Consider the following 57,671-nt stretch of genomic DNA (forward strand, 5'->3'; position numbering starts at 1 on the left):
TCCGAATGGACGGCGCAAGGCTCCAGGGCCTCATCGCTGGCAAGCCAGCTCCTACAAGGGGGGCGCATGGCGATATTATTGGAGCGAGCCGAAAATGGTGGGAGCCGGCTTGCCGGCGATGGCGTCCGAATGGACGGCGCAAGGCTCCAGGGCCTCATCGCTGGCAAGCCAGCTCCTACAAGGTTTGTGTCAGATCTCGCCTTCCACGTCTTCCAGGCTGAAGGTTTCGGTGGTGTCGTTGTAGGAGAAGATCTCGGCGTAACGGCCCCAACTGATCACGCTTTCCAGGGTCTGCTCGACGAAGTCTTCGCTGAGGGAGTCTTCCAGCTCCTGCTCGAAACGCACCCGCGGCGCCCAGTGCCCATTACGCTCCTGCAACACCTGGCGAATCCGCGCCGCCAGGGGCACGGTGCGCAACAGGTGCTCGGCAAACATCACCTTGCGCTCCTGGGTACCGTCCTCGGCGAAACGCTTGCCCGAGTCGGTGAGCTTGATATCGGCCCCGCGCAGTTCGGCAAAACCCAGGTGCTCGAGCATCTCGGCCACCGGAAACAGGTCATCGACCTCCAGCAGCAAACGCTCGGCCACGTTCGGCAAACCGGCATGTCCATGATACGGCTCGGCCGCCAGGGCTTCGATCAGACCGGCCATCAGGTTGGTCGGCACTTCCGGCAGGCGGCTGCCCAGTTGCAACTCGGCCTTGCCAGTGCGCTCATCGGCACTGCGACGGTTGGTCATCAGCGCGTAGATATCGTCGACCATCTTGCGGAAGATCGGGTCCAGGCGGTTGCGCGGGTGGGCGAACGGCACCTTGATCTGCGCCACCACACGCCCGGGGTTGGACGACAACACCAGGATGCGGTCGCACATCAGCACCGCTTCCTCGATGTTGTGGGTCACGATCAGGATCGACTTGATCGGCAGTTGCCCGCCGCTCCACAGCTCCAGCAAGTCGGTGCGCAGGTTTTCCGCGGTGAGTACGTCGAGGGCTGAAAACGGCTCGTCCATCAGCAGCAGGGTCGGGTTGACCACCAGGCCGCGGGCAAAACCCACGCGCTGGCGCATGCCGCCGGAGAGTTCGCGCGGGTAGGCGTTTTCAAAACCGTCGAGGCCGATCAGGTCAATCGCCGCCAACGCCCGCTTACGCGCTTCCTTGGGCTCGACCTGCAAGGCCTGCAGGCCGGCCTCGACGTTTTCCAGCACGGTCAGCCAGGGAAACAGGGCGAAGGTCTGGAACACCATCGCCACGCCCTTGGCCGGCCCGTCCAGGCTTTCGCCGTTGTAGAGCACTTCGCCGGAGGTCGGCTGGATCAGGCCGGCAATGATCCGCAGCAAGGTCGACTTGCCGGAGCCCGAGCGCCCCAGCAGCCCGACCACTTCGCCTTCGTGCAGGTGCAGGTCGACTTCGCTGAGGACCTGACGCTCATCCTTGCCATTGCCAAAGCCCTTGCTCACGTTGGTGAGCGAGTAGATTTCACGGGCGCTGCTGGTGTATTCGATATGACTATTCATAAGAGCGGCTCGGAATTAATTCAGACGAAGTTTGTTTTCGGCGATGGCGTACATCGGCCGCCAGAGCAAACGGTTGAAGGCCACCACGAAAACCGACATGACCACTACGCCCAGGGTGATTTTCGGAAAGTCGCCGGCCGCCGTGGTCTGGGCGATATAAGCCCCCAGGCCATGGGCCGCCACCTTGTCCTGGCCCCAGGAAACAAACTCGGAAACGATACTGGCGTTCCATGCACCACCGGAGGCGGTGATCGCACCGGTCACGTAGTACGGGAAAATCCCCGGCAACATGACCTTGCGCCACCACTGCCAGCCACGGATATGGAAGTTGGCGGCGGCTTCGCGGAAGTCGTTGGGGAAGGCACTGGCCCCGGCAATCACGTTGAACAGGATGTACCACTGGGTACCGAGCACGATCAGCGGGCTCAGCCAGATATCCGGGTTCAGGTTGTAGTGCAGGATCACGATGACGAACACCGGGAACAGCAGGTTCGCCGGAAACGCCGCGAGGAACTGTGCCAACGGCTGGATCTTCTCGGCCAGGTGCGGACGCAGGCCGATCATCACCCCCAACGGCACCCAGATCACCGAAGCCACGGCGATCAGCAAGGTCACCCGGACCAGCGTGATCGCGCCCAGGCCGATCACCTCGCCGACATCGGCGAGGGTCACTTCGCTGCTGACATAGATAAAGATGTGATACAGCGCATAGGCCGCGAGCAAACCGATAAACAAGCCCCAGACCCAGTCGATCACCCGCGAAGTCGATGGGCTCGGGGCACTCACCCGAGACTTGACCCGGGGCAGGCTCAGACGCAGATGACCGATACGCGTAACCGCGCGCGACAGCGGCCGGATCAGGCGCTGGATCACCCGGGTCCGCTGGATCAGGTTCAGCACCCAGGATTCCGGCGCCCCGCCCTGGGCCGCGGTGTCTTCCATGCGGAACTTGTCCGCCCAGGCCACCAGCGGGCGGAACAGGAATTGATCGTAGACCAGGATCACCACCACCATCGCCAGGATCACATAACCCACGGCGGTGAGGTCCCGCTGTTCGATAGCAGTGGCCAGATAGGAACCGATACCCGGCAGGGTGATGGTCTTGTCGCCGACGGTAATCGCCTCCGACGCCACCACGAAGAACCAGCCGCCGGACATGCTCATCATCATGTTCCAGATCAGCCCGGGCATGGCGAACGGCACGTCGAGCTTCCAGAACTTCTGCCAGCCGGACAATTGCAGGCTCTCGGAGACTTCCGTCAGGTCCCGCGGCAGCATGCGCAGCGACTGGTAGAAGCTGAACGTCATGTTCCAGGCCTGGCTGGTGAAGATCGCGAAGATCGCCGCGCACTCGGCGCCCAGCACCCGGCCGGGAAACAGCAGGAGAAAGAAGGTCACAGTGAACGAGATATAGCCCAGCACCGGCACCGACTGGAGGATATCCAGTACCGGCACCAGCAGCTTCTCGGCACGCTTGCTCTTGGCCGCCAGGGTCCCGTAGAGAAAGGTGAAGATCAACGCCGCGACCATCGCCGCGAGCATCCGCAGGGTGGTGCGTATCGCATATTCCGGCAGGTTGGCCGGATCGAGGGAGATCACCTGGGTCTGCAGGGTCGAAATCGGTGCCCAGGTTTCCCGTGCGCCGATCGAGAAAAACAGCAGGAAGCCCACCACCAGCGGCAGCGCGATCAAGTCCCAACGATTGGGCAGCAAGCGCCGGGTACTTGCCGGGATGTAATGGCGTAATACTTTATTCATCGTCAATGATTCCAGCAGCGTTCTGAAATACAGGCCCACGAACTTCAGGGTACAAACGCACGAAGCGGCACGGCGCCGGCAGTCTAAGCACAGCACATTCTGAAGAAGTGGTTGGAAAATCGTCGGGGCAAGGCCACGTACTGAACGCTACAGACTGGATACCGGGGCGACGGCCGCGCACCAGCGGTATCCCTTTGTAAATCCCGCTACGTGGCCCACCGAGAATGGGCAGGGTCCAAGTTCGAATCTCCTGGGGGTGGCGGTTGGAACGTGAGGAAGTGGTTCAGCGCGAGATTATACATTTCAAATTGTTACAGTAATGTAAATTCCCTATAAATTGAGCAGATAGCCTCAGGCATGCGCCCAACGCCGATGCAGGCCTCGCGCCAGGGCATCGAGCATAAAACCCAGCACGCCGATCAACAGCACCATGGCCATCAGTTCCGAATAGGCCAGGCGGCGGGCAGTCTGCTGCGGATCGAGGCCAGCGAGGAAACCCTTGTCGCCCTCGATCAGGGTGCTCTTCAGGCGCTTGGCCAGTTCCTCGGTGTAGCTGGGGAACGGATACGGCTGGAAGTCGATACGCAGGACGCACAGTTCCTCCACCAGCTCGGCACGTGGCTGAGGCAAGTCGATACGCCACTCGTCGAGGGTCCGCGCCGGGTTGTGACCCAGTAGCAGAATCCGCTCGGACGGCAGCAGGGCTTCATCGATGTCATGGGTGATCAACACACCGCCGCCGTGTTGTGCTCGGCGATCACCTTAAGCAGCAGTTGTTGCATGTCGGCGCGGGTCACTTCGTCCAGCGCGCCGAAGGGCTCGTCGAGGAACAATACCCGCGGCTGCCGGGCCTCCAGCACAGGCCCGCTCATGCCGCCGTTTCCCGGGCCTGGCGTTGCAGCTCGGCGCGCAATTGCACCAGGCTCGGAGTCATGATCGGCACGAAGGCCGACTCACGCCAACGGCGGGCGAAACCACTGCCGTGTTCACTCAGGTAGGCCTTTCCGCCGCTGGCCTGTATCACCGTTTTTTACGGTGACAAGATGCAGACTAGCCACCGGTTCTGCCAGGAGCAACAGGGTAGAAGTTTCTAGGAAATTTCACTCAAGGGAAAGCGATCCGTCTTGCAAACCAACCACAAGACAACCCAACCCTCACCGCAACCCATAGGAATAAATCCCGCCGTCATTGCTGTTGTACCAATTGCCCTTGGCCCAGATCACCCGGTCCTGCGCGCCTTGAAAGCCGAGAATGCCCAGGTAACCGTCAACCGCCAGCCGTTGCCAGGAGCGCCCCCAGTCCTTGGAGTAGAACACTCCGTCAGCGGAGATGCGCGCGTCCGACCACCAGTAGAGCCAACGTGGCGGCCGGTGTTCGCTTGTGGTGTTGATCAGCAGGCTGTTCTGCCCCATCCAGAAATTCCCTTCGCGTAACTGGCTGTTCGACGCCAACGGCGAAAACACACTGGGTAACTCACCCGTGGGCTGCCACGCCAGCTTGACGGTATCCAGTTCGGCGACCACGTCTTCGCCGTGCTCGCCCTGGTCGATCAGGCCCATCACGCGCCCGGCGCCGTTCTCCACCAAGGCATCGATAAACAGACCTTCCTCGCGCTGCACCGCCCCGACCTGCCACTGCCCCGCCTTGCGCTGCAACGGTGCCCGGGTGGTGATGTTGATCGCCAGGCTGGCGCTTTCAGCGTCGGGATCGCGCCCCCAGAAGCGTTGCGAAACCCAGATAAACGCCCGTTGTGCATCCAGCTGGGTGACATAGGTCTGGATTTCTCCATAGGTACCGGAGTCACGCCATTGGACAATGTCAGGCCGCTTGCCCTGGGCATACTCGGTCGACACCAACAGCGACTCGGCGGCGACTATCGGGGTGCTGCTCACGCCGCGATCAGCGGAATAAAACACGCCGGTGGAGATGGCCCCCGGCTGGTCTTCACCGCTCTCGTTGTCGGTTCCGCTCGGGGTTCCCCAGGCCCAGACTTCATCCTGTCCATGAAAGTAGGGCTTCAGGTTCCAGGCCAGTTGGTTGGCCTTGGGAAACAGACCTTTGGCCAACCAGCTCCAGTGCTTGCCCTGGTCGTCGCTGCGAAAGACCACGGTCTGGCTGATGTCATCGCTGCTCGCGGTAGCGGCTTCAGGTCGGTTAAGCCCCGTCAGCAGGAAAACACTGGCCCCATCCGGGCTGGCCACCAGACAGGCGGCGTCGCCAACATGGGCCACCATTTGAAACTGGCCTTGAGCGTCCAAACGCGAAATAAAGGAGGTTTCCTTGTCCCGGGGGGAGAGAAAGCCGGAGAAGGCGCCCGCGTCTTCCGGCGCCTGATCCTTATCCTCGACCGGCTTGCCATGAAGCACGGCATCCAGGTCCACCACGTCGGCGGTGGGTTGCAGTTGTTTCGCGTCCCCCTCCAGACGCCCCACCAGCCAAGTGCCCCGCGGGGTCACCACCACGCCGGTGCAGTACTGGGTCATCGCGCGCTGCCGGGTGTCCTGCACGGCACCGATCTGCTGCTTGTCCGGGCTGCTCCCGCCCCACTCCAGCTTGGCGCTGGCAATCATCCACATGTACCAAAGCCCGGCGCCGACAAACAACACGACAAACAGCTTGGTGAACAACTTTGATCGAGGCATGAGGGGATCCGAATCCATGGAAAAGGCTGAGAAGCTTTTCGCATTTCTTTCGCCGGGAGTAAATTTTTATTGCTCGTGAACAGCAGACTCCCGTCGAAAAATTGTCAGCGCTGTGACGCCGGTTCCATTCATTCCCCCTTACAAACAGCCCACGCCCTTCAGCGTCGCTTCCATTGCCTGGTCCAGCGGTGTATGCGGCTCCGTCCCCAATACGCTCAACAGATGGGCATTGTTCATGCGCACCGGCTTACGCCACAGGTAGCGCATCTCCAGCATCTCGCGAAAGGTGGTCACAAACGGTGAGACCAATACCACCAGCCACCAGGGAAAACGCCGCAGTTTCGCCTGGCCGCCCGTGCGTTCGACCACGCGGTTGATCGCGGCCGCCATCTGAGTGCCGTCGGCGTCCCAATGTCCAGCCATATGAAAGGTCGCGAAAGGCGCCAAGGTCTCCCGCTGCGCCAACAATTCGACCATGGTCCGCGCCACATCCGGCAGATAGGCCCACTGATGACCGACACCCGGATCACCCGGCAGATTGATCACTTTCACCGCCCGCCCCGGTTTGATCATCCCCATGGAAAGCCAGCTGCTGCCGGCCCGCGGCCCGAAAAAATCGCCCGACCGCAGCACAATCGTCCGAACACCGTCCTGCGCCGCGTCCTGCAAGTGCCGCTCAAGCTCGACGCGAATACGCCCCTTGCGCGTCACCGGACGCTGCGCCGCCTGTTCGTCCAACGCGGCAAAGGCATCCGGGCCGTAGTTGTAGACCGTACCCGGCAACACAACGGTAGCGCCGGCAATACGCGCCGCCGCAATCGTATTGTCGATCATCGGCAGCACCTGCTCGGCCCAATGCCGATAACCCGGTGGGTTGACCGCATGCACGATCACGCTACAACCCTGCGCCGCCCGCACCACGTCGGCACGGTTGAGGGCATCACCACGTAACCACTGGATGCCGTCGCGCTGTTCAGCCGCCGTCGCCAAGCCACGCTTGAGCGCCTGCACCTGCCAGCCGCCATCGCGCAGTTGCCGCGCCACTTCGCCACCGATGCCGCCGCCGGCGCCCAATACCAAAACCTTGTTGCTCAGTGCTGCCATGTCGATTCTCCAGGAAGGTAACGATGGGCAGAGTCTGGCCCTGCCCTTCCAGGAAATAAATTGCATAGCACAAGCTATCCGCCATACATTTATGCATGGACAAAACCATGAGTTGGGAACTGTACCGAACCTTGCTTGCCGTACTGACGGAGGGCTCGCTCTCGGGCGCCGCACGGGCGCTGGGAATTGCCCAGCCCACCGTGGGCCGGCATATCGCCGCGCTGGAAGCGTCGTTCAAGCAACCGCTGTTCACCCGTTCGCAAACCGGTTTGCTGCCCACCGAAACCGCCCTGGCGTTGCGCGGCTATGCCGAAGCCATGCAGCACACCGCCGCCGCGCTGGAACGCGCCGCCACCGGCCAGGGCCAGGCGGTGAACGGCACGGTGCGGATATCCGCCAGTGAAGTCATCGCTGTCGAGGTCCTGCCGCCCACGTTGGCGTTACTGCGCCAGGAGCATCCGCAACTCAAAATCGAGCTGCTGGCCACCGACAAGGTGCATGACCTGCTGCAACGGGAGGCCGACATTGCGGTGCGCATGACCGTACCGAAACAGGATCAACTGATCGCCCGACGTGTCGGCCAAGTGGAACTGGGGCTTTACGCACACACGGATTACTTGCAACGACACGGCACGCCCAGCGCAATGGCCGACTTGTCGCGCCATGCGCTGATCGGCTTCGATGCCACCACCCCCTTCATCCGCGCCGCCAGCAAACAGCTGCCCAACTGGAACCGTGATGCCTTCACGCTGCGCACCGACAGCACCCTGGCGCAACTGGCGATGATCCGCGCCGGCTGTGGCATCGGCATCTGCCAGCGGGCGCTGGCGATCCGCACGCCAGCACTGTTGCGGCTGCTGCCGGAGCCGTTCACGTTCCAGCTGGAAACCTGGGTGACCATGCACGAGGACCTGCGCACCAGCCCCCGTTGCAGGGCGACCTTCGATGCGCTGGTGGAGTGTTTGCTGGCTCACACTCGCCTTGCCCCCACACCCTAGTCCCGCGAATCTGTTTGGCGTCATGGCACAAAGAATGGATAGACTCCGCCGGCACCATGGGCAAAAGCACCCTGGTCTGCCAAAGGAGTAGGTAACGTCATGGAACTATCAAAACAACACAAGGTGCGGCTCAGGCGGATATCTGTCGGACTGCTGACGGCATGGCTGGCGGCCGGTATCAACTACAGCTTCGCCGAGGAGAAGGGAGTCAAGGGAATGCAGAGTATCCAGTTTCAAAAAGTCATTGACCTCAGCCACGTCATTACCCCGTCCATACCATTGTGGCCGCACGATCCTCCCGTCGCCTTCAATGTAGTGGCCTCACAGGAAAAAGACGGTTACTACTTGCGCAGTTTCAGCATGGGGGAACACAGCGCAACCCATATGAATGCCCCCAACAGCTTTCATCCCGACGGCATCGGGATTGATGCCTACAAGCCGGAGTCGCTGGTACGGCCGGCCGTGGTGATCGATGTCCGGGCGCAAGCAAAGGCCAATCCCGACTATGTGATCAGTCCTCAAGACATCAAGAACTGGGAACACGATCATGGTCGCATCGCCCAGGGTTCCGTGGTGCTCTTCCATACCGGGTGGCAAGCCCTGTGGAACGACTCCAAGCGCTTTTTCAATGAAGATGACAAAGGCGGCCTTCACTTCCCCGGAGTCGGCGCCGCCACGGCAAAACTGCTGGTCGAGGAGCGCCAGGTCGCGGGGGTAGGTATCGACACCCACGGGGCCGATCCAGGCCAGGACACGGTATTTGCCACCAACAGCCTGGTTTTGGCGAAAAGTGGAATCATCCTCGAGTGCCTGACCAATCTGGACCAGTTGCCCGCCAAAGGTACAACGCTGGTCATTGGTATCCTGAGGCTCAAAGACGGATCCGGCTCCCCCGCGTCCGTGCTGGCGTTTGTGCCCTGATCTGGTTTTGACGAGAGATTATTCGGCTACCGGGGCACGGGTATGGAACTGCTTCCGGTAGTCCGCCGAACGGCGTAGCACTTCGCAAAAGCCCAGGAAGCTCGCCGGCTTGGTCAAAATATCATTGGCCCCAGCGCCCCTGAAACGCTCTATTTCGTTCGAAAAGGCACTCGCGGTAAAAGCCACGATGTAACACCTGTCGCCCAGTGGCAGCCCACGTATGCTGCGAATGGCCTCCAGGCCGTCCATACCCGGCATGTTGATATCCATCAGGATGACATCTGGAGTCGATGTCATGCACAGCTCGAGCGCCTCGAGACCGTCTGACGCCAGATCGGGCGTATAACCCAACGTCTGCAGCATGGCCATGGCCACCTTCTGATTCAACGGATGGTTCTCAACCAGCAGGATATCCAGCGGGTAATGTCGGGCAAACGACGAATCGAAAACCACCACTGGACGATCGACTGCAAAGGCTATTTCCGAGTCAGAGAAAGGTTCGTTCGCCAGCGAAAAGGAAAACGTCGAGCCGACACCCAACTGACTACTGAAGGACAAGACCCCACCCTGGGCTTCGATCAGGTTCTTGCAGATGGACAGACCGAGCCCGCTCCCGGTAAAGCGCTGATTGGTCGATCCTTCAAACTGAGTAAAGGGCTTGAACAGACTGCCTTGCCGCTCCAGCGGAATGCCGATACCGGTATCACGGACCGAAAAGCAGAGTCGGGATTGAGCGCTATCGTCGCCAAAGGTTACGGTCAGCGACACCTCCCCTGTTTCAGTGAACTTGATCGCATTGCCCAGCAAGTTGATCAATACCTGACGCAGGCGATCAGCGTCGGTTTTAACCAGTAAGGGCACATTCGGCTGCACCGTGACGTCAAGCGTAATGGGTTTGTCCTGAATATTTTGCCGAACCATTTCAACGCTGGAAGCAATCAACGTACGCAACTCGAACACACGAGGCCTCAGGTCCAGTTTTCCTGACTCGATCTTGGCGAGATCAAGAATATCGTCAATCAGCGACAACAGGGTCTTGCCACTGCTATGAATAGTGGTCAGCAGGTCACTTTGCTCTGGATTCAAGGACGTCGCGGCCAGCAGATCGGTCGCGCCGATGACGCCGTACATGGGTGTCCGAATTTCATGGCTCATCGTGGCCAAAAATTGGCTTTTCATGCGATCCGCCTCTTCAGCGGCGCTTTTTGCCTGTTTCAACACCTGCTCGTTGACTTGCAGTTGCCGAAGATGAGTTCGCAGGCGTATGGCATCGATGACAATCAAAAGGCTGAAGGCGAGAAAGACCAGAATGGCAAGCACGATATGCTGCAGGGAATCTTGATTGAGTTGCCGGTAATAGTCCGCCAGCGTAATTTCTGCACCGGCCACATAAACGGTGCCATCCTGTGACGTCAAGGGAACAAAGACCGCACGGAAATCACCCCAGTGGTCCGTGTAGTCGATCCAGCTCGGCGTGCTCCGCTCGAAGCTATCAAGCAAGGCCTGGCTGGCATCCGGATAGGGGTCGAAAAAGCGTACGAAGGTGTTCTCCTGGACTTCCTTGGCCGAGGCACTGGAACTCACAAGGATGGCGTCCCCACCCCGCTTCACCACGGTATAAACGAACGCCGTCCCCATGGACTCGTTAAACCTGGAAAGTTTGCGAATCGTACTTAAGTCTTCTGCCTCGGACTTCGAATTCCTGTCGACCAAATGATCATGATATCGATCCCCCAGAATAGCCGAAGCGCCCAAGGCGGCATGCAGAAGTTTGTCATTGATACTCTGCGTCAGGATAGCTTGGGCCTGAGCGTGAAGATAATAAATATAACCACTGACCCCAACAATATAGAGAAATAATAAAATCCCTATATTACGTCTGACTTTGAACATGCGTCACGGCCTCCATTGCCATCAACATCAAGTCGCTGAAATCTCGCTCCATGCATTGCTTACTCAGAATAAGTCAAGCATGGGCGAAATACAACGTTTGAGGATTGACTGCCCCCAAGGGCAGCCCCAACGAAGTCATGCAAAGTGAAAGCACGGATTATCTGCACTATACCGCCACTTGTTCGAGCATTACTCAGGGCGACCCTCCATCAGGCCGTTTGATAAAGCTCGACCGTGACATGCACCCGCTCTTCGTGAATGGCCAATTGTGCCTTGAAGTCGTCAGGCGTGGCCGTTAATTGCGTCACCAGGCTTATTATTGTAGTACCCACCACCGAAGCTCTTGGCGACCATCATGATGGCGGTCAGGATCATGGCGCTCCGGGTGTTGGACTCCGCCAGGGGATTTCCATCGTTGATGGATTCTCGAATAGCAGTTCTGATGAGTAGCATTGAGTGAAGACATTGGGCTACAGTCCTGATGACACGCTCAAAATATACTATACCCCAGTATAGATAACACAGAATGAGACAATTTAATGCCGCATACCATCAAGGATAAAAAGCGCCTGCTGACCCGCGTCAGGCGTATCAAGGGCCAGGCCGAAGCGCTGGAAAACGCTTTGAATATGGAGGTCGAGTGCACCGCCGTGCTGCAACAGATCGCGGCGATCCGCGGGGCGATCAACGGTTTGATGGCCGAGGTGCTGGAAGGTCATATCCGCGAGCATCTGGGCGCGGACGATGTCACGCCAGCCCAGCGTCGCGAGGATGTGGATGACGTGGTGTCGGCGCTGCGCTCGTATTTGAAGTGACTTCGACGGCCCTGGTGAGGGCCGCCTGGAGCGCGCCGCGGGGAAAGGACCGGCACGCCCAGGGTGACGCGCGGGTGCTGGCTGGCTTACAGCAAAGGGCAAAGCCCGAAGAGCCTAGGCATTGCTTCGGCCATCAAACTCAAACCAGAAACTGGCCCCGCGACTTTCAAATCGACCATGCATGAGTGCGCTCAGCAGATCATCATTGAAATGCTTGTGATAGGCACTGCCAAACAGCAGTTTTGTCCGCGGGTTATCAATCATCAGCGCCAGCAGAAGGTACTGTTCCGTCCAGTAGATCTGATGATCGATCAGCCATGTCGTCGGAAGACCGAAGGGCAGAAAAACATCATGCACATGGACAAATATCTTCTTGGTGATTTTCGGCAGCAGACGCAGGTAAATATGCAGGCAATCGCTACCGGTTTTTACCGTGTGGGTGGAATCGATAAACAGGATATCGCCATCTTCCAGCGTGGCATTCAGCATTTCGACGGTCAGATCCTGAGCACGCAACGTTTGCAGCTCAAGCGCCCCTTCGTTGCCCAGGGCCGTGATGAACGGCCTTGGAAAGGGTTCAATGCAATGCAGTGTCCCCGTCCCGTTCTTGCGCAGGGCCTCCACGGCAATCAGCGATGAGAAGCCGCTGCCGATTTCAACAATGCTCTTGGGGCGGATACGCCTGATATAGGCGTAATACGCCACCGCATCACTGCAAGTAAACTGGCCGTTTTTCCAAAAGTAGGAAGTGCAGGTTTCCTTATCACCGACTTCCGTGGGCGTAAAATCGATCGCATACGGAATAAGCTCGCTGAGCTCCGCCCGCAGCCGTTCCGGGTCGAACAGGCCGCAATTCAAATAAGGCGGCTCTGACTCAGTGTATTCGTAGGAACTGGCTATCTCGGAAAGCGATGGCGTGCTGGCGTAAAAATTGGCAGGGGTGACATTAAGGCCATGCGCTTGCAGTCGCGCCCTGTCCTGTGGGTCCGCCCAAAGCAGCTTTTGCATCACCGGCAATGCCGCATTGAACTCTTTATCCGTGACACGTTCCATCTTCTAGAATTCCCGTTCCACACTATGTTGAGCAGAGCACTACTGGGTACGGGCAAAGCATAACGCATGAGCCGCGCCCTCTCCTACTCGGCGCGGCAAGGTAAATCCGCTCAAGCCAACCCGGTGCGGCGACTCGAGAAAAACTTTATTTAACCAGACGCTTTTCCTTGGACGGTCGGTAGCCGAAATACGAGCTGTAGCATTTGCTGAAATGGCTCGGCGATACAAAACCACAGGCCACCAGCACATCGACCTGGGACAACTCGGTGTGCTGCAGCAGCCGACGCGCCTCGGTGATACGCAATTCCATGTAATAGCGTTGCGGCGTGGTGCCCAGTTGCTCCTTGAACAAACGTTCGAGCTGTCGCCGGGAACGGCCGGCGTAGGCGGCCAGTTGCTCCAGTTCAAGCGGTTCTTCGAGGTTGGTATCCATCAACTTGACCACTTCCCGTAGTGGCGCGCTCACACAGACATTTTCAGCCGGTTTGATGCGCCGGTAGCGCGACTCCTCGAAAGCCAGGATGTCCTCGATACCCTCGACCAGGGCTTTATCGTGCAAACCCTTGATCCAGTCCAACGCCATATGGAAAGCCCCCGAGGGGCTGGACGCGGTGAGCCGGTCCCGATCGATGACATAGGCCTCACTGGTGACCTGCGTCGCCTTGGAGATTTCCGCCAGGGCCGGACGATGTTCGGGGTGAATCGCACAACGGTAGCCATCCAGCAAGCCCGCGCACCCCAGGAACCAGGCGCCATTCCACAAGCCGGCCAGACTGACACCCTGATCTGACGCGGCCCTCAGCAGGCTGCTGAGCTCATCATCGACCTTCAGTTCTGTCCGGTAGCCGCCGCAAATGACCAGCAGGTCCAGGTTCTGAATGGCGGAAATATCGATACGGGCATCGGGTCGAATGACCAGGCCCAGATCGCTGATGACCTCCCCGTCATCCAGGCCGAAGGTTCGCGAAGAGAACAACCCGGGCCGCAGCAGATTCGCCGTGACCAGCGTATCCAGTGCCTGGGTAAACGCCGGCAGGGAAAAATGCTCGAGCAGCAGAAAGCCTGTCCGGGTCATTTGTCCAGGCTGGCCGGGGCTTTCATTCAGATAGCGGAGGTTTTTCCCCTTCATCCCTCCACTGAATTGGCGTCGTTCGATCAAGGTTTGAATCACTCGATTGCGTTAACCAACAGTTGTTTGGTGGATTGATCAGGGGCAACACCTGGCCGCTACACGCTGGAAGCATCACCGACTTGTTGCTCCAGCGCCATGGCAAATTTGCCCAAGCCCACCGACCAATCCGAATAGTCATTCTCATGCATGAAGATGAAAATGTCTTGCGGGCGAACCTGTGCCTGAGCAGCGAGGTTGTGCGCAATTTTTTGGTAGAGCGCGCGCTTCATCGCGTCACTGCGACCTCTGCGCATCGTAATTTCAATCACGATCAGATGGTCTGAACGCGCAATGCCATTAAAACTACGGCTGTAAAAAAACTGTTGCGGATCATAATCCACAACCAGGTTGAACAGCTCATCCTGGGGCATACCAATGCTCTCTACCAGCGCTTGGTGTATGCCATCGACGATGTGTTGACGTTGCTGCTGGCTGGTGCCGCTGATGACCGATGTTCTAACGAAGGGCATGGGATATTTTCTCAATTGATTCAGGAGATACGCCTATCCTCCTGGCGACCCTTGAACGGCAGCCAGACGGGCAGGAACCGACTGATTCTGCAAAACCGGAACGGGCCTGGAAATCGATTTATGCGCTCTTTCAATTTGAGTTAAAGTCACTTTATGAAACGTCGCCTCCCACCACTGAATGCACTCCGCTCTTTCGAGGCTGCCGCCCGACTGGGAAAAATGACGTCCGCCGCCGAAGAGCTGTCTGTCACACCCGGAGCCGTGAGTCGCCAGGTACGCCAGTTAGAGCTGAGCCTTGGAGTGGAACTGTTCGAGGGTGCCAAAAACAAACCGCGGCTCACCGCCGCCGGGAAAGAGCTGCTGCCCGATTTGACCGCCGCGCTGGATCAGATCGAGGCCGCCGTCGGCAGAATCAGTGATACCGCGACGGGTATTCTGGACGTGTCCTGCTTCAGCACGTTTACGCTCAAATGGTTGATTCCCCGTCTTTTCGACTTCAATGCGAAGTACCCTGAGATCAAGATTCGCTTGAGCTCCTCAGCCCAGGCCAGCGATCCGGGCCGAGACCGCTATGACGTGATGATCAGTGCTGAGCAAGGGGTTGCTGACGGTCAGGAAAATACCCTGCTGCTGTTTCCTGAACGATTGGGCGTCGTGCTGTCACCCACGCTAGCCGCGCGTATTCAACTAACCGAGTTGAACGCCATTTTCCGGCACCCGCTACTGCACACAAAAACTCGCCCGGACGCCTGGACCAGTTGGAGTGATGCAATCGGCTATCCGGCGGTCGTGCCGGGCGGAGTGGAGTTCGAACACTATTATTTTACCCTGGAGGCGGCGATTTCCGGCCTGGGCATTTGCGTCGCCCCCTGGCACCTGGTGGCCGACGACATTCGTCTTGGCCGTTTACTCGCGCCATTCGGCTTTCACCAAAGCCGCTACACCTATATTGCCAAGCGCAGCCCGGAGCAGAGCAAGAAACTCGACCTGTTCTGCACATGGCTGCTGCGGCAGGCCGAACAGAGCCACTTGCCGAGCGCTTTCCAAGACCCGCCACCAGAGTCGCCATGCCGCTCAGCACCGTGAGCGAAGCGCAAGCCGAGCACGCTCATGCAGCGCGCAGCCACGGCCTCCGAGCACCTCAACGAAATCCATTGCCCCGTCGTTGATCCACTATACCGAGGCGATCACAGACGGCTGCGTGGCCGAGTCCTTGTGTCGCTGCAGCACGGTCCGTATAGCGTTGCCAAGGCGCTGGGCGCCGAGGACTATCTCATTCAGAGCGGGGGCCGCGTAGCACAACCTGAGATGGTTTGATGCGCCTCCATCGGGCAAGAATGCCCCACCACCACGTATTGATACGCCCTCGGCGGCAGCGGCGGCCTCAACCTCATGTGCCTGGATGGGCTTTGGCAGATACGCCCAAAGGTAGAGCCCGCCTTGCGGCGTGACACAGCGCAGTTCCGGACAATGAACGGCGAGTGCGCTAATCAGAGTGTCACGGCGCGCCTGAAGCGCCGCGCGAAATGGCGGCAGGTGACGGGCGTAAGCGCCGCTTTGAAAGAAATCAGCCAGAACGGCCTGGGCCAAGGTCGGTGTCGAGAGGTCGAGGCTGGCCTTGGCCGATGACAGAAGTTCCAGGGCGGCCAGAGGGGCGACCAGCCAGCCAAGCCGCAAAGCCGCACTGACGGTCTTGGAAACGCTGCCCTGATGAATCACGATTCCGGCGGTGTCGAGGCTCTTCAGGGTCGGCAGTGTTTCGCCAAAGGCAATATCGCCGTAGACATGGCTCTCCACAATCGGTGTGCGCAAGCGGGTGCAGATGTCCAGGATACGGTGGCGGCGCTCCAAGCTCATCAACCGGCCCGTTGGGCATTGGAAGGAGGGGATCAGATAAACAAACTTGGGGCGCTGGCGAATCAGAACATCCTCCAGGGCCGCGGGGTCAATCCCCTCGCGATCCATGGCGACCCCCACCACTTCGGCGCCAACGGCTCGAAACGCCTGAAAGGCGCCGGGCCAAGAGGGACTTTCGCTGACCACTATGTCGCCTGGCGAGAGCAAGGCGCGGGCGATGACATTGAGGCCCTGCAGGGCACCACCGGTGACGAGAATCTCGTGGGCGGTGGCCTTCACTCCATTCGCGCGCAAGATGCCGATTAACGCCTCGCGCAGAGGCGCCAACCCGAGGATGGGTGCCGTCTTGGTCAAGACTTCCGGGGCTTGCACGACTCTGCTCGTGCAAACCGCGAGGGCGGCGCTCGGTATAAGGCTGGGGTGCAACCAGCCGTCGCCGAGCGAGATGAAGCCGGAGCCTGTGGCTACGCGGACTTCTCGACCCAAGCGGGCGAACCGTGAGGCGAGCTGCGGCCAGGCAATGGCATCGGCGGATGCTCGATCGGGATCGTCGGTAATCACCACAGTGCCGCGCCCGACATAGCCGCGCACCAAGCCCATGGCCATCAACTCCTGGTAGGCGCTTGTGACGGTGGTGCGGCTGACGCCCAGATACTCGGCGCAAAAACGCTCGGACGGCAGTCGAACCCCGACGGCGATGCGCCCCGCCCGGATCGCGTCCGAGAGGGCGACAGTCAACTGCATATAGATCGGCTGAGTGGCCGTCGGATCGGGCTGAAAACCAAAGTCAACCAGGGCTGTGGGTATCGCCATAAGGTGTTTTTAACCAGTCCAATTTTAAAATGGATATTAACAAACTCAATAATTGCACATAAATTTCAAGTCCTGAATTAAAAATGGCCTTTCCCAGGATCACCTCCATGCGCACTCCCCTATTCCAGATTGACGCCTTCACCGCTCGCCGATTTGCCGGTAATCCCGCTGCGGTAATGCCTATGGATCACTTCCCGGACGACGCAACGCTGCAGGCCATTGCCGCCGAAAACAACCTGGCCGAAACTGCCTTTCTGGTCGCCGACGGGCGTGACTATCGCCTGCGTTGGTTCACACCCACCACCGAAGTACCGCTTTGCGGCCACGCCACCCTGGCCAGCGCAGCGGTGGTCATGGAGCGCTTGGAACCCGGGCGCCGCAAGGTGGTCTTTCACTCGGCAAGCGGCCCCCTGACGGTGGAGCGAACAGACACGGGATACGTCATGGACTTTCCGGCCCGGCCCTCCGAGCCGGTGCCAGCGCCGCCCGGATTGGCCGAAGCGTTGGGCATTGTTCCTGTCGAGGTTTTCGCCGATGCCTTCAACTACCTGGCATTGCTGGAGAGTGCCCAGCTCGTGCGTGAGCTGGCCCCCGACATCGCGGCGATCGCCCGGATGAACCGAGGTGGAGTGATCGTAACCGCACCTGGGGACGGCACTTACGACTTCGTCAGCCGCTATTTCGCCCCCGCCAAGGGCATCCCGGAAGATCCCGTAACCGGAGGCGCGCACTGCATGCTGACGCCTTATTGGGCCAAACGACTGGGCAAGACCGCGTTTCGCGCCTTCCAGGCCTCGCGGCGCGGTGGCGAGATCATTTGCCGCTTGGTCGGCGATCGCGTCCAACTGGAAGGTACGTGTGTCTTCTACCTGGAGGGCGAAGTGGAGATTTGAGAATCTCTCCACTCGGAGCACCACAACCATGACGCCCGCAACTTTGCACCGAGCCCACGCAATGGCTTCCAGCTGCTCATGGGCGCCAATTTAGAAAGATGACTTCCATGCTTAAGATTTTCGGAAAATCCTCGTCCATCAATGTGCGCAAGGTACTCTGGCTGTGTGCCGAAATGGAATTGAGCTATGAACACGAACAATGGGGCGCGGGCTTCAGGTCCACTGAAGCGCCGGAGTTTCTGGCACTGAATCCCAACGCCATGGTCCCTGTGATCCAGGATGGAACGTCCACTTTGTGGGAGTCCAATACCATCTGCCGGTATCTTGCCAGCCAGCATGGCCGAAGCGATCTTCTGCCGACAGCGCCCAAGGACCGAGCGCGCGTCGAGCAATGGATGGACTGGCAGGCCACGGAGCTGAACAACGCGTGGCGCTATGCCTTTATGGCCCTGGTCCGCCAGAGCCCCGCACATGCCGATCCGCAGGCTCTTACGGCAAGCATTGCCAACTGGAACCGGCACATGCAGATACTCGACACGCAGCTCGCAAAAACCGGCGCCTATGCGACGGGATCGAGCTTCACGCTTGCCGACGTGGTGCTGGGACTGTCCGCGAATCGGTGGTACATGACGCCGATGGAACGTACCGAGCTGCCTGCGGTACAGGCTTACTTTGAACGCCTGAGCCAACGCCCGGGATTCTTGCTGCATGGGCGCAATGGCATGCCGTGATATTTGTTCATCCGCATGCATGCGCCCAACACCCCGCCCTGATCCCACGGGAGAGCGGAAGACTTAAGCGTCGTCCGCCCGCAGCACCCGCAATACCCAGCACGTCATTCATTTAACGAGCGTCGTAGGCCTGCAGCACCGACTCCGCCGCCTGGAAGTCCGGGGTCATGCTGCGATCGGTGTCCATGAAGGCCACCTTCTTGCGCAGTGCCTCGTAGAGTCCCGCCGTTTTGGGAGCAAGGATGAAGCTTTTGCCGCTGTTCTTTCTCAGGTCAATGGCCTGGGCATCGTGCACCAACACCACACTCAACAGTTCATAGCTGTTGTCGATCTGCTGTTGAAGGCGCTCTACCACCATCGGCGCGTTGGTCGCGATATCTTCGATATCCCCCGCCACCGGGAAGTAATCCAGTGACACCGGCATTGCCAGGATCTTGTTCTGCATGGCCAACTGCGCCGCCGGTTTTTCCATGGCGCCGAAGGCATGGACGGTCTTGTCAGTGCCCAGAAAACGGCTCAAGCCAGTGATACTCGGGTTGTTCAGCTTGATGATCTGCTGCACATTGGCCAATGAGTTATGGGCCAGTGCCAGGCTCAACTGCTCAAAGGCCAGCACCCAGGGCAGCGGTTCGAAGTTGGCACTGGGTAGCACCGCGCCTTTGACGCCATTGCTGTCGACATAACCGTAGGCTTCCTGGGCACGTTGGCTCGGCGCGTTGACGTCCAGGGCGATGCCGGGGTTGTCATCGGAGCTGTTGAGTTGAATCGTCAACTGCTCAGTGGCGAGCTGATAACTGCGCTGCAACTCGGCCAACAAATAGACCCCGGAACGGAAGCTGAGCGGATCCTGCAATGGGCGCTGGTCATCGTGTTCCCACAGGCTCGACCCTTGCAGCAAGCCGCGCAGTTGCGCGCCCATTTCCCGGACCTCGGGGTATGGCCTGAGCGCCAGGGTATTCTCCAGAAACGGCGAGACATTACCGTTGAGTCCCTGCAGGCTCAAGGTGAAGGTCAGGGTGTTGATCGGCAACAGATGCCCGAGTTCATTGAGCGCCAGTGCCGCGTCGGCAGCGGAGTAGGCGTTGGAACTCAGAATCGACAGGGCATCCTTGGCATACGGCACGATGGCCTTGGTACCACTGCGTTCCAGTGCCTGCCGGGCCGGGATTTTCTTGTTCTGATAGAACACCTCACCCTCGCCCAACATTGCCAGGCCGACGTGGCTGAGCACGGTGATATCGCCCTCGCCAACTGAACCATGGGCCGGGATATAGGGGGTAATCCCCTTGTTCAGAAATGCCACATACGCATCAATGATCGACGGTGCCACCCCGGCGCTGCCGGTCAGCAAGTTATTGAGTCGGGCCACCATCGCGGCCCGTACCACCCGCGGTGTCAGCGGCTCACCCGTGCCTCCGGAATGGGCATGCAACAGGCCGATGTTGAACTGGCGCGAGGCGTCGATAACGTCCTGGCTCAAGCGCCCGTGGATGTCGACCATCGAGCGATCCTTGTTCAGACCGACGCCAACGGTCAGGCCGTAGATTTTCTGGCCGTGTTGGGCGGCTTCGATCAACACCTGATGGCCCTGCTCGACCCGTTTCAACGCGGCCGGCGCCACGCTTACCGGTTCACCGTCAGCCACTTGGGCGATGATTCGGGGCGTGATGGAATAGCCATCCAGTACAGTGGCCAGGGTGAACGGGCTGAATCCCACACTGACAACAGAAACGAACACTAATGCAAGCCTGTTTAGCATGATGAACCTTTGATGTAATAAAAGGATGGGGGCTGATCTGAAAGCAGGTCAGTGACATGAGATTGCAAGCAGTGCCGCGGGTCGAGCGCAGGGGTTACTCGGGAGGGGCCGGCGTGGGGTTGCGGGCCATGGAGCACAAGGTCAGCAGGGCGACGACGCTGGCGATCATCACGTACCAAGCCGGTGCAAAACGGCTGTCGGTGTTATCTGACAGCCAGGTCAGGATGGCCGGTGCGAAGCCACCGAAGACCGTCACTGCCAAGTTGTAGGACACCGACATGCCACTGGCGCGAACCTCAGTGGGAAACAGGTCCGCCAGGGCCTTGGGCGCAACGCCGACGAAGAGTGAAATCAGAATGCAGAACAGCGTCTGCACCAGAATCAACATCGCCGTGGTGTGGACGTTGTCCAGCAATACCAGCAGCGGATAGCTGCCGGCCAGCAACAACCCCGCACCGCTCGCCAGAATGCGATAAGTCCCGACGCGATCGGACCAGGTGCCCGCGGTAACGCACGCCAGCACCATGGCGCCGTTGCCAATCAGCGCCGCCAGAAACGCTTGATGGCTTTCAAAGTGCATCACCCGCTGCACGTAGATCGGCATATAGATGATCAACGAGTAGACACTGATCGCCCACAACACCGACAAACCGGTGCCTTGAATCAACGCGCGCTGCTGGGTTTTGAACAGTTGCAACAACGGTGCGAGCGGCGTGCTCGGTTGCTGTTCGCGGCGTGCCTGCTCGGCGGCGAACACCGGGGTTTCGTGCAATGTGCGGCGCATCCACAGGCCAATCGGCGCGATGGACAAACCGATGATGAACGGAATGCGCCAGCCCCAATCGCCGACCTGCTCCGCGGTCAACGTGAGCGTCACCGCCGTTGCAACCAACGCCCCGAGCACATTGGAAATGCCCATGCTCGCTTGCAGCCAGGAGGCGTATTGGCCCTTCTTCTGCGGCGGTGCATGCTCGATCAGAAACGCCGCCGCGCCACCCACTTCACCGCCGGCGGAAAAACCTTGCAGCACCCTGCCACACAAGATCAACAACGGCGCACCGATACCGATGGCACTGTACGGCGGGGCGAAGGCGATGATCGCCGTGCCCGCCGCCATGCTCAGGATCGTCAGCATCAGCGCCGCCTTGCGCCCGACGCGATCGCCGTAGGCGCCGATCACCAGCGCGCCGATGGGGCGAATCACAAAGCCGATGCCAAAGGCCAGGAACGCTTCGAACAGCTGTGCTCCGGCGTCATGTTGCTGGAAAAAGTTCTGCGCGATGTACACCGCAAAAAAGGCGTACACCGAGAAGTCGTACCACTCCAGCGCGTTACCGATGGACGCAGCGGCAATCGCCTTGCGTCCGCTGTATTTTACCGGCGTCGCGACATCGCTTGCCGACGTGGCGTGACTCATCACCGGCGCTATCATGTTTTTATTATGCATGCTCGTCGCCTACCGATTAATGGGTTGCCAACTGGATGTAGGGCAAAGACTTTCGCGCGACTTCGTCCAGCGATTCCGGGTAACCGGCATCGGCATAACGCATCACACCGACACTGGTGTCATTGGTAATCACCAGTTGCAAACGCTGTGCCGCCGCCTCGCTGCCATCGGCGATCACCGTGACCCCCGAGCTGGTCATGTAACCGCTATAGCCGCCGCCGCCAGAATGAATCGCGACCAGGTCGGCCATGGAGGCGCAGTTCATCAGGGCGTTGAGCAACGGCCAGTCGGCGATGGCGTCGGAGCCGTCCTTCATGTTCTCGGTCATGATGTTGGGATGCGCCATGGCACCGGCGTCCAGGTGATCGCGGGTGAAGGCGATCGGGCCTTTCAAGCGGCCATCGGCGACCATCCGGTTGACCTCCAGAGCCAACTCGGTGCGCTCGCCGTGACCGAGCCAGGCGATACGCGCCGGCAAGCCTTCAAAGGGCACATATTGGCGGGCAAGATGAATCCAGTTACTGACGATCTTGTTGTCGGCAAAATGCTCCAGCAAGTAGTCGTCGATCAGCCGAATGTCGTCGCTGTCGTTGGATAAGGCGATCCAGCGGAATGGCCCGATGGCCCGGCAAAACAGTGGTCGCAGGTACGCCTCGGTGAAAATCGGAATCTCGAAGGCGCGGGCCACACCCCCCTGGTGGGCGTGGGTACGAATCAGGTTACCGTTGTCGAACACCACGGCCCCCTGATCCTTGAAACCGAGCATGGCTTCGACGTGCTGCACGATAGACAAACGACTGGCGGTCATCAGGCCATTGATATCGTTTTCACGCTGCTGTTTGACCTGCTCCAGGCTGTAACCGGCGGGAATATAGCCATACACCAGGTCGTGGGCGGCGGTCTGGTCGGTAACGATATCGGGGATAATTCCACGAGCCAGAATGGCCGGGTAGACCTCGGCCGCATTGCCCAGCAAGCCGACGGAAATCGCCAGGCGCTGTTGTTGTGCCTCGGCGATCATCGCCAGTGCAGTGTCCAGGTCCGCGGCCTGGTGTTGCAGGAAGCCGATCTTCAGGCGCTTGTCGAGGCTCTTCTGATTGACCTCAACCGTCAGGATCGCCGCGTTGCACAGGGTCCCGGCCAGAGGCTGGGCGCCCCCCATACCGCCCAACCCGGCGGTGAGGATAAAACGGCCGGTCAGATCACCGTCAAAGTGACGCTCGGCGATGCGCGAAAAAATTTCGTAGGTGCCCTGGATCACGCCCTGGGAGCCAATGTACTGCCAGGCCCCGGCGGTCAGTCCCCCCCAGCAGATCAAGTTGTCCTTTTCCCATTGGTAGAAGTTTTCCGCCTGGGCCCACTGGCCGACCATGTTGCAGTTGGCCATGATCACCAGCGGTGCATTGACGTGGGTTTGCAGCACACCGATGGGCTTGCCCGACTGCACCATCAGCGTCTGGTCTTCGCCCATGGTCATCAGCGCCTGGACGATGGCGGCGTGGGACGGCCAGTCACGGGCAGCCCTGCCGAGGGCGGCATAGACCACCAACTCATCCGGGTTTTCGCCCACGGCCAGGACGTTTTCCAACAAGCGCAGCAGCGCTTCCTGGCGCCAGCCGCGGCAGCGTAGCGTCGTGCCGCCGGTTACGGTGAAGGACTTTTTCATGTGCCCGCTCCCAGGTCCAGGTAGCTGAACAATTCGATACCCAGGGTTTTCTCGACCGCGGGGTAAACGGCCGGGTCGATGACCGAGGAAGACAACGGAATCTGCCGGTGATGCAGGTGGAAGATCACCACTTCCATGCCCGGCTTGAGCTGTCCGGCACTGATGGGGTTACCCTGCATGTCGAGGGTGGTGATCACGTCCGGGTAGGTCGCCAGACGCTGGCCCTGATGGTCATCGACGGCCATGTGTTCATTCATCACATGCACCCGGCAACGACCCGGCCCCTCACCGATATCCACCACCCCGACATCAAAGGCTTCGTCGGTGTAGCGCAGCGTATTGGCCATGACTTTGCCGCTGCCAAGGATGTGACCGCCGGTATGGCTGCAAATGGCGTCGATCACCGCGCAGGAGCCCTTGGAACTGGCCGCAATGATGGTTTCGCCCAGTGACAAGGCCTGGCTGATCCCTCCAAGTGCGGCGTGCTGGCGTACATACGCAGCAGGTATCGGATTGCGGCAACTGGCAATGAAACCACCGGACATATCGGAAGCTTTACGCAGAATCGGTGAGACTTTGGCCGTAGCGCCCTTCACCACCAATTCGATGTAGGCGTTGTTCTCGCGGTTGCCACCGACGGCGGCCTGGATCATCGCTTGAGTGCTCGACGCCAACCCCAGAGAGCCCATGTCGCCAGTGGGATGGGCGCGCAAATCGCCGACGGCATCGATGACCTTGGTGCCAAGAATCGCTGCTGGCAGCCAACCATTGAGCGTGCTCGACATCCCGTTCTGACCCACAATCAGCCCGTAGATCGGCGCGCCCAACTCCTCCTGGACCAGTTGCACAGCCTTGACGTAATCGACGCCGAGCATCTGCCAGTCAGTCAGGCCGCCGGGGGCCCCGATGGCGGCGGCAGTGGCGATCCAAGCGTCGTCGGCGACCTCATCCAGGCTGACCAACTCAGGTCGGCCGATGGTGACGGCCAGACGGCCCAACTCCAGACCATGCTCAACCCAACCGCCGCCACCACAGGCGAAGACTGACCCGCCTTTTACTGCGGCCTCTACATCCTTCAGCGTCAACACACGCCCCATGTCTATCTCCCCTTGCGGTCTATCTGAATTATTCGTCGCGCAGATCGCCGAGGACCGTGGGTCCGGGGAACTGCGCTGCTTGAATTCGATACTAGGGGGCGTTGAACTCGGCTGTCGTATTACTTTTTATTGTCTGCGCATAACAGAATGTTAAGGACTTTTCCTATCCCTACAGCAGGCAGGCAAGGCATTTCAGGTCAGCGCGCCTTCAGCGATTCCAGGGTCACGATAAATCTCTGGGCCAGTCGCGACAGCGGCTCGTACATCCCGTGCACGATGCTGATCGGGGTGTTGGCCTTTGGCTCCACGGGCCGGAAAACCACGTTGGTCCAGACCGGCCCCAGTGCGGTGATTTCGTCCAGCAGAGCAATCCCCGCGCCCGCCTGTACCAGTGCGCAGGCGACGTGGATTTGCTGCACTTCCACCGCTGGGCGCAGCACGATGTTGCGGTCGGCCAGCAGTTTTCTCACCAGTCGCCCGATAGGGATGTCGCTGCCATAACCGATAAAGGGTTGCTCGATCAGGTCTTCCAACTGGATCACCGCTTTGGCCGTCAATGGATGGCCGCTGGGTAGCGCCGCCACCAGGCGGTTTTCGTAGAGTTCGCGGGACTGCACATTGGGATGCCCTTCATGCAGAAAAGCGATGCCCAACTCCACCTGCTGGGTGATCACTGCCTGCAAGAGCACATCGGGAATCATGGTGTGCAGGATCACCCGCGCTTCTGGTAGTTCACGGTGAAACTTGGCGATCGCCGCCGGGATCAGGCTCAGCCCCAGGCTCGGGCTGCAGGCAATACGCAGGTGGCCCATGCGGTTCTGGATAAGGTCTTCGGCGACTTCATTGACCCGTTGCACACCCTGGTACACCGAGTTGACTTCAGCGAACAGAATGCGCGCCTCAGGGGTCGGGTACAGACGGCCCTTGATCCGTTCAAACAGGGTCAGACCCAGGCGTTGCTCCGTGTACGAGAGCAAACGCGAGACCGCCGGTTGCGAGACATGCAACAGCTTGGTGGCACCGCTGATGGAGCCCGTCAGCATGATTGCCCGGAACACTTCGATCTGCTTCAGATTCACGTTCGGCCTTCCTTCAAAAGACATAACACAGTGTTATGCACGAGCAATAAACAAGCATAAGACATGATGGAAAAACCCAACTTACACTGGCTCCAACATCGCGACAAGCGATCGAAGAGCGCCTGTCGTTGCCAGCTTTACCGGGGCACGAACGGGTAACTGAACAAGGGGTTTGAGCATCATGGGCGATTACGAAACGCTGGATCTGCTGGTCCTGGGCAACCTGGTCGACTCGGACCGGATCGTCGAAAACGGTTGGCTGGCCATACGCGGCGGCAAGCTGGTAACCCGCGGAACTGGTCTGCCACCCGCGGCTCGGGAGGTCATCGACGCCCGAGGGAAATGGGTGTTGCCGGGGGTCATCGACGGCCAGGTACACTCCGGCAGTCAGGCCCACCAGGAAGGGCTCGGTTGGGCGTCACGGGCCGCGGCGGCCGGCGGCATTACCGTGATGGTCGACATGCCCTACGACGACCCGGAACCCATCGCGTGTCGAGCCTTGCTCGAACGCAAAATTGCCGAAGTGGAACGCGACTGTCATATCGATGTAGCGCTGTTCGGTACCCTCAATACAACCCATGGATTTGAGGCAGCTGCCGGATTGATCGAGGGCGGTGTCTGTGCCTTCAAGTTCTCGACCTTCGAGGCCAGTCCGGGACGCTTTCCACGGGTAGAAGAAGACGATCTGAAGAGCGCTTTCGAGCTGATCGAACCGAGCGGGCTGGCCTGCGCGATCCACAATCAGATGCAGGAACTGACCCGCAAGAATATTCAGGCGTTGCAGATCGCCAACGACACCGGGTGGGACGCCTTTCTGCGCGCGCATACCCCGTTGATCGAGGACCTCGCCACCGCTCAGATCTACGAGCTCGGAGCCCAGACCGGCGCCCGCGCGCACGCCGTGCATGTCTCTACGGCGCGTGGTTTTGAACTGCACCGCATGTATCAACAGTGCGGCCACCCGGTCAGCATCGAGACCTGCGTGCAGTACCTGATGCTCAACCACGAAGAACACACCCGTCGCTTCGGTGCCAGGACCAAACATTACCCGCCGATCCGCCCCAAGGCCGAGTCGGAAAAACTCTGGGCGCATATCGCCGAAGGCAACTGCACCTTTGTCTCATCCGACCATGTGAGCTGGGGACTGGAACGCAAGGCTGACGCCAACGTGTTCAAGAACGCATCCGGCGGCCCGGGGCTGGAGACGCTGTTGCCGGCCTTGTGGACCGGTTGCGAGCAACACGGCCTGTCGCCCATGACGGTCGCGCAACTGCTGTGCCGAAACCCGGCCCGGCACTTTTTGCTGGACGATCGCAAGGGTTCGTTCGAGCCCGGCAAGGATGCCGACTTCGTCATCCTCAACCCGCAAAAGTACCGCTATGACCCGAGTAGCAGCCTGTCCGCCGTCACCTGGAGCGCCTTCGAGGGCATGGAGTTCAACGTGCGCGTAGAGGCCACTTACTGCCGGGGCCTGGCCGTGTACGAGCAGCACAAGATTGTCAATCAAGCCGGCCAGGGACGCTTCCTGCGACCGCGTGCCAACACCACCGAGGGTAGGAAATGAACCTGAATGAGCTGATCAACTCCGAGCGTCTGTGGGCGCGGGTCAACCGCTTGGCCGAGTTCACCCGGGACGACATGCCGTGGACCCGTCGCGCCTTCAGCCCATTGTTCATCGAAGCGCGGCAATGGCTGAGCACACAAATGCAAGAGGCCGGCCTGAGCGTGAGCATCGACGCCGGCGGCAACCTGATCGGACGCCGCGAAGGCAAACAACCCCTGCCGACGCTGGTCACCGGTTCCCATTGCGACACCGTGGTCAGTGGCGGACGCTTCGACGGCATTATCGGCGTGCTGGCAGGCATTGAGATCGCCCAGCGCTTTCAGGAATCAGGCATTGAATTGGAGCATCCGCTGGAGGTCATCGACTTCCTCTCGGAAGAACCCAGCGACTACGGCATTTCCTGCGTCGGCAGTCGCGCGTTCTCCGGCGAACTGGACGCCGGTATGCTGGCAGCGAAAAACCAGTTGGGCGAAACACTGGCCGAAGGTATGCGCCGCATCGGCGCCCGGCCGGAACTGCTGGACCGGCCGCTGCGACGCGCGGGTGAAACGGCGGCGTTTGTCGAGTTGCACATTGAACAGGGACCGGTGCTGGAGCGGGCGCAGTTGCCCATTGGCGTGGTGACGCACATCGTCGGCATCCGCCGGGCGCTGATCACCGTGCTCGGCCAACCCGACCATGCCGGCACAACGCCCATGGACATTCGCCGGGATGCACTGGTGGGAGCGGCGCATGTGATCGATCGGGTGCAGCGTACGGCAGCCGGGCAAAGTGGTAATCCGCATTATGTGGTCGCTACCATTGGCCGCCTGGCGATGACACCGAACGTGCCCAACGCGGTGCCTGGCCGGGTTGAAGTGATGCTGGAAGTACGCAGCGACAGTCAGCAGGTACTGGATACCTTCCCCGAGGACATCATGAGCCAGTGCGCAGAGCGCTTGACCGAGCTGCGACTGGAAGCGACGTTGGAACACGTCAGCCGCGCCCGACCTACACACTGTTCGGAAACCGTGATGCGAGCCATTACCCAGGCCGCGGATGGCCTGGACCTGGCCAATCGGCGCCTGCCGAGCGGCGCCGGGCACGACGCGGTGTATGTCGCGCCGACCGGGCCGGTAGGGATGGTGTTTATTCCTTGCCTGAATGGCCGCAGCCATTGCCCGGAAGAATCCATTGACGAGGGGCAATTGGCCCGGGGCGCGGCGGTGCTGGCGCAGAGCTTGATCAATCTGGACAAGGAACTGGCCTGAGCTCAGGCGAACACGGCCAGGTGCGTCTGCCCGCAAGGACAGGCGCCCTCCTCAGTGCCCTGGGTCAAGCGCAGTCAGAGCACGTAGCTGGCGGCTTGTCCGAGCTGATTGTCCTGCGTTCCAGAGATCAGGTGCAGTGGAATGTGCTGTTGAGCATCACTGGATGGAATGTCGAAGCCACACACAATCTGCAGGTGTAGCTCACTCAGTCCGGTCGACTCTTCTTCTTTTGCCTTGGCCATTCTCGCGTGGTTCGCTGCGATTTCATTGAGAGTTGACACGGTACATCTCCCGGTGACTGACCAAGCGTATCGCTGGAGTCCTGAAGCGTTGATTTGATTGCCGCCGCGTCAGAATTACGTCGTTCCGGGGCCGCTACGACCGGCCTTTGCAAACCGCAAGCCAAGCATCCTCGTGTATTCCGCGCCAGGTTTTAATAGGCGACGAATGGTGTCGCGGCGCTCCCCATGAGCGGCGTAAGGTGCCTGTGTCACTCGCTCCTGATTCGGTATGGCGAGTTAGTGACGGGCCATTTTTTGACACTCGCAGCAAGCACTTAAAGCGCAAGAAATGCCTTCTAACGTGCAAAAGCGTCAAAAAACAGATGACCCAAAAATGACACACCCACATTTTGTCAACCCCCGCAATTCAAATTTTATGACCGTTTATCGCTTTCTTTACAGCGTCTGCAATGCCTCAACCACAGGCAGAGCCGCTGTCTGACGGCACTTGATGGCAGATCGCCTAACTCCCGACCATTTTTCAACATGAGGAACACGTCAGTTTGCTGACATGCTTTGTCCACACTGGGCTATACCGTGGAAAGAAGGATGTGGAGAGCCTGCGAAGCGCCTACTGCTGCAGATAAGCGCTTACAAGATTTTATGAGATTGGCTGTGCCACGGCTGGCGGCTCATATTCCGCATTGACCTCCAAGGGGGTGAATTCGATGAAGATGTATTTGAGCAACGTTGACAAAGACGCCTGGGTCGCGCGCCTTGCAGTCTGCTCTGTTGGCTTGGCGCCCTGCTCCTCGCCGGCTGAGAAGGCCAAGAAGGGTCTGGCGCTGAGGGTTCAGGGCGACTGGCTCAAGGCGCTGGCACTAGGAGAGCTGTCAATGTGGTGCGCATCATCGAAGCTGCGGTGCACCGCGGATGGATCATTCAACGCTGATAAGTTAATTAATAATTATATTTTCATTGCCTTTTATTGCTCGACAGATAAGCGTTTTGGACGCTCAATTCAATGAGGTCTAATGATGATATTCGAACCCAGCAGTAGCCGCTCCATACTCCAGCGAAGAAGCAGCACCAGTAACGCTATTCAGGCCGGTCTCGATTTTGTTGCTGTGATCGGTATCGCATGGTATTTGATCGATTATCATATCGGCGTTATAACGCAGGCGTATGTCATCATGCTCCTGTTGCTGCTTGGGGCGTTGGCCGTCGTGTACGACCATTATGCTATTTACCGAAGCAATGTGGGATTTACCGTCAAAGCATTTAAGCTTTTAAAGGCGTGGCTTGCCGCTTTTGGTTTTCTCGTTGTCATGGCCTTTCTGACCAAACAAAGTGAACAGTACTCGCGCTTATTGGTTGCGCAGTTATTTATTGTTGGATATTTCGCCCAGTTGCTTTTGCACCTGGCGACACTCGAAGTGCAGAAGAAACTCTTGACCCACCCGAATCAATTGGAAGCTGCTCTTATTATTGGCTCGGGGGAGCTGGCTAACTTCCTTCACCAGAAAATAAGCAATAATCCCTGGCTGGGTGAACGGGTGGTCGGTTGTGTGTTGATTGAGGCGGGCGATGATCGGAGGAAGGAGGGCTCAGAAAGCACGCAACGTTTGTCGATACTGGGTAATATCTCCGACCTTGATAAGTTAATCGTGCGACACTCCATTCATACCGTATATTTCGTTACACCTCTGGATGGCTCGGAGATCATTAAGGATGTTTACTTAAAGCTGCTTGATAAGCACATTGCTATTAATTGGGTGCCTGACATTTTCTCACTGCGCTTGATCAATCACAGCGTTCGTGAAATTGCCGGTATTCCCGTGCTGACTTTGTCTGAAACTCCGCTGATGGGGATGCGTCTGTTTCTGAAGAATGTTGAGGACAAAGTCTTGGCTTTTCTCATCTTGCTTCTGGCGACTCCGTTGCTGGTGGCTATCGCGATTGCCATCAAGGTCGATAGCCCTGGACCGGTGTTCTTTCGACAGGAGCGCATGGGCTGGAGTGGAGTTTTTCGTATCTGGAAGTTCAGAAGCATGATCATCCATCAGCTGGAAGACGGCATCGTCAAGCAGGCAGAAAAGAATGATCCGCGCATGACCAGGGTTGGAGCCTTTATTCGGCGAACCAGCCTGGATGAGCTACCACAGTTGTTCAACGTTTTGATGGGGGAAATGTCCCTGGTGGGGCCTCGCCCGCATGCTATTCAGCATGATGCGCAGTACTCGCCTGGCATCGCAGATTATTTTGCACGTCACAATATCAAGCCAGGCATCACAGGCCTGGCTCAGGTGCGTGGCTTTCGCGGTGAAACAAGAGATATAGAGCAGATGATTCAGCGTGTTGAGTCTGACATTGAGTACATCAACAACTGGTCGCTCTGGCTCGATTTCGTCATTCTTCTGCGAACGCTGTTTGCCTTCACCGGCAAGCGAGCCTATTAGCCAGTCTTGTAAGCAACCCATAAACCACACATGGCAAAAAAACCGATGCGGGCATTTAGTACGAGATCGTTGGGGAACAGCTCCACGGCAGCAAGGCTTCGAAGTCTTCTACCGAAGTAGCTTGTGGCAGGCATTCAAGTACGTGGCGCCGCCACGTATAAAGCTCTTGGCCGTTGGCTGTCGAATACCGCCACCTTGATATACAGTTCGACCAAGGCTGCGAGGCCGTCAATGGATTTCTGGAAGGCTACGGGCTTGGGGGTAGAGACAGACTTTTTCGACTTTAGCGTCGAGACGCATCATGACGGGCTGGCGCCAGAGAGAGAGGGGAGCACAGCATCGGGGATCAATTGCCGGTTTTGAATGTGGGGCTCATGGCGCGGTTACGATCGAGAGGAGCTTCAGTGGGCCAAGAACTGAAGCAGTTGGCTATTTTTGCAGCGGCTCCCTTGCAAAACGTCTACCTCGCATCTTTAATACTTCTAGAGGCGAGGATATTACTGAGTATTTCCCCGCTGAATGAGCCTTCCACATCAAAATTGGAAGTATTGCTTGAATTTACCAATTGATATTTTTCTGGCTTAACCAAAAGGCAAGTTAAAAAGAGTGCCGGAAATGAAAGCGTATTTAGCGGTACCGATCCGAAAACTCATATCTCCCTCAATACGATTTGAGCTAAGAAAAACTGCGGCCTGGCTGCGAGACATACTTGGGCGAGCCTGTTTCTGGCGCTGGGAAATTGTCAGATTCAAGCTGCGGAAAGACAGTCCTTACGACATCCTCTATGTGGGAAGGAGAGCACAGCGGGAGATGGCCAAGGTTCTCATGGGGGTGGAGTCTCCTGTGGCCGACAGCACATCGGAATCGGATAAATCGAACCGTACGGTTCTGGTCAGTGAAATGCCAACCTTGGGCGCGTTGTATGTGCCTCACTTTCTGAGTGCTATCGTGCCGCTGGGTCGCTCCATTGACGATATCACGGCGGGCTACGATAGTAAGTTACGTCGAAATATACGCAAGAACCAGTCGCGCTACCGAATGAAGCAGGCGCTGACGGATGACGAAATTGAAAGAGCCGACAGGGAAATGCTTCAACCCTATGCCATCGCAAGGCATGGCACTGCCGCCTCGCAAATTGCCACACATGAAGTTATAAGGATAGCAAAGACTGTTGGCCGGCTTGATCTAATACTGTTGGAAGACGACATTGTTGCATGCCAACTTGCGTGCGTAATTACTCGGTCCGGAAAACGCTACTGGAGCATGATACGTGCTGGCTATCCCGAGGCGGTTTTTTCAGATACCAAAAGGCTGAATGAAGTCAACTCGATCACTACATTTATGGAGCTTGAGTGGGCAATAAACAATGGCTTTGACTATTATGACATCGGTACTTGCCTGGCCCGCCCAGACGACGGACTTCTCGAATGGAAAAGAAGACGTGGCGGTGATGTTGATACGCTGGGTAACCACGCTTATATGTTTGTCCGACTACCCAAGGTGGGTGCCGCGCAACTCCTTTGGAATACACCGTTATTTGCTGTCGAGGGAAAAAAACTGACACTTCATCTTGGCTTGCCGGACGGGCAAACCGATGAGGAAGTGGTGACTCGCTATATTAACATGGGGTTTGGCGGGCTATACAAAATTTATCTCTACTGTGCCAAGAACCCAAGCGAACTTCTTCTCGACAGGTTACGTAGTCGTTATGCTCATTTGAAGTCCCCGCCCATTGTGGAGAGGATTATATCTACCTGAGCAGCTTTCTGATGTTAAAAAATGCAGTTTAGGCGCTTGCGCCGTTAACTGTTTTTTTGTAGAGGCGAATGAGAGTGAACATGATATGTCGGAATTACGGGTGTTAACGAGCAGCAACCGGACAAAATGGAGCCTTGCTGCATACCAGCATATTGTAAGAGCGCGGGTTATGCGAAAACCGGCGGAAACCCCGCAAAGTGCAGCGGTGAAAACCTGGAATATTGCGCCTGGCGAAACATCAATTTCTCCGCCGGCTTTTTTCCTGCCCAATCAACTCGAACGGGTGACAGGGTGGGAGGAAGAACGCTTTTTTCCTTACGAACACCCCCGTCGTACAATGGAAGGAATAGGCAGCGTTGATCATGGTCCAACACGGGGCCACCTGCTTAAAGATGTCTGGCTGATAGATGGGACACTCTACAAGGGCAACGCAAAATCCTGCTTATCTCCTAGATCTGGTTGGCTTCCAAAAATCTCCGTGGAAACCGAGATGGAGCGCGGGGCGATTTACTGTACAGCAGGTGGAAACAAATGGTTTGGCTCCTGGCTGATGGAAGACTGTGCAACTTACCCATTAGCATGCGACGAAGGCGTTCCGGTGACGACCGCGCCATCCACCAGGTTTCCTCTATTTCCCCAGGTTCCCGAATATGAGGACTGGCTTGGCATAACACCGGTTCGTTTACGCAATGCGTTTTTTCGTGAGCTCGTGATATTCGATGATCTAAGTCAAAATCGAAACAGGCATTTACGCTTTCGCGCGATGGGTGAAAAATTACTGTCACACGTAAGGTACAGCTCTCACCCCGGAGTTTTCATTCTGCGAGGCGGCAGCGGTGAATCGCGACTGTTACACAATGAAATGGAACTCGCTGAACGTCTGCATAACCGCAGAGGTTTTCGCATTCTCGACCCTTCGAAAACCGATGTTCCGAGCATCGTAGCGACCTGCGCTGGAGCAAAAACCGTGGTGGGGATCGAGGGGAGTCATCTCGTACATGGTGTTAATGTACTTCAGCCGGGGGGCTCACTGCTGGCTCTGCAGCCCCCGAATCGTTTCATCTGTTATTACAAGTATCTAACGGATCGCGATCATCAGAATTTTGGCTTTGTGGTGGGAACGCCAGAGGGCAATGGCTTTACAATCGACCCCGATGAGGTTGAGCGCACTCTAGACCTATTCCCTTCATGAAGACTTGATCTGAACCACGCTCCTCGTGTCAAGGTCGAGCCCCCCATTCCGAGTGATCAAACGCCAATTGGGATATCGGCAACGCGCCTTGGGTCAAATTTCAATTTGAGTGCTGCGCTGAAGCCCTCCACCGCAGAGGTCGCCGTCGCGTCGTGCATCTTCACAGCATCAGGTAGCGCGTGCTGCATTTGGTCTTTGAGACCGCCCTGTTGCGGGCGATGCTCAAGCCTGAAGCTATTTCATGCGGATAGAGTCCGCTTGATTGATGCCTGACCTATTTTTTGCGACGTTATTTTGACGCAATTACACGCGCCTTCTATTTATATTTATCGTAATGACGCACTATTGACGCGGTTGCGATGTGCCTACTATGCTCAATTTAACTTGATAAGGAATCCTTCGTCCGACAAAAGCATACTCCTCTGCTCAGGGAGGCGATGTTATGCACCTGACACTTTTTATTAAATCCGCTTTTTTATTAATGTTCCTGAATGGTGCGACTGTTTCTAGTGCTCAGGCGGCCAGTTTGGTCTATAAATCTAGTTGCATGAGCAACGCTGGCGATAATTTAGGGCCTCAACTAGGCATGCTGATCAAAGAGCGCCCGGGTGGTGCGCTGTTTATTCTTAGAAACAGCATTGACGTGCCTTTGTCTCTTCCAGGTGGCAACACCATTGGCTTTCACACCGACTTCTCCGGTGATTCTGACACGCAGAGCATTGCTACCAAGGGTGTGTTTAACAATGGGGTCAACGCTCTCGGCGAGTGGGTCAGCTTCCTTGGGCCGTGCGCCAACGCATCTTCATTTAACAGTTTAATGGCGGCGCTTGCCAATGGCCAGTTCGGGGTTGGTCGGCATGTCCAGGGTAGAGGTCCGGCTGGGACAGCCAATTCTTATATCAATCGACGGAGTGCGGTATCGCTTCCTGCGGCAGCATGGTTATTTTTTTCCGCGTTGTTTGGATTTATCGTGTTTGCCAATCGACGTAAGGTGTAGGTAGTGCTTTCGTACAATGCCTCCCCATGGTCGGATCGCTGTAACCGAATCAGTTCTGCAACAGATGCACGCGCAGCATCGCCATCAACGGAGAGGCCGGACGAGCCGCCTTCACCCTTCGGGCAATGTAGCTCGATCAAAGTGATCAACCCCTTCCATCGCACCACCTGATCCATCTCGATCAGGAACAATTCCTTACGCGGTTACTTGCGCTTGCCGGCGTACTCGGCGTCGGCGAAGGTCATTCATCTGCTTCATGGGAAACTCGTGCAACGGGATCGGCGTATTTCACCAGAAACGGTAAGTCTTTTTCAGGGTTTCCTTAATGTAGGCGCCTCTCTGCAGATCAGCGTACGCAACAAGAACATCGGATTACCAACCACATAGCGACTGAATAACCGCTTTGGCTCAATCATCAGCCTGAATACCCACTCACAACCGAGACGACGCACCCATTGCGGAGCCCGAACAACTTTGCCACCGAGAAAATCCAGGATCGCCCCGCCGCACACTATCAGGCATGGCACGCCGCTCACAGCTAGCCTGGCAGCAACGGCTTCTTGCCTGGGCATGCCCATGCCCAGCACAACCAATTCTGGCTGCAGTTGCTGGGCAAGGTTGATGTAGGCATCCACCTCAGCAAAACCATGGTGAGCAGAAACTACATTGACCGCAAAGACCGCTTCGCTACGCTGCACCGCATTCGCTAGAAAGGGCTCTGCAGTGCCCCAAAAAGCCACGCGCCGGCCCTTGAACGCGGCCAGTAATTTGGGGATAAAATCCGTGCCATTCATATTTAGCCCCGGCACTAAGCCGAGTCGGCGAAACAGGATAGCCATGCCGGAGCCATCCCGTAATAACACGTCAGCAGCGGACAGCGCGTTATAGTAATCGGTGTTGCCCGCCACCAAGTTCATGGCGAAGGCATTGACGAATCCAAGTACTGTCGCCGCGTCAGGCTTGGATAAAGTATCAATCAATCCTTGCTCATCAACGAGATCATTGACCACCCTGAGTTTCTGGATAATCGTTTGCCAGTTGTGCTTCCAAGCAAAAGCGCGCATTAATTGTCATCTCGCTTCGAACGCACCCACTCAACTTGGCGCTTAAACAAAAAGCCTAGATACAGGGGGATTTTTTTCATCGCGTAGAACGGCGCGTACAACAAGGCTGGAAAAGATATAATCTCGCGACCAAATTGGCTCCATGCCAGCAAGATAGTCACATTCAATATTGCCACCCCGGCAGAAGCGATTAATGCTGGAGCCAAAGCTCCCCACAGCAGAAACACCAACCATGACAGACTAAAAACAGCCCCCAACGCTAACGTCAATAAGGCCAACGGAGGAACCAATAAATCCAGCGTCATCGCCAGGAGGTTCCAGTTACGCCGGCTGATCGACTCTACAAACAACTTTGGCGCATCACCAAGGATGACCCCGAGATGACCATGCTCCCAGCGCGTACGCTGGGTACTTAAACCTTCATCACTGCGCGGAAAATAACTGGTCACTAGGGCATCGGGGCAAAACAGAGGCGGCTTGCCGTTGCGGCAGAAATCGAAGCCCATCTTCAAATCTTCGACGATGTGGCCACTGGCTAAATCGATCAAAGCCAGATCCCTCCAGACGAAAGCCATTCCCGTACCCATTAACTGACAGGGCAAACCAAGCCAAGCCCAACCTTGCGGCCGCACCAGATTCTTCACACGCCAGGCAAACTCGGCAAACCGCACTTTTAGCCCGGAACCTGCTGGAGCACGCATTAAATTAAGTGCCTGCGTTGGCCGCCCTGAGTCGATACAACACATTGCCAAACGCTCGATAGAGCCCTCACCCACCTGGCAATCGGCATCGACAATGATCATGACGTCCGGCGCCACGCTCGCTAAATGACGCATCCCAAAGTCCAGCGCATAACCCTTGCCACACTGCTGATCATTGCTGCGTTCCACCACCTCGGCTCCCGCCGTGCGGGCCAGCGCGGCCGTGTCGTCAGAACAGTTGTCCGCCACCACCAATAAGCGATCGCCCTCTAGCAACTGCGGCCGAATGGTATTTAACGTCGCGACGATCATCGAGGATTCGTTGTGTGCCGGTACCAACACCGCCACCCGCAGCCGCGATCTTGGCGCCGACGAGCGCAACCGCACAGGCAGGCAGGCCAGCAGCACCTGCAAAAACAGCACCAACACCGGCAGGACTATGAGCATCAGCAGTGTGCTGAACAGCCAATCAAGTAAGGTGATCATGCTTGCGCCCTAAACAAATTAGCCAACTTGGTCACTTCGGTATCGATATCGTGTCGCTCCAGCACTCGCTGATAAGCCGCTTCGCCCATCCGCTGCAACACCTCGACGGGTTGCGCGAGGCAGTCCGCCAGCACCGCTGCCAACTCATCCACAGCTCCCGCGGGAAACAACCAACCGTTCTCACCCTGACGCACTAACTCGGGAATGCCCGCCACATAGGTCGTCAGTACTGGCCGGCGCAAGGCCATGGCCTCCATAATGACCACCGGCAAGCCCTCGGCGAAGCTCGGCAACACCAAGGCCCGCGCCGCAAGAATTTCCGCCCGCACTTGCTCACTGCTAATCCAGCCAGTGATTCGCACTTGCGCTTGCAAGCCATGCCGTGCAATCAGGGCTTCGATTTCCGGACGTATTTCCCCATCGCCGGCCAGTACTATCTCGAACACCACGGCTTGCGCTGCCAGGATACGGGCGGCCTCAAGCAACAACAGTTGGCCCTTCTGCTCACACAAGCGACCCACGCAGACCAACCGCGGTACGGATGGCACGGCAACTGCGGGTACATCGTGAAACGCCCGCTCCAGACCACAATGCACCACCTTTACCCTTGCCCAGTGCGCATGAGCTACCCAGCGAAACAGCTGGCTGCGCCCATAAGAGCTGATAGCCGCGACAAAAGCCGCGCGCCGGACTTTCTCACCCAAATGAATAAACTGCGGTTTGTCGAACTCTTCCGGGCCGTGCACCGTAAAACTGTACGCTGGCCCGCCGAGTGCATTGGCCAGCATCACCACCTCGGTTGAGTTAGTGCCGAAATGCGCATGCACATGCTCGGCGCCGAACGCCTGCAACCAAAACAGCAGGCGGCACGCCTCGGACAAATAGACCAAATGGTACGGCCAGGGCCGATCGGCATGCCGGCCCATACGTAGCGCCAGCCACAACGCCGAAAAAAAGCGTTGCGGCTGGGCGCGCAGTACTTGCAGCACAGGCACTAACAGCGCTTTGACTCCGCCCTGCAGCACATAGATAGTTTTACTGCGCTCGGACACGTCCTCGGCATCCACCAACTCGGCATCCCAACCACGCAGAGCAACGCGCTGCACCACAAAGCCCTGGCGCTCTAACGCCAAAATCTCACGACGAATGAAGCTATGGCTGACCTTGGGGTATTGATTGATCAAATAAGCGATACGCATAGGAACCAGCTTAGATGTCGTTGCAGTGAATTATTACTACAGGTACTTTTACAGTAGTACAATTATCAAGAACGTCAACAAGCACCACGGCGTTTGTTCCGATCCTTGCCTGTTCTCCGAGCAATACCCCACTTGGACGAGGCCGTTTTATATCACTTGAATTTTTTGTATTTTTATTTATGTCGATCGACGTCACTGTCAACAAAACCAACCACCTTACAGGTGCATCTCTTCGGAGAGTCCAATAAAAAATCCTGTACGGGATGTATATGCCCTACAGTCAAATATCGACCTAATGAGCGCTTTCGTTAGTTCCACAGCTGCCTATTAACACACCATCTATCCTTGTAAAAATATCATCTAAAAGCTCATAACGCCTGCGGTACATGGCACGTTTTTTTGAAGGAATACAATCAAGCGATTTTTTGGACAGCACCATGGGAATTTCAAAAAAATCTTCACGCTCGGACGGAATCGCTCCATGTTCCAACCATATGACATCATAATTAGCCGCCAGGTCTTGAGCTTTTTCAGCGCCAAAATACGGATGACGATGATGACGATATCCATCCCCTATCGCATAAATCTTTTCAACACCAACACTTCTTGCAAGATGCTTAATGGCTTCGATCAGAAGACTTCTTGGGCGAAGGCCTTCAAAATCTTTTGTCAGTGTTCTATAAATCTCCAAAGACCTATCACTCTCTACGCCTTTGTGTATCCCTTGAACGGCACCGATAAAAATACATAACTCAACTTCCGTGCGACACAAGGTGAACGCTATTGATGCAATACGCAAATCACCCTGAAACAAATTCAGCACCAACTCCCCTTCACGCATAAACCATACCGGACGATCTAGAACCAAGGAACAACCAACAGAGCACTCCGACAAGTCACTCAACATCAAGCGGTCATTTCGCCCCAGAAGTAATAGCTGCGGACAGTTTTTTGTGACAACTTCGTAATGCGAGGCCAACACACTAAGTCTATCCTGAGATCTCCAGCATCTACTGATGTACGGCCAATGAACAACACCCACACAATCACCGCCCAACCGCTCAAAACTGGTCTTGCCCAGGGCATTCGACATGCGCCACAAAAACAACTTTAGCTCAGACCAGTTTTTTCCAACTAAAATCAGTAATTTAAGCTTGTTTTTCAATGCCCTGAAGGAATACCCTGCATGTAAAGAAAATACGCTTTTTAGTATCAGCCAATCATTCATAGCCGTCTCACTTGTATTCGATCAACGCCGTCTTGCCGGCGCCAAATCTGTGCAACAGAAACTTGACTTGCCCGAGCATCTCGGGAAATTTGCTCAGCACCAGAAAGAAGGCCTGCAGCCAGTTTTCGCGCACTGATCTATCGCCCCGGCGCGCCAAGCGCACCACCTGCAGTGGATAGACCAGCAGCAGAAGCAGCCCAAACCATCCCAGCATCAAACTCGCGATCATAGTCGCCAGCGGAACACCCAAGCCCCAGAGCCAGGCCCGGCGCGACTCACGCTGCCAATGTTGCTCCGGTGCGGCCCCATGCAGAAATGCGCCCTCGGCAAAGGCGTAGCCACCACGCAGGGTACGCCGCCACCATTGGCCGAAGCGGGTCATGGCCGCATCGTGCAAGGTCATTTCGTCAGCCAGGCGCCAGACCTTCCATCCATTCGCACGCAGACGCACGCACAACTCAGGCTCTTCCCCGGCAATAAGATCCGCTCGAAAACCAGACACCGCAGCGAAGGCGTCAGCCCGTATCAGCGCATCGCCACCACAAGCCTTGGCCTCACCGATCGGGGTATCCCATTCAAGATCACACAATAAGTTGTAAATCGAACGCTGTGGAAAACGTTCACGGCGCCTTCCACAGGCCACCGCAACCTCAGGCTGAGCATCAAGAAAGGCCTGCGCCCGGGGCAACCAGCCACCGACAACCTCGCAATCACCATCGACAAACTGCACATAACGCATCGCCGGCAATAAACGTTGCACGCAGGCAAATCCTTCATTGCGCGCGCGCGCAGCCGTAAAGGGAATCGACATCTCCAACTCAACCACTTCGACCCCGAGCCGTCGTGCCATCTGGACTGAACCATCCGTTGATCCAGAGTCGACATAAATAACCTTCTGCGCCGCACCGCCCAGCGAAGCCAGGCAACGCTCAAGCCGTAGGCCTTCATTGCGACCGATAACAACGACACCAATACCAGTAGCCATTGAGTTCACTCAACGATGTAAAACTGCTCGATATCGTCCACCCGATGGTTCATAAGCATTCCCCTGCTTCTGCGCGCGGCCTTTTCTTGATAGTCGCAGGCACGCCCACTGCCACCGAGTCGTCCGGTACATCTGTCAGCACCACGGCATTGGCACCAATCACGACGTTGTTACCAATGCGGATATTGCCCAGCACCTTGGCCCCGGCACCGATATCAACATTGTTACCCATCACCGGGGCAATCGGCTCATCCACATTCTTGAGCCCCACGACCACGCCATTGCGGATGCGGCAATCATCGCCGAACTGAGCATAACCACTGATCACAATTCCGCCGAAATGATCGATGACGAAATTGCGACCGATCACCACCTCACACGGAAGCTCGATACCCGTCACGATCTGCACCAATTTGAAGAGCACTTTGTATATAAAGGAGAGCCCCTTACGCAACAATGCTGGGCGCACACCGTAGCGCCAGCGCCCAAAGCGATAAACCAACATCACCCAGAACCCCTGAGCCGCCCAATCGCCAGCGTGTGCACGCAAATCCGCACGTATATTTTCGAACATAAGTTGACCTATCGTGTTGGTTGGCTAGCAAGTTGGGTATCGCGCAGCAACGCCCAAGTATCACGAGCATGCTGCCAACACGCCCCTATGGCGGCCCGGCCGCGACCTTTCAATAGAGCCTTGAGCGCCAGAATCAGATCACCCAGGCTCACCAGTAACATATGTGAGGCCAAACCCAGTAGACCGTGGTGCTTGCGAAAGTACAAAAGCTCGCTTTCGATTTGTAACCTGGGTATCTGTCGACTGACCACATTGAGTTCGACAACCGATTTGGCACTTTCACCGCCGATATGCTTCACGGTGGTATGCGGGTAATAAACCACCTTCCAACCGGCCTGTTTAACGCGTTTGCAGTGATCGATCTCCTCGTAGTAAAGAAAGTAGCGCGGGTCGAACAAGCCAACCTGATCGATGACTTCACGGCGGATCAAGTAATAGCAGCCGGGCACCCAGTCGCATTCACGGACCGAGGCATGATCCCAGCCCATGTCGTCGACCCTCTTCACCACAGGGAAAAAGCGTTCAAGCCCTGTACGCGAGAGGAAGACATTCAACGGCGTCGGAAAATAGCGACAGGAGGGCTGCAAATCACCCTCTTGCCCAACCAAGCGAACGCCAAGGACTCCGCAATCAGGGTGAGCCTCCATGTAACCGAGGGTCTTGCTCAGGGTATCAGCAGCAACAAAGGCATCGGTATTGAGGAGCAACGCGTACTTGCCCTGCAGGTGCTCTACCAACTGATTGTTGGCACGACCAAAGCCCACATTATTTTCATTGGCCAGCAGAAATGCCTCTGGACAAATAGTTGCCAGGCACTCCAGTGAATTATCGGCAGAGGCGTTGTCCACCACTAAATAGCGCGTTCGATCAGCACTGTTTGACTCGCGCAACGCATTAAACATGGGTTGCAGCAGAGTCGCTGTATTGTAGTTAACTACTAACACATCAAGAGGAGCACCAATCATTAGATCGCCCCCCCAAAAGAGTGCTGAATTTTCATCGCCGGATGACAAAACCATTTATAAATCGACATTATTCAAGCTCCGCTTAACACAACCGCCCTTCAGGAACGCTCCTCACACAAGCATTATTAAGTGCCGCTTCAAATAATTTTGCAGAGTTCTCCCAAGAACTTGAGGCCACCGTTTGACATGCCCGCTCTGAAACCGCACGCCACTCCAACTCGTCTAACGTCAATAGCCGTTCAACACCACGAGCCAAGGCATCAATATCATCGATATCGGCCAGTACGCCGTTTTTTAAACAGGCTATTGCCTCTAACGGCCAGCCCGTACGCGTTGAGACTACCGGAGCCCTACATGCCATCGCTTCCATCGCTGTCAGATTAAAACCTTCACTCCGGCTTGCTGAGAGCCAGACATCACATTGCGCATATAAATCACGCACACGATCTTGATCGGGAGAAAGATGAAATTCCAGACTCGCGGGAAGCTTGAAAAAACCACTAGGAGGAGCACTTCCAAAGGTTATAACTCGAAGTTTTGAAAATTTCTTCTCGAGCAAAGAAACTACCTGAAGGGCAACATCAAGCCCTTTAAATGGCGCTTCATGATACAAAAAACCGATTGTTGGGCAACGCTGTTTTCCCCTCGGCACGGAGAAAAACTGCTGATGATCGACACTATTCCCAACCAAGCTAACATTAGAATCGCCATATTCCATGCTCATTACATCAGCCAACCACTTCGAAATGGTTATCTTATGCAAAGGCATTTTATACGTCGCCACAACCCTATCCACCGGGCAATTAGGAAACACTTCATGCCCCTGCACAAAATATACTTTTACACCCTTAGCCTGACCTAGAGAATTCACCCACTCAGCCGTTTCCCACCAAGTTGCAATTACAACATCTGCATCTGGAACATCCGAATCCAAAATAGGCCTGTATTTTTCTATCACCCGGTGATCAAGACCGAGACCGTCTAAATGAGATGGTCTTCTCTCGCTTATCGGCCACCCCTCACCCGTGATGAAACGCTTCATCTTCCTTTTCAGCGGAATAGGAGGTGCCGGCGGGGAAACGAGTGTTACATCATGCCCCCTTTCAAACAATGCCTTGGCGTAAATTGCAACGACGCGAATTCCACCCGACATGTTCACCACCGGCAACACAAAAGTCACTTTCATTAGATCTCCTCCAAAACCGCTGAACACAGGAGGTGCCTATTCAAACTCAATGCACTTCCAGCCAAGCAATTTTCCATCAATCTACCTCTTGAATCCCGAATCCGACGGAAGCTCTAAAGATGATGCTCGATCTCGGAAAACGCTATATCAGCCTTTGAAGACGGTCTGTCACCGCATTGGAAACAGCAAGAGACATAGCTCAAATCAAAGCCATTCAGCAACGCCCAACACTAACTCTCCACACAAAGCCCCCACTGCCAGCATTGGCAGCACCACCAGTTCACGCTTGAGATCGAACAGCCCCACACGACAATTGACATAAACAATCAGGATCAGCGTAGGGAACGTATGCAGGGCAACGCCCCAAATCGCATATTTTATCCCGCCAATCGCCAGCAGCAGCGGCAGTAACCCCCATAACGAGACAATGCGAATAATGTTATCCATGGCTTGGTACTTTGTGAGTCCCAAGGCAAGCCAAACTTGATGCGCCACCGTGTAGCGCAAGGTGAAAAGAGAAAGTGAAAGAACCGCCATCATGGTGCCGGCAGCGGCATAACGCTCATCGTATAACCCACCAACGATGAGCGGACTAACGGTCAAGAACAGTCCACAGACAAACAGTAAAGCAAGATCGAAAATCAATCTGAAGCGGTAATACAAAACGCGGAGCCGCGTGCTGTCATTACTTCTTGAGGCTTCACTGAAGGCCGGCAGGGCCACGGCCCCGACCAACCTAAGCACTCCGGTTTGAAGAGTGCCCAAAATCAGCACCGCAATGGAGTAGACGCCCAGTTCAGTGGTCGACATGCCACCGCCGAACCAGATGCGATCACCATACATGGCCAATACCCCTACTGCCGAAGACAACAGTATCCAACGGCCGAAGACGACTAACTCCTTAAGCGCAGAGCGGTCCCACTGTAGACGGTTAGACGGGCCCTGAAACCATAGATGACCAAGAACAGTGCCGACCATGGCCGCGACCAGACCTGCAATCACCAGCGACCAGATGGACCTGGTGAAGTAACCGATGCCCAGCATCACCAGCAGGCCCGCAAGCTGGGACGCAAACTCGAGGAGCACCACTTTCTTTTGCTGGAAAGCGCGAACTGCCAAGTCGATTTTCGTCGACTGGAACCCAAAGATGATCGCGGTAAAACCGGTAACGGCCAACACCAGCGGCAACTCTGGTGCGGCATAGGTGGAATTGGCCGGCCACAGATTGATGACTTGTGCAAACCAGGTGAAACCCGCGATTAGAAGTGTCGAAGCAAAAAGGACAACGCCACGCAGGATCTGCACTGTCCAGGCGGTATTGAGAAACACTGGATCGTCGCCACGCGGGCTCTGGATAATGTTCTGGCGCAAACCGACATCGGAAAGCAAGTGTAGAACCACCGAAACGGTGGTGGCGATGATCATCACGCCGAAAATTTCCGGCATCAACAGACGGGCCATTACAAGGTTGCCGCCCAAGCGAAATGCTTGAGATGCAAAAAGCGCACCCAGATTCCATGCCCCAGCAGATATCGCTCGCCTGCGAAGGCTCAACGTTGGCGATAAGTCAATTGGAGGCATAACATCAACCCCGAACTCAAATGGTACGCACGTTACTATAGCTACAATTGGTCATCTCACTAGCCGTTGCTCACCAATCCATGAGTTCAATCATCCATGCCTGAGCACTTTCGCGCGTTAATCGTCATTCTAGTTTTAGCTGGCATCGTTTTTGCCCTGGCGCGTCGACCAGCAGTAGACCTGATCCCACACCACGACTTCACTCGTCGCCGCAATCTGTGGTTCGCATTGACGCTACTGGCCTTTGTCTCACACAGTTTCTGGGTGTACGCGGGCATTGCCGCTATCATTTTGACCGTCGCACGACAACGCGAACGCAATCCTCTGGCACTGTTTTTCCTTCTGCTGTTTCTCGTCCCGCCGGTCCCGGCACAGATTCCCGGCTTCGGCCTGATCAACTATTTTTTTGCACTTAACCATATTCGTCTGCTCGCATTGTGTCTGTTGTTGCCGGCTTTTTTCATGCTACGCAGGCAAGCAAGCACACTGAGCTTCGGACGCACCTGGCCTGACAAACTGCTAGCGGCCTACCTCTTGCTGACGAGCCTGCTTTACCTGCGTGACACCACGCTGACCGACACCTTGCGCCAGACGCTCTACCTGTTCACAGACGTTTTTTTGCCTTACTACGTTGCCAGCAGGGCACTGAAGGAACTCAGCGACTTCAAGGATGCTCTGTTGGGATTTGTACTCGCCGCCATGGTGCTGGCGCTTATTGGTCTCGTCGAGCTCACCCGCCATTGGCTGCTGTACAACGCGCTGATTGTTGCCCTGGACATGCACTGGGAAATGTCCAGCTACTTGGATCGTGGTGGTTCATTACGCGCCAGCGCCACCACCGGCCAGGCAATCGCACTGGGTTACGTCATTAGCGTGGCCATCGGCTTTTACCTGTTCTTGCGCGAGAGCGTACGCAGCCGATTGCAGCAATTCTTCGGCGCGCTCTTGCTGGCTGGCGGTCTGTTTGCACCGCTGTCGCGTGGCCCCTGGATCGGTGCAGCCGTCATGATCACCGTGTTCATCGCCACCGGCCGTAAAGCGGTCAAACGCCTGATGCTTCTGGCAATCGCCGGAGTGCTCGCCCTTCCTCTGCTGACCATCGTGCCTGACGGGCAAAAAATCCTGGATCTACTACCGTTCATCGGTACGGTAGACGTAGAGAACATCACGTACCGGCAGCGCTTGATTGATAACTCAGTGATCGTCATCCAGCGCAACCCTTGGTTGGGCTCTTTCGATTACCGCAACACTCCTGAGATGCAGTCAATGATTCAGGGCGAGGGCATCATCGATATTGTGAATACCTATATCGCCCTGGCGCTGGATATCGGCCTGATCGGATTGACGCTATTCGTGGTTTTTTTCGCCGCTGTGCTGCTCGGCATCCGCACAGCAATGCGTTCGGTCCCCAACAAAGACGATGAGGCGCGCCGACTCGGACGTGCGCTGTTGGCGGTACTGGCCGGGATACTAGTGACCATCTTTACCGTTAGCAGTATCACGGTGATCCCCGTGGTGTATTGGTCGGTGGCCGGACTGGGTGTGGCCTATGCTCAGATGGTGCGCAGGCTCAAGCGCACTGAGACTGCAAGCACTGCGAGCGCCAACCTTCAACCCTGGTAACGCTCATGACCCCTTTTTTTCACCGAACCCCTATGCTGCTAGTGGTTCTCCTTGCTCTTTGGCCGTTTAGCACCTGGGCGTCGGACTGGGTCTCCAGCGTGGATGAGCGCAGCGGTCTGCCAATGCTGATGCGCGGTGGCAACCCTGTAGTTTCTTCTTCATTCGCCTTCTGGGGGAGCAACTGGGAATGGACGGATTTGCCGACCGCATTCAAAGTGAACACCCCTTATAGCTACTCCCTTGCAGGCAAGAACAAAAAACTGGATTTCGACGTGACTGCGCAAATTCAGAAGGAAGACGAGCAGAAGTTGACCTGGAACATTGCCCTGGATGCACACAGCATGATGCCGAACGTGATGGGCGGGGGCATCGTCTTCAAGTTCGATCCTGCCCTTTACGATGGAGAAATGGGTGAGCCGGCTTTGCTACCCGACAACCGCGGCTGGTCCTGGGGGAATACACAAAGCCGACGCATCGAGATGCGTTTTGAGCCTGCACTGGCAAGTGTGTACTTCGAACCGGGTGATAAATCTCAGGTGCGTGCTTTTTTTTACAAGAACACGATCAAACCCGGCCGGCAAAATTTCAAAGCCACCTTGAGCCTATCTGGCGATGTGGTACTCGGTCCGACCCCAAACGAGCGCTTCGGGCTGGCGGACACAAGGAGCTGGCCGAGTGACACGCTCGACTGGAAAACCTCGCCGGTCGATCTGTCCTTTCTTAACGCTCACGAAAAACCTGCAGGCAAGCGCGGCTTCGTCAAAGTATCCGGCGAGCAACTGTTATTCGCAGACAACACCCCTGCGCGCTTCTGGGGCACTAACCTGACGGCCTATGCGCTGTTTCGTACGCCAGACGATGCAATCAAGCTGCAGGCCAAACGTCTGTCGGCACTCGGTTTCAATCTCGTACGACTGCACCACCATGACTCCCCATGGGTCAGCCCAAACATCTTTCGCGACAGCAACCTCACGCATGACACTCAGCAACTAAGCCCGGACTCACTGAAAAAAATCGACTGGTGGATCAAGTGCCTCAAAGACGAGGGCATTTATGTATGGCTCGATATGCACGTCGAGCGAGCCTTAACTGCAAACGACAACATCTATGGCTTCGATGAAATGCCAAAGAATGCCAAGAACAACGCCGATCTCAAGGGCTATGCCTATGTAAACATCACCATTCAGCAGGCAATGAAGCATTTTGCCCAAGCCTATTTGACCCATGTAAACACCTACACCGGACTCGCCTACAAAGACGATCCAGCGATCGCCGCCGTACTGATTACCAACGAAAACGATGTCACCCAGCACTTTGGCAACGCCCTATTACCAGACAAACGAGTGCCAAAGCACAACCGGATCTACATGGCCGAGGCCGAGGCCTTTGCGAACCAGCACAATCTATCTGCAAGCCAGACCTGGCGCTCCTGGGAGCCAGGCCCCGCCAAGCTGTTCCTTAACGATTTGGAGCGACGTTTCAACGTAGACATGATTCAGCACCTACGTGAATTAGGAGTGAAGGTCCCCATCGCCACGACCAGTAGCTGGGGCGGCGACAGCCTAAGCTCCCTACCGGCCCTTACCGCCGGCGACCTGATCGACGTCCATAGCTACGGTGGCTCTAGGCAGCTAGAGAAAAACCCGCTCACCAGCGACGGTTTACTGAACTGGATTGCCGCCGGCCAAGTCGTAGGCAAACCCCTGACCGTCACCGAGTGGAACACTGAACCTTTCCCGGCACCTGACCGCCACTCGCTGCCACTCTATATGGCCGGCACCGCCAGCCACCAAGGCTGGGATGCGCTGATGCAGTATGCCTACAGCCAGGAGCCGCTAACCGGCGAATGGATAACGGCCGACAACTGGCACGCCTATAACGACCCTGCAATGCTGGCCACCCTGCCCGCCGCCGCCTTGCTTTATCGCCGTGCAGACGTTCGCGAAGCAACAACGATCTATGTCTTCGCGCCGACGCCAAGCACCCTATTCAACCAACGCATCACACCAGCCAACGCGGCTCTACTGCGCACAGCCATGGAGAAAGGCAAGCTGGAAATCGCCATGCCACAAACGCCGCAATTGCCCTGGTTGCAACAGAGTGCGATCCCGAGCAATGCTCAAGTGTTTCATGACCCCAACCAGTCGCTGCTGGACGCCAATGCCAGCGAGTCCACGACAGACACCGGCGAGTTAAAGCGCAACTGGAAACTAGGCATCTACACCATTAATACGCCACGTACCCAAGCAGCAACCGGCTGGATCGGCGGCGAGTCGATCAGCCTTGGCAGCATCCAGGTTCAAGTGAAGACCGCTAATGCCAGTGTGGTGGTGCAAAGTCTGGACGACGCGCCTGTCGGCCGATCGCAGGATTTACTGATTTCGCTGGGTACCCGTGCCATCCCCAAAGACGACAGCAAAACACCTTTTTATGTCGAGCCCCTCGAAGGCACCCTGGCAATCCAGGCGCCGCCAGGCTTGACACTGTTCACCCACGGCATCCCTGGACAAATGAACAGGCTACCCGCCACCTACCTTGATGGACGCTATACGATCAAGTTCGACGGCTTGCAGGCGTCGAACTGGTTGTTTTTGAAAAAAGACGTCACGCAAGCTACAACTTCAGGCAACGCACAGCCAGGCCCTGTCAATACAGCATCCTCCAGCGCGCTGGCGAATCAATAGCTAACCTGTCTTTTAACGTAATGATCAGGTGGATCGAACTGGCGTACCAATCTGGGCTTGCACAGCAACAGTTTCCAGGAGATCAAGATGAAATTTTTGGTTGTTGGTGGCGCAGGCTATATCGGCTCGCATATGGTTAAGCAACTACTGCGTGCAGGTCACGAACCGGTAGTGGCAGACAACTTTTCAACAGGCCATCGCGGCGCGTTGATGGGCGGGAGATTGGTCGAACTGGACATCGCCAACACACAAGCCCTGGACGTCTTGTTTGCGGGACAGCACTTTGATGCCGTGTTCCACTTCGCCTCATTTATACAGGTGGGCGAATCCGTCACTGAACCGGCCAAGTATTACCAAAACAACCTGGCTGGAACCCTTACGCTGCTACAAGCCATGGTTCGTGCCGGGGTTAAAAACTTCATTTTTTCCTCGACCGCAGCCGTCTATGGCAACCCGGTGTATGTACCTATCGACGAAGAGCATCCCAAGGCCGCGATCACCCCTTATGGTCGCAGCAAGTGGATGGTGGAGCAGATACTTGAAGATTTCGACCGTGCATACGGGCTCAAATCGGTCTGCCTGCGCTACTTCAACGCCGCCGGAGCAGACCCTGAAGGACAGTTAGGTGAACGCCGTGAACCGGAAACCCACCTGCTGCCACTGATACTGCAAGCTGCCTCCGGTCGGCGCACAACCATCACCGTCTATGGCCGTGACTACGACACACCTGACGGCACTTGCATTCGCGACTACATCCACGTTGTCGACCTCGTTGCAGCTCATGCACTTGCCGTGGATTATTTACTGGCAGGTGGTGCAAGCAGGGCTTTCAACCTCGGAAACGGTCAAGGTTTCTCAGTACAACAAGTAATAGACACTGCACACGCCGTGACCGGCCAAGATATCTCCGTGAGCGAAGCGCCACGCCGCGCCGGCGATCCGCCACGCCTTGTGGCCGATCCCCGCATGGCCAACACATTACTTGGCTGGCAACCGCAATTTGCCTCACTTGAACAGATAGTGGCGCACGCCTGGAGCTGGGAGCAGAAGTACCCTTGGCACTGAAAGTCGGCGCTGGCGCATAACGCCTAAAGGTGACGTCCTAGTAGTAAGAGCGGTTGGGGGGCTCGGCTTTGTTTAGTACCGTGCCAATCAGATTGGCTGTCCCCAGATGATACAGGCTTTCCTCGATCTCTTTCTTGCTGTTCATGCCGTTTGCGACCACCAGCAGGACGCAGTCGAATTTAGGCAAGACGGTAATCACATCGTCCGAACTCAACAACGGCGGCAAGTCGAAAATCACGATACGCGAGTCGTAGCGCTCGCGCAGATCAGTAATCAAATAGCTCACTGTGGGCGATGACAGCACCTCGGTAGAGAGAGGGATCGGCTCTCGCGTCGGCAGGACGACAAAGCGCGGCAAGGTCGGGTTGACCAGAACCTCTTGCAGTTCCGCTTCATTGTCCAGCAATTCATTGAGCGATTTCTCCATCGGCAGACCCAGGCAGGCACCTACCATCGGACGACGCAAGTCGAAATCCACCAGTAGCGCCGTCTTGGTGGTGTGATGGGCGATGCTCATTGCCAAGTTGATCGCCAATACAGTCTTACCTGCATCCGGAGTTGGTGAGGTGATAGCAAGCGTGCGCCAGCCATTTTCTTCCATGACTTTCAGAACTTGCGTACGCAGCAGATCGAAAGCCCCCCCCATATTCGAATTCTTGTTGTACGCCACAATGCGATTGCGCTCGAGATGATCTGGCCGCAGCGGTACAACTTTGGTTTGCACATAACTCAGCGCATTCAGACCAGCAGACTGCCCGGTCTCGGTCATGGCTTTTTGTATTGTCACGAGACTTGTCGAAGGCTGTTGCTCGGAATTCTCGGTATCGGGCTTGATTATTTCCATGGCTATATTCCTTATGCAAACCGACCCAGCGTTTTAAACATCAGAAGGTCCAGAGGCATGTAGAAGAAGTGCAGGAGCACCAAAAAGAGCACGATGATCACGATTCCACTGACGATCAATCGCGTTCGCCACTGCTTACGGCGTGCCAATTCCGCTCTGGTGTATATGTAGGGAATCGCAACCAATATGCGTCTACCCAGCACACTGGCCAAGGCTTCAGCTCCGCGCACGCGCTGGTTCAGCATCTCAAGGAGCATCACCAATGCGCCAGCACCCACCGGAGCGAGAACAAAGCCCATGGCAACCACTTTTTTACGGTTCGGCCGTATCGGTTTTTCAGGCATCAATGGCGATTCCAGAAGAACAAAACGCTCGGCTTTGTTTTCCTGCTCCAGGCTTTCGGAAATTTTCGCACTCATTTCCTTGGTGCGAATTTCCTCGTATTTTTTACGAGCGTTTTCATAGTCACGCATCAGTGTGACCAAGCCGCGCTCGACTTGCGGCGTCTCAAGAATTTGCGCCTCGTAGTCGGCTATTTTTTTGAGTATTTCCTGCTTTTGATCGGCCAGCGACTTGATACGTGCTTCTGCGGCAGCGATCCGGGCCTGAGCCTTGGCAAGTTCCAGACTGACTGGAACCGCTGCACCACCAGCACCTTTGGTCGCCTCAAGTGCAGCAATTTTGCGTTTGACGGCACGCACATCGGGGTGAGCTTCCGTATACAGCGACAGTAACCGGGTGTACTCCGCCTTGAGGCTACCCAGATCTTGCTGTTTATCAACCGCCGCGCCGGGCAATCCATGCTTGGTCGCTGCTGCGGAAAGCTCCAACTCATTGAAGCGCAACTCCTCACGGGCAGTTTTGTAGTCACGGTCGACCTCTTTGAGCTCGGTTTCGGCGCGTGACAACATATTCATGCGCAACTCCTGATGCTCGGGAAGCGCGTTGCTGTGCGCTTGCTTGAAGTCTGCCAAGCGGTTTTCCAGGGCTTCCAGTTCGACCCTGAGCTTGTCCGCCTCCTGCGTCAGAAACTCTGTTGTTTCACTGGCGCGCTCGGTGCGCTGCTTGATGTTTTCATCCAGAAACAGCGTCACCAGCTCGTTGGCCACTTTGTTGGCAATCTCTGGTTGCCGGTGCTCAAAGGAAAGACGGAAAGCAATCGTCACTTCTCCGCGCCCCTTAACGACAGCACTGACCAAGGAGACTGTAATCGCATTGCGCATTTCATCGATTTTCTCGGAAACGCTCAACTGCCTGCTTTGCGAAGCAAAAAGATTGTACTTGTCGATGATCCCTTCCAGATGCTCACGGGTCATCACGCGCTGGCGAATGACTTCGATGCGCTCATCGGCCAAGGTATTGTTGTTCGCCGCCACCAGGTCTGGCGAAATCTGCTGAGACTCGACCAGAATAGTGCCAGAGGACTCGTAGATGGGCGGGATAGAGATCGCGACCACTACGCTCGTGCCGAGTATTACCGCGACACTCAGGATCAACAGCAAGGCATGGTGCTTCATGACAGCAAGGTAGTCGTTGACCGACATTTCGTATTCAGAGGTCATATTTATCACCCTGCTGAATTTCAGAAGTTGGGGTGACTATAGGTCAAGGTCAACCCGACGACGTTTGCGGTGGCATCCGGCAAGCCATCTTGCTGGCGTTCTTTGTACATGAAGGATAGGCGCGCCACCCAAAAAGGCGAGAGTTCCCGGCTAAACCAGACACCGACAGTGCGCAGGGTATTAGGTGTTAGCCCTTTGGTTTTTTGCCATGAGGTATCAAAACCGGTACGGCTGGTGTCGTCGAGGGCATAACTCCATGTACCGTTCAGGTTATCCGCCTCGACAAAACCGCCGTCGCCGCTGGCGACAGTACTACGATCGGCGCCGATACTCGTATCAACACGCTCACCGGTATAGTGCAACGAAAAACCGCCTTGGCCACGGGGGCGGCTGTTCGGGCCAGAGACTTGATTGACACCTGCGTAAAGCGACCCCTTGAGCCGCTCAGAGATCTCAAAGCTCAAGCCGACAGTGGGGGTGTAACTGTTTGAGGAAGACACCGCAGATCCCTGCTGCGGCTCATAACGCTTCACGCCAAAACGCGTGAATAGCTCCACACGCTCGCTCCATGCGTAGTTCAAGCTTAGGCGGTTCGAAAGCTCGTCATAGTTGGTCAGTGTATTAATGTCGTAAGTGACATGTGTGTAGTCGGTTTCGTTAACCAAGGTAGTTCGCTCACTGAGAGCGGTACTCCAGTTGCCGCCGAACGAGGTTAGCTTTTGCGTACCATCGGCGACAATCACGCCGGTTTCTTGAACCGCCGTGGAGAGCGTTGAGCTCTCAACATACTTCGCCGTGAGTCCAAAACCACCCGTTTCGGTCTCGCGCTGCCACCCCAACTGCACGTTGGGGTCTTCGCGGTCCGAAACGATGGACGTATCAGACGAACGCACCAGATTCACACCAAGACCGAACCGCCACTGATCCCGGTCTGAAGTACCGACAAGCGTGTAATCGGGGGCGATGATTGTACGAGTCACACCCTTCTTGTTTTCCGTAACAAGCACCGGGTTGCTGTCGTACTCGACAGTCGAAGGCAGAACGATTGCTGATTGCCAAGTGGCAGCATAGGCCACACCGGAGCACGGCAAGATCAAGATGGCCGTCGCAACTCCGGCCGTTCGCAGCACAGGCGAGATAATCCTTAGTGCATCGCACAAGGCTAAGGCACGACCAGCGTATCGCCGGCCTGGAGTTGAATATTGGTGGACATGTCACGCCCGGACATCAAATCGCTGTAATGGACGGGCAGGATCTCTTGTTTAGCCCCATTGCGGCGCACGACCTTGATGTCCTCCTTGTCGGCGAATTTGTCGAGCCCGCCCGACATGCTCAATACTTGCAGCACTGCAGTTGGACCTGACATCTGTACGATGCCGGGCTTCAGCACCTTACCCTGCACATAGACGAGATTGCCTGCGGTGCTCGTGATGACAACGCTCACGTTCGGATCGGGTATGAACTCCTTAAGCCTGGCAGCGACTTTCTTTGCGACGGCAGTGGCATCAAGCCCCGCAACATCGACTTGTCCTGCCAGCGGGAAGGTAATGCTGCCATCAGGAAGTACGTGCACCTCCTGTTTCAGCTTCTCTTCGCCCCAAACGGAAATCGAAATGACGTCACCCGGACTTAGCAGATAAGCGGCGGCTTTTTCGTCGGCACTGGTAATGCTGGGCCAGACCGCCAGCGCGCAGAGCACCGGTAATAACAAACGCAACATAAGGATCTCTCCGACCAAGTAACATGCACAGAGATTCACATAAAAACGGGGCGAAAGCATTCCTCTCCTTTGACGCCAAAGAAACGATCAAACAGCAATCGCCTCGAGCTTCCTGGCGGCCAATTTCCGCAGAAATCAAACATCAGACCGAAGCCCCCCGACAATCATCTCGACGTTGCCCGGTACTCGTTCTTGAGCGTAGACCACAATGGCCGAGAACGCCGAAGCCAGGATGAAGCCGATCACCATCGCTCAGCACACGGGTCCAGAACAGGTCCACATAAGGCAGCAACAGCGTGAACGGCGCCACGCCGAGGGTCGAGAACCAGATCACGGCCTTTCGGCCGAGCTTGTCGCCGATCAGGCCACACTTTCGCTACGCGCCCCTATTAGCAACCATCAAGAACTACTCATGTTCTTCGATCAGGCGGAGTATGGCCCCTCAGAGCAGAAAACCATCATTCAGGAGATCAGGCAGCGATGGAGCAAAAGATTGCGACATGACGACGATAGAGTGCTGACCGACCACGCACAGCAAGGCCGCAGATGGCTAGGTCGCGCACGTCAGACGAGTTAATGCGTATTTTTATGCCAGACGCTCACACCGCTGCATTCACAGCCCTTTAGAGGGAGGCAGAGCAAAATCACACAAAAGCAGAGTGGGGGAACAGAAACCACAGAAAGCAAAAAGGCCCCGGAATACGGGGCCCTCAGCTACCAATATGGCGGAGGCGCAGAGATTCGAACTCTGGGACCTGTTACAGTCGGCAGTTTTCAAGACTGCTGCCTTAAACCACTCGGCCACACCTCCTATGTACTGCGGGCGCCATAATACCGGAATGAAACACACTGTCAAACTCTCGTGATAGCTTGTTACAGAGCCTCTGGTATGATCTTTGAGACTGAACATTTCAAACCCGAAGGAGTGTCGCCATGCGCGAACAGGATTACGCCGTTAACAGCGTGCAGGCTGAGCAGCTAGAAGTTAGCCGCGTCCTGCGCAACACCTACAGCCTTCTGGCCCTCACCCTCGCCTTCAGTGGCCTGACGGCCTACATCTCCCAGCAAATGCACGTCGGCTACCCGAACGTGTTCGTGGTGCTGATCGGTTTCTACGGGCTGTTCTTTCTCACCAACAAGCTGCGTGACTCGGCCTGGGGCCTGGTCTCCACCTTCGCCCTTACCGGTTTCATGGGCTATCTGCTCGGCCCGATCCTCAACCGCTACCTGGGCATGCAGGGCGGCGCGGAAGTGGTCAGCTCGGCCTTCGCCATGACCGCCCTGGTCTTCGGCGGCCTCTCGGCCTACGTGCTGATCAGCCGCAAGGACATGAGCTTCCTCAGCGGCTTCATCACCGTCGGCTTCTTCGTCCTGCTCGGCGCGACCCTGGCCAGCATGTTCTTCCACATCAGTGGCCTGCAGCTGGCGATCAGCGCCGGCTTCGTGCTGTTCTCCTCGGTCTGCATCCTGTTCCAGACCAGCGCCATCATCCACGGCGGCGAACGCAACTACATCATGGCGACCATCAGCCTGTATGTGTCGATCTACAACCTGTTTATCAGCCTGTTGCAGATCTTCGGCATCATGGGCCGCGATGACTGATCACACCCGCTAAGCAAAAAGCTCGCTTCGGCGGGCTTTTTCTTGTCGGCAATTTAGCTTCTTGGGGGTTCTGGCTTTATCATGAGCCCAGGTTTGCCTACAGAGTCTCCCATGAAGTTTGCCATTGCGCTGTTTTCCGCGCCCCACGCGCCCTCCTCCCGTCGCGCCCTGCTGTTCGCCCAGGCCGCACTGGCCGACGGACATGAGATTGTGCGGCTGTTCTTTTACCAGGACGGCGTGCACAGCGCGTCGAGCAGTGTGGTCACGCCCCAGGATGAGCAGGACCTGCCGCGGCAATGGGCGGATTTCGTCAGCGAACACCAGCTCGACGCTGTGGTCTGCATCGCCGCAGCCCTGCGGCGCGGTGTGCTGAACACCGAAGAAGCCCAACGCTATCAACGCTCGGCGGTCAACCTGTCAGCGCCCTGGACCTTGTCCGGCCTGGGCCAGTTGCACGATGCGGTGCAAACCGCCGACCGCTTGATCTGTTTTGGAGGGCCTTGAAATGCCCAAGTCCCTGTTGATTATCAGCCGCCAGGCGCCCTGGTCCGGCCCGGCCGCCCGTGAAGCACTGGATATCGTGCTGGCCGGCGGCGCCTTCGATCTGCCCATCGGCCTGCTGTTCATGGACGACGGCGTGTTCCAGTTGATGCCCGGACAGAACGCCAAGGCCCTGCAACAGAAAGACCTGACCGCCAACCTCCAGGCCCTGTCGCTGTTCGGCATCGATGAGCTGTACGCCTGCGCCGACAGCCTGGCCGACCGCGGGATCTTCCCGACCCAGGTCGCCGGCGAAGAGCTTGAGGTGCTCACGGCTGAACAGCTCAGTGCGCTTGTTAACCGTTATGACCAGGTGATCACCCTCTGATGTCGACCTTGCATGTGTTGTCCCACTCCCCTTTTACCGACAGTCGCCTGGGCAGTTGCCTGCGCCTGCTGGGCAGCACGGATGCGCTGCTGCTCTGTGGCGATGCGGTGCATGCCGTGCAGCCGCGCAGCCTGCCGCTGGAGGCACTGGAAGAACGCAGCGATGACCTGCGCCTGTTCCTGCTCGACGAAGACCTGCAAGCCCGTGGCCTGGAGTGCCCGACCTGGGCCACCAGCGTCGACTATCCGGCATTTGTCGAACTGTCGATCCGTTACGACAAGGTCAATACCTGGCTATGAACACGCTGACGGTGAACGGACAGGCCATCGCCCTGGACAAGGACGGCTACCTGGTGGAACTGAGCGACTGGTCGCCGCAGGTCGCGGCCGCCCTTGCCACCCGCGAGGAACTGGAACTGAGCCCCGAACACTGGGAAATCCTTGAACTGCTGCGCGGTTTCTACCGCGAGTTCGAACTCTCCCCCGCGACCCGCCCGCTGATCAAGTACACCGCCTTGAAGCTGGGCGCCGAGAAAGGCAACAGCCTGCACCTCAACCGCTTGTTCAAAGGCACTCCCGCCAAACTCGCCGCCAAGCTGGCGGGCCTGCCCAAAC

49 protein-coding genes, 1 tRNA gene and 7 pseudogenes (1 of these 57 running past the window's edge) are annotated in these 57,671 nt (G+C 56.8%); 21 read left to right on the forward strand and 36 right to left on the reverse strand.

The genetic code is table 11. The features are described 5' to 3' along the window. Positions 1-189: 189 nt before the first annotated feature. From AC07T0_RS24450 to AC07T0_RS24485, 8 genes and pseudogenes are all read right to left on the reverse strand, one after another. On the reverse strand, positions 190-1,512 hold the full coding sequence (locus AC07T0_RS24450) for an ABC transporter ATP-binding protein (RefSeq protein ID WP_495003604.1): 1,323 nt from the start codon (positions 1,510-1,512) through the stop codon (positions 190-192). A 15-nt stretch (positions 1,513-1,527) separates the two neighbouring features. Continuing rightward, positions 1,528-3,270 (reverse strand): ABC transporter permease, encoded by a 1,743-nt coding sequence (locus AC07T0_RS24455; protein WP_495003605.1) that lies wholly within the window; start codon positions 3,268-3,270, stop codon positions 1,528-1,530. Between the two features lie 351 nt (positions 3,271-3,621). Continuing rightward, positions 3,622-3,738 (reverse strand): annotated as a pseudogene (locus tag AC07T0_RS24460) (ABC transporter permease); the annotation flags it as partial. Continuing rightward, positions 3,724-3,855: pseudogene (locus tag AC07T0_RS24465) on the reverse strand (ABC transporter substrate-binding protein); the annotation flags it as partial. The pseudogenes AC07T0_RS24465 and AC07T0_RS24460, both read right to left, overlap by 15 nt. After that, positions 3,847-4,124: pseudogene (locus AC07T0_RS24470) on the reverse strand (ABC transporter ATP-binding protein); the annotation flags it as partial. The pseudogenes AC07T0_RS24465 and AC07T0_RS24470, both read right to left, overlap by 9 nt. A gap of 14 nt (positions 4,125-4,138) precedes the next feature. Beyond that, positions 4,139-4,291: pseudogene (locus tag AC07T0_RS24475) on the reverse strand (acyl-CoA dehydrogenase family protein); the annotation flags it as partial. A 133-nt stretch (positions 4,292-4,424) separates the two neighbouring features. Beyond that, the gene (locus AC07T0_RS24480) at positions 4,425-5,912 is read right to left on the reverse strand and encodes a hypothetical protein (RefSeq protein WP_495003606.1); all 1,488 of its coding nucleotides are present in this window, start codon (positions 5,910-5,912) and stop codon (positions 4,425-4,427) included. Positions 5,913-6,050: 138 nt separating this feature from the next. Beyond that, positions 6,051-7,016 (reverse strand): NAD-dependent epimerase/dehydratase family protein, encoded by a 966-nt coding sequence (locus tag AC07T0_RS24485; RefSeq protein ID WP_495003607.1) that lies wholly within the window; start codon positions 7,014-7,016, stop codon positions 6,051-6,053. Between the two features lie 95 nt (positions 7,017-7,111). Here AC07T0_RS24485 and AC07T0_RS24490 point away from each other — a divergent pair, with 95 nt between their 5' ends. Beyond that, entirely contained in the window at positions 7,112-8,014 is a 903-nt protein-coding gene (locus AC07T0_RS24490) for a LysR family transcriptional regulator (RefSeq protein WP_495003608.1), read from the forward strand. A gap of 99 nt (positions 8,015-8,113) precedes the next feature. After that, positions 8,114-8,935, forward strand: a complete 822-nt coding sequence (locus tag AC07T0_RS24495) for a cyclase family protein (protein ID WP_495003609.1) — start codon at positions 8,114-8,116, stop codon at positions 8,933-8,935. Positions 8,936-8,953: 18 nt separating this feature from the next. Here the strand turns inward: AC07T0_RS24495 and AC07T0_RS24500 are convergent, their stop codons facing one another. Then, positions 8,954-10,828, reverse strand: coding sequence for an ATP-binding protein (locus tag AC07T0_RS24500; protein ID WP_495003610.1), 1,875 nt, complete (start codon positions 10,826-10,828; stop codon positions 8,954-8,956). A 539-nt stretch (positions 10,829-11,367) separates the two neighbouring features. Here AC07T0_RS24500 and AC07T0_RS24505 point away from each other — a divergent pair. Next, positions 11,368-11,643, forward strand: a complete 276-nt coding sequence (locus AC07T0_RS24505) for a metal/formaldehyde-sensitive transcriptional repressor (protein WP_495003611.1) — start codon at positions 11,368-11,370, stop codon at positions 11,641-11,643. A 114-nt stretch (positions 11,644-11,757) separates the two neighbouring features. Here the strand turns inward: AC07T0_RS24505 and AC07T0_RS24510 are convergent, their stop codons facing one another. The 3 genes from AC07T0_RS24510 to AC07T0_RS24520 all read right to left on the reverse strand — a co-directional run bounded on the left by AC07T0_RS24510 (position 11,758) and on the right by AC07T0_RS24520 (position 14,337). Then, positions 11,758-12,696: a class I SAM-dependent methyltransferase gene (locus tag AC07T0_RS24510; RefSeq protein WP_495003612.1), complete on the reverse strand. Its 939-nt coding sequence runs from the start codon at positions 12,694-12,696 to the stop codon at positions 11,758-11,760. A gap of 145 nt (positions 12,697-12,841) precedes the next feature. Further along, positions 12,842-13,855, reverse strand: a complete 1,014-nt coding sequence (locus tag AC07T0_RS24515) for a GlxA family transcriptional regulator (RefSeq protein WP_495003613.1) — start codon at positions 13,853-13,855, stop codon at positions 12,842-12,844. Positions 13,856-13,923: 68 nt separating this feature from the next. Then, entirely contained in the window at positions 13,924-14,337 is a 414-nt protein-coding gene (locus AC07T0_RS24520; RefSeq protein WP_495003614.1) for a tautomerase family protein, read from the reverse strand. Between the two features lie 153 nt (positions 14,338-14,490). On the opposite strand from AC07T0_RS24520, the gene AC07T0_RS24525 reads away from it, so the two are divergent. Continuing rightward, a complete protein-coding gene (locus AC07T0_RS24525; protein WP_495003615.1) occupies positions 14,491-15,423 on the forward strand; it encodes a LysR substrate-binding domain-containing protein in 933 nt (310 codons plus the stop codon). A gap of 87 nt (positions 15,424-15,510) precedes the next feature. On the opposite strand, the gene AC07T0_RS24530 is transcribed toward AC07T0_RS24525, so the two are convergent. Next, on the reverse strand, positions 15,511-17,007 hold the full coding sequence (locus AC07T0_RS24530; RefSeq protein ID WP_495003616.1) for an aminotransferase-like domain-containing protein: 1,497 nt from the start codon (positions 17,005-17,007) through the stop codon (positions 15,511-15,513). 107 nt (positions 17,008-17,114) lie between these two features. Here AC07T0_RS24530 and AC07T0_RS24535 point away from each other — a divergent pair, with 107 nt between their 5' ends. Further along, entirely contained in the window at positions 17,115-17,900 is a 786-nt protein-coding gene (locus tag AC07T0_RS24535; RefSeq protein WP_495003617.1) for a PhzF family phenazine biosynthesis protein, read from the forward strand. Between the two features lie 107 nt (positions 17,901-18,007). Beyond that, a complete protein-coding gene (locus tag AC07T0_RS24540) occupies positions 18,008-18,631 on the forward strand; it encodes a glutathione S-transferase family protein (protein WP_495003618.1) in 624 nt (207 codons plus the stop codon). 112 nt (positions 18,632-18,743) lie between these two features. On the opposite strand, the gene AC07T0_RS24545 is transcribed toward AC07T0_RS24540, so the two are convergent. The 5 genes from AC07T0_RS24545 to AC07T0_RS24565 form a co-directional block, all read right to left on the reverse strand. Continuing rightward, a complete protein-coding gene (locus AC07T0_RS24545) occupies positions 18,744-20,369 on the reverse strand; it encodes an HAL/PAL/TAL family ammonia-lyase (RefSeq protein ID WP_495003619.1) in 1,626 nt (541 codons plus the stop codon). A 115-nt stretch (positions 20,370-20,484) separates the two neighbouring features. After that, positions 20,485-21,837, reverse strand: coding sequence for an MFS transporter (locus AC07T0_RS24550; RefSeq protein WP_495003620.1), 1,353 nt, complete (start codon positions 21,835-21,837; stop codon positions 20,485-20,487). Between the two features lie 16 nt (positions 21,838-21,853). After that, a complete protein-coding gene (gene ertB, locus AC07T0_RS24555; protein ID WP_495003621.1) occupies positions 21,854-23,503 on the reverse strand; it encodes a thiourocanate hydratase in 1,650 nt (549 codons plus the stop codon). Next, positions 23,500-24,600: a thiohydantoin desulfurase gene (gene ertC, locus AC07T0_RS24560; RefSeq protein WP_495003622.1), complete on the reverse strand. Its 1,101-nt coding sequence runs from the start codon at positions 24,598-24,600 to the stop codon at positions 23,500-23,502. The genes ertB and ertC overlap by 4 nt, the downstream gene beginning before the upstream one ends. A 197-nt stretch (positions 24,601-24,797) precedes the next feature. Next, on the reverse strand, positions 24,798-25,679 hold the full coding sequence (locus tag AC07T0_RS24565; protein ID WP_495003623.1) for a LysR family transcriptional regulator: 882 nt from the start codon (positions 25,677-25,679) through the stop codon (positions 24,798-24,800). Between the two features lie 181 nt (positions 25,680-25,860). Here AC07T0_RS24565 and ertD point away from each other — a divergent pair, with 181 nt between their 5' ends. Both ertD and ertE read left to right on the forward strand, forming a co-directional pair. Beyond that, on the forward strand, positions 25,861-27,243 hold the full coding sequence (gene ertD / locus AC07T0_RS24570) for a hydantoin-5-propionate amidohydrolase (RefSeq protein WP_495003624.1): 1,383 nt from the start codon (positions 25,861-25,863) through the stop codon (positions 27,241-27,243). Beyond that, positions 27,240-28,493 (forward strand): N-carbamyl-l-glutamate amidohydrolase ErtE, encoded by a 1,254-nt coding sequence (ertE, locus tag AC07T0_RS24575; RefSeq protein WP_495003625.1) that lies wholly within the window; start codon positions 27,240-27,242, stop codon positions 28,491-28,493. Before ertD ends, ertE begins: the two co-directional genes overlap by 4 nt. 74 nt (positions 28,494-28,567) lie before the next feature. On the opposite strand, the gene AC07T0_RS24580 is transcribed toward ertE, so the two are convergent. Continuing rightward, complete coding sequence (locus tag AC07T0_RS24580) at positions 28,568-28,774, reverse strand: hypothetical protein (RefSeq protein WP_495003626.1); 207 nt, start codon at positions 28,772-28,774, stop codon at positions 28,568-28,570. 668 nt (positions 28,775-29,442) lie between these two features. Here AC07T0_RS24580 and AC07T0_RS24585 point away from each other — a divergent pair. Beyond that, positions 29,443-29,742, forward strand: coding sequence for a hypothetical protein (locus AC07T0_RS24585; RefSeq protein ID WP_495003627.1), 300 nt, complete (start codon positions 29,443-29,445; stop codon positions 29,740-29,742). 9 nt (positions 29,743-29,751) lie between these two features. After that, positions 29,752-31,173, forward strand: a complete 1,422-nt coding sequence (locus tag AC07T0_RS24590; protein ID WP_495003680.1) for an undecaprenyl-phosphate glucose phosphotransferase — start codon at positions 29,752-29,754, stop codon at positions 31,171-31,173. Positions 31,174-31,228: 55 nt separating this feature from the next. Here AC07T0_RS24590 and AC07T0_RS24595 read toward each other — a convergent pair. Beyond that, positions 31,229-31,348, reverse strand: a pseudogene (locus AC07T0_RS24595) (transposase domain-containing protein); the annotation flags it as partial. Positions 31,349-31,788: 440 nt separating this feature from the next. Between AC07T0_RS24595 and AC07T0_RS24600 the strand changes: the two are divergent. The 3 genes from AC07T0_RS24600 to AC07T0_RS24610 all read left to right on the forward strand — a co-directional run bounded on the left by AC07T0_RS24600 (position 31,789) and on the right by AC07T0_RS24610 (position 35,120). Further along, the gene (locus tag AC07T0_RS24600; RefSeq protein ID WP_495003628.1) at positions 31,789-32,931 is read left to right on the forward strand and encodes a GNAT family N-acetyltransferase; all 1,143 of its coding nucleotides are present in this window, start codon (positions 31,789-31,791) and stop codon (positions 32,929-32,931) included. 85 nt (positions 32,932-33,016) lie between these two features. Continuing rightward, positions 33,017-34,123, forward strand: coding sequence for a glycosyltransferase 61 family protein (locus tag AC07T0_RS24605; RefSeq protein WP_495003629.1), 1,107 nt, complete (start codon positions 33,017-33,019; stop codon positions 34,121-34,123). Positions 34,124-34,565: 442 nt separating this feature from the next. Continuing rightward, a complete protein-coding gene (locus tag AC07T0_RS24610; protein WP_495003630.1) occupies positions 34,566-35,120 on the forward strand; it encodes a hypothetical protein in 555 nt (184 codons plus the stop codon). Between the two features lie 52 nt (positions 35,121-35,172). Here the strand turns inward: AC07T0_RS24610 and AC07T0_RS24615 are convergent. The 10 genes and pseudogenes from AC07T0_RS24615 to AC07T0_RS24660 form a co-directional block, all read right to left on the reverse strand. Then, positions 35,173-35,311 (reverse strand): annotated as a pseudogene (locus AC07T0_RS24615) (transposase); the annotation flags it as partial. 120 nt (positions 35,312-35,431) lie between these two features. After that, on the reverse strand, positions 35,432-36,184 hold the full coding sequence (locus AC07T0_RS24620; protein WP_495003631.1) for a WecB/TagA/CpsF family glycosyltransferase: 753 nt from the start codon (positions 36,182-36,184) through the stop codon (positions 35,432-35,434). Beyond that, positions 36,184-37,371, reverse strand: a complete 1,188-nt coding sequence (locus tag AC07T0_RS24625; protein WP_495003632.1) for a glycosyltransferase family 2 protein — start codon at positions 37,369-37,371, stop codon at positions 36,184-36,186. Before AC07T0_RS24625 ends, AC07T0_RS24620 begins: the two co-directional genes overlap by 1 nt. Beyond that, a complete protein-coding gene (locus AC07T0_RS24630; RefSeq protein ID WP_495003633.1) occupies positions 37,368-38,570 on the reverse strand; it encodes a glycosyltransferase family 4 protein in 1,203 nt (400 codons plus the stop codon). Before AC07T0_RS24630 ends, AC07T0_RS24625 begins: the two co-directional genes overlap by 4 nt. Before the next feature lie 292 nt (positions 38,571-38,862). Continuing rightward, complete coding sequence (locus tag AC07T0_RS24635) at positions 38,863-39,798, reverse strand: DUF535 family protein (protein WP_495003634.1); 936 nt, start codon at positions 39,796-39,798, stop codon at positions 38,863-38,865. Positions 39,799-39,805: 7 nt separating this feature from the next. Continuing rightward, complete coding sequence (locus tag AC07T0_RS24640) at positions 39,806-40,783, reverse strand: glycosyltransferase family 2 protein (protein ID WP_495003681.1); 978 nt, start codon at positions 40,781-40,783, stop codon at positions 39,806-39,808. A 49-nt stretch (positions 40,784-40,832) separates the two neighbouring features. Continuing rightward, on the reverse strand, positions 40,833-41,357 hold the full coding sequence (locus AC07T0_RS24645) for a serine O-acetyltransferase (protein WP_495003635.1): 525 nt from the start codon (positions 41,355-41,357) through the stop codon (positions 40,833-40,835). Between the two features lie 8 nt (positions 41,358-41,365). Then, positions 41,366-42,322 (reverse strand): glycosyltransferase family 2 protein, encoded by a 957-nt coding sequence (locus AC07T0_RS24650; RefSeq protein WP_495003682.1) that lies wholly within the window; start codon positions 42,320-42,322, stop codon positions 41,366-41,368. Between the two features lie 82 nt (positions 42,323-42,404). Then, positions 42,405-43,508 (reverse strand): glycosyltransferase family 4 protein, encoded by a 1,104-nt coding sequence (locus tag AC07T0_RS24655; RefSeq protein ID WP_495003636.1) that lies wholly within the window; start codon positions 43,506-43,508, stop codon positions 42,405-42,407. A 204-nt stretch (positions 43,509-43,712) separates the two neighbouring features. Next, entirely contained in the window at positions 43,713-45,089 is a 1,377-nt protein-coding gene (locus tag AC07T0_RS24660) for an oligosaccharide flippase family protein (protein ID WP_495003637.1), read from the reverse strand. A gap of 96 nt (positions 45,090-45,185) precedes the next feature. Between AC07T0_RS24660 and AC07T0_RS24665 the strand changes: the two genes are divergently transcribed. From AC07T0_RS24665 to galE, 3 genes are all read left to right on the forward strand, one after another. Then, positions 45,186-46,712, forward strand: a complete 1,527-nt coding sequence (locus AC07T0_RS24665; protein WP_495003638.1) for an O-antigen ligase family protein — start codon at positions 45,186-45,188, stop codon at positions 46,710-46,712. Positions 46,713-46,717: 5 nt separating this feature from the next. Further along, a complete protein-coding gene (locus AC07T0_RS24670) occupies positions 46,718-49,396 on the forward strand; it encodes a glycoside hydrolase 5 family protein (RefSeq protein ID WP_495003639.1) in 2,679 nt (892 codons plus the stop codon). 87 nt (positions 49,397-49,483) lie between these two features. Continuing rightward, entirely contained in the window at positions 49,484-50,461 is a 978-nt protein-coding gene (gene galE, locus AC07T0_RS24675; RefSeq protein WP_495003640.1) for a UDP-glucose 4-epimerase GalE, read from the forward strand. 37 nt (positions 50,462-50,498) lie between these two features. On the opposite strand, the gene AC07T0_RS24680 is transcribed toward galE, so the two are convergent. The 6 genes and pseudogenes from AC07T0_RS24680 to AC07T0_RS24705 form a co-directional block, all read right to left on the reverse strand. Further along, entirely contained in the window at positions 50,499-51,230 is a 732-nt protein-coding gene (locus AC07T0_RS24680) for a CpsD/CapB family tyrosine-protein kinase (RefSeq protein ID WP_495003683.1), read from the reverse strand. Between the two features lie 86 nt (positions 51,231-51,316). Then, positions 51,317-52,867, reverse strand: coding sequence for a GumC family protein (locus AC07T0_RS24685; protein ID WP_495003641.1), 1,551 nt, complete (start codon positions 52,865-52,867; stop codon positions 51,317-51,319). 20 nt (positions 52,868-52,887) lie between these two features. Beyond that, positions 52,888-53,997: a hypothetical protein gene (locus AC07T0_RS24690; RefSeq protein WP_495003642.1), complete on the reverse strand. Its 1,110-nt coding sequence runs from the start codon at positions 53,995-53,997 to the stop codon at positions 52,888-52,890. A gap of 32 nt (positions 53,998-54,029) precedes the next feature. Next, positions 54,030-54,587 (reverse strand): polysaccharide biosynthesis/export family protein, encoded by a 558-nt coding sequence (locus tag AC07T0_RS24695; protein WP_495003643.1) that lies wholly within the window; start codon positions 54,585-54,587, stop codon positions 54,030-54,032. Between the two features lie 125 nt (positions 54,588-54,712). Further along, positions 54,713-54,954 (reverse strand): annotated as a pseudogene (locus tag AC07T0_RS24700) (MFS transporter); the annotation flags it as partial. Between the two features lie 356 nt (positions 54,955-55,310). Then, positions 55,311-55,398: transfer RNA gene (locus AC07T0_RS24705), tRNA-Ser, on the reverse strand. 122 nt (positions 55,399-55,520) lie between these two features. Between AC07T0_RS24705 and AC07T0_RS24710 the strand changes: the two genes are divergently transcribed. From AC07T0_RS24710 to AC07T0_RS24730, 5 genes are all read left to right on the forward strand, one after another. Next, positions 55,521-56,189, forward strand: coding sequence for a Bax inhibitor-1/YccA family protein (locus tag AC07T0_RS24710; protein WP_191486721.1), 669 nt, complete (start codon positions 55,521-55,523; stop codon positions 56,187-56,189). Between the two features lie 111 nt (positions 56,190-56,300). Continuing rightward, on the forward strand, positions 56,301-56,693 hold the full coding sequence (gene tusD, locus AC07T0_RS24715) for a sulfurtransferase complex subunit TusD (RefSeq protein ID WP_495003644.1): 393 nt from the start codon (positions 56,301-56,303) through the stop codon (positions 56,691-56,693). Position 56,694: 1 nt separating this feature from the next. Further along, complete coding sequence (tusC, locus tag AC07T0_RS24720; RefSeq protein ID WP_495003645.1) at positions 56,695-57,057, forward strand: sulfurtransferase complex subunit TusC; 363 nt, start codon at positions 56,695-56,697, stop codon at positions 57,055-57,057. Continuing rightward, on the forward strand, positions 57,057-57,356 hold the full coding sequence (gene tusB, locus AC07T0_RS24725) for a sulfurtransferase complex subunit TusB (RefSeq protein WP_495003646.1): 300 nt from the start codon (positions 57,057-57,059) through the stop codon (positions 57,354-57,356). The genes tusC and tusB overlap by 1 nt, the downstream gene beginning before the upstream one ends. Further along, positions 57,353-57,671, forward strand: the 5' portion of a protein-coding gene (locus AC07T0_RS24730) for a TusE/DsrC/DsvC family sulfur relay protein (protein WP_495003647.1). Its footprint extends 17 nt past the window's final position; the window shows 319 of its 336 coding nt (coding positions 1-319); the start codon lies at positions 57,353-57,355; the stop codon falls past the right edge of the window. The genes tusB and AC07T0_RS24730 overlap by 4 nt, the downstream gene beginning before the upstream one ends.

Source organism: Pseudomonas sp. GW821-FHT04D07, assembly GCF_059420225.1.

Excerpts from the sequence above, each read along its gene's own strand:
- tusD (WP_495003644.1), top strand. The coding sequence starts at position 56,301 with ATGAAGTTTGCCATTGCGCTGTTTTCCGCGCCCCACGCGCCCTCCTCC.
- AC07T0_RS24645 (WP_495003635.1), bottom strand. The coding sequence starts at position 41,357 with ATGTTCGAAAATATACGTGCGGATTTGCGTGCACACGCTGGCGATTGG.
- AC07T0_RS24620 (WP_495003631.1), bottom strand. The coding sequence starts at position 36,184 with ATGCGCGCTTTTGCTTGGAAGCACAACTGGCAAACGATTATCCAGAAA.
- AC07T0_RS24660 (WP_495003637.1), bottom strand. The coding sequence starts at position 45,089 with ATGCCTCCAATTGACTTATCGCCAACGTTGAGCCTTCGCAGGCGAGCG.
- AC07T0_RS24630 (WP_495003633.1), bottom strand. The coding sequence starts at position 38,570 with ATGCGTATCGCTTATTTGATCAATCAATACCCCAAGGTCAGCCATAGC.
- AC07T0_RS24695 (WP_495003643.1), bottom strand. The coding sequence starts at position 54,587 with ATGTTGCGTTTGTTATTACCGGTGCTCTGCGCGCTGGCGGTCTGGCCC.
- AC07T0_RS24450 (WP_495003604.1), bottom strand. The coding sequence starts at position 1,512 with ATGAATAGTCATATCGAATACACCAGCAGCGCCCGTGAAATCTACTCG.
- AC07T0_RS24650 (WP_495003682.1), bottom strand. The coding sequence starts at position 42,322 with ATGATTGGTGCTCCTCTTGATGTGTTAGTAGTTAACTACAATACAGCG.
- AC07T0_RS24625 (WP_495003632.1), bottom strand. The coding sequence starts at position 37,371 with ATGATCACCTTACTTGATTGGCTGTTCAGCACACTGCTGATGCTCATA.
- tusB (WP_495003646.1), top strand. The coding sequence starts at position 57,057 with ATGTCGACCTTGCATGTGTTGTCCCACTCCCCTTTTACCGACAGTCGC.
- AC07T0_RS24495 (WP_495003609.1), top strand. The coding sequence starts at position 8,114 with ATGGAACTATCAAAACAACACAAGGTGCGGCTCAGGCGGATATCTGTC.
- AC07T0_RS24670 (WP_495003639.1), top strand. The coding sequence starts at position 46,718 with ATGACCCCTTTTTTTCACCGAACCCCTATGCTGCTAGTGGTTCTCCTT.
- AC07T0_RS24500 (WP_495003610.1), bottom strand. The coding sequence starts at position 10,828 with ATGTTCAAAGTCAGACGTAATATAGGGATTTTATTATTTCTCTATATT.
- ertE (WP_495003625.1), top strand. The coding sequence starts at position 27,240 with ATGAACCTGAATGAGCTGATCAACTCCGAGCGTCTGTGGGCGCGGGTC.
- AC07T0_RS24590 (WP_495003680.1), top strand. The coding sequence starts at position 29,752 with ATGATATTCGAACCCAGCAGTAGCCGCTCCATACTCCAGCGAAGAAGC.
- tusC (WP_495003645.1), top strand. The coding sequence starts at position 56,695 with ATGCCCAAGTCCCTGTTGATTATCAGCCGCCAGGCGCCCTGGTCCGGC.
- AC07T0_RS24640 (WP_495003681.1), bottom strand. The coding sequence starts at position 40,783 with ATGGCTACTGGTATTGGTGTCGTTGTTATCGGTCGCAATGAAGGCCTA.
- AC07T0_RS24535 (WP_495003617.1), top strand. The coding sequence starts at position 17,115 with ATGCGCACTCCCCTATTCCAGATTGACGCCTTCACCGCTCGCCGATTT.
- galE (WP_495003640.1), top strand. The coding sequence starts at position 49,484 with ATGAAATTTTTGGTTGTTGGTGGCGCAGGCTATATCGGCTCGCATATG.
- ertD (WP_495003624.1), top strand. The coding sequence starts at position 25,861 with ATGGGCGATTACGAAACGCTGGATCTGCTGGTCCTGGGCAACCTGGTC.
- AC07T0_RS24710 (WP_191486721.1), top strand. The coding sequence starts at position 55,521 with ATGCGCGAACAGGATTACGCCGTTAACAGCGTGCAGGCTGAGCAGCTA.
- AC07T0_RS24680 (WP_495003683.1), bottom strand. The coding sequence starts at position 51,230 with ATGACCGAGACCGGGCAGTCTGCTGGTCTGAATGCGCTGAGTTATGTG.
- AC07T0_RS24655 (WP_495003636.1), bottom strand. The coding sequence starts at position 43,508 with ATGAAAGTGACTTTTGTGTTGCCGGTGGTGAACATGTCGGGTGGAATT.
- AC07T0_RS24610 (WP_495003630.1), top strand. The coding sequence starts at position 34,566 with ATGCACCTGACACTTTTTATTAAATCCGCTTTTTTATTAATGTTCCTG.
- AC07T0_RS24490 (WP_495003608.1), top strand. The coding sequence starts at position 7,112 with ATGGACAAAACCATGAGTTGGGAACTGTACCGAACCTTGCTTGCCGTA.
- AC07T0_RS24550 (WP_495003620.1), bottom strand. The coding sequence starts at position 21,837 with ATGCATAATAAAAACATGATAGCGCCGGTGATGAGTCACGCCACGTCG.
- AC07T0_RS24585 (WP_495003627.1), top strand. The coding sequence starts at position 29,443 with ATGAAGATGTATTTGAGCAACGTTGACAAAGACGCCTGGGTCGCGCGC.
- AC07T0_RS24480 (WP_495003606.1), bottom strand. The coding sequence starts at position 5,912 with ATGCCTCGATCAAAGTTGTTCACCAAGCTGTTTGTCGTGTTGTTTGTC.
- AC07T0_RS24665 (WP_495003638.1), top strand. The coding sequence starts at position 45,186 with ATGCCTGAGCACTTTCGCGCGTTAATCGTCATTCTAGTTTTAGCTGGC.
- AC07T0_RS24540 (WP_495003618.1), top strand. The coding sequence starts at position 18,008 with ATGCTTAAGATTTTCGGAAAATCCTCGTCCATCAATGTGCGCAAGGTA.
- AC07T0_RS24685 (WP_495003641.1), bottom strand. The coding sequence starts at position 52,867 with ATGACCTCTGAATACGAAATGTCGGTCAACGACTACCTTGCTGTCATG.
- ertC (WP_495003622.1), bottom strand. The coding sequence starts at position 24,600 with ATGGGGCGTGTGTTGACGCTGAAGGATGTAGAGGCCGCAGTAAAAGGC.
- ertB (WP_495003621.1), bottom strand. The coding sequence starts at position 23,503 with ATGAAAAAGTCCTTCACCGTAACCGGCGGCACGACGCTACGCTGCCGC.
- AC07T0_RS24525 (WP_495003615.1), top strand. The coding sequence starts at position 14,491 with ATGAAACGTCGCCTCCCACCACTGAATGCACTCCGCTCTTTCGAGGCT.
- AC07T0_RS24520 (WP_495003614.1), bottom strand. The coding sequence starts at position 14,337 with ATGCCCTTCGTTAGAACATCGGTCATCAGCGGCACCAGCCAGCAGCAA.
- AC07T0_RS24510 (WP_495003612.1), bottom strand. The coding sequence starts at position 12,696 with ATGGAACGTGTCACGGATAAAGAGTTCAATGCGGCATTGCCGGTGATG.
- AC07T0_RS24600 (WP_495003628.1), top strand. The coding sequence starts at position 31,789 with ATGAAAGCGTATTTAGCGGTACCGATCCGAAAACTCATATCTCCCTCA.
- AC07T0_RS24485 (WP_495003607.1), bottom strand. The coding sequence starts at position 7,016 with ATGGCAGCACTGAGCAACAAGGTTTTGGTATTGGGCGCCGGCGGCGGC.
- AC07T0_RS24530 (WP_495003616.1), bottom strand. The coding sequence starts at position 17,007 with ATGGCGATACCCACAGCCCTGGTTGACTTTGGTTTTCAGCCCGATCCG.
- AC07T0_RS24455 (WP_495003605.1), bottom strand. The coding sequence starts at position 3,270 with ATGAATAAAGTATTACGCCATTACATCCCGGCAAGTACCCGGCGCTTG.
- AC07T0_RS24635 (WP_495003634.1), bottom strand. The coding sequence starts at position 39,798 with ATGAATGATTGGCTGATACTAAAAAGCGTATTTTCTTTACATGCAGGG.
- AC07T0_RS24605 (WP_495003629.1), top strand. The coding sequence starts at position 33,017 with ATGTCGGAATTACGGGTGTTAACGAGCAGCAACCGGACAAAATGGAGC.
- AC07T0_RS24505 (WP_495003611.1), top strand. The coding sequence starts at position 11,368 with ATGCCGCATACCATCAAGGATAAAAAGCGCCTGCTGACCCGCGTCAGG.